Annotated in this window: 54 protein-coding genes (2 of these 54 running past the window's edge); 17 read left to right on the plus strand and 37 right to left on the minus strand. The window is 62.6% G+C overall.

Features of this window, described 5'->3' with window-relative positions; translation table 11 throughout:
* Together GHT07_RS14995 and GHT07_RS15000 are read left to right on the plus strand one after the other, a co-directional pair.
* On the plus strand, positions 1-1,190 hold the end of the coding sequence (locus GHT07_RS14995; protein ID WP_323740960.1) for an efflux RND transporter permease subunit. The gene continues 1,957 nt to the left of window position 1, outside the view; the window shows 1,190 of its 3,147 coding nt (coding positions 1,958-3,147); its start codon lies beyond the left edge, outside the window; it ends in the stop codon at positions 1,188-1,190.
* Between the two features lie 87 nt (positions 1,191-1,277).
* Positions 1,278-1,553 carry a hypothetical protein gene (locus tag GHT07_RS15000; protein ID WP_153585914.1) on the plus strand — a complete coding sequence of 92 codons (276 nt, stop codon included), beginning with the start codon at positions 1,278-1,280 and terminating at the stop codon, positions 1,551-1,553.
* Here the strand turns inward: GHT07_RS15000 and rfaE2 are convergent.
* Positions 1,529-2,014, minus strand: coding sequence for a D-glycero-beta-D-manno-heptose 1-phosphate adenylyltransferase (gene rfaE2 / locus GHT07_RS15005; RefSeq protein WP_323740956.1), 486 nt, complete (start codon positions 2,012-2,014; stop codon positions 1,529-1,531). The two genes, GHT07_RS15000 and rfaE2, sit on opposite strands and share 25 nt — an antisense overlap.
* Positions 2,015-2,056: 42 nt before the next feature.
* Positions 2,057-2,935 (minus strand): ferritin family protein, encoded by an 879-nt coding sequence (locus GHT07_RS15010; RefSeq protein ID WP_153585915.1) that lies wholly within the window; start codon positions 2,933-2,935, stop codon positions 2,057-2,059.
* A 98-nt stretch (positions 2,936-3,033) separates the two neighbouring features.
* Here GHT07_RS15010 and GHT07_RS15015 point away from each other — a divergent pair, with 98 nt between their 5' ends.
* Complete coding sequence (locus GHT07_RS15015; protein ID WP_153585916.1) at positions 3,034-3,615, plus strand: glutathione peroxidase; 582 nt, start codon at positions 3,034-3,036, stop codon at positions 3,613-3,615.
* 336 nt (positions 3,616-3,951) lie between these two features.
* Here the strand turns inward: GHT07_RS15015 and GHT07_RS15020 are convergent, their stop codons facing one another.
* Entirely contained in the window at positions 3,952-4,566 is a 615-nt protein-coding gene (locus tag GHT07_RS15020; protein ID WP_153585987.1) for a glutathione S-transferase N-terminal domain-containing protein, read from the minus strand.
* Between the two features lie 192 nt (positions 4,567-4,758).
* Here GHT07_RS15020 and purB point away from each other — a divergent pair, with 192 nt between their 5' ends.
* Genes purB through GHT07_RS15035 form a run of 3 tightly spaced genes read left to right on the plus strand, consistent with a single transcriptional unit; the run spans position 4,759 to position 8,192 of the window.
* Positions 4,759-6,138: an adenylosuccinate lyase gene (gene purB, locus GHT07_RS15025; RefSeq protein WP_153585917.1), complete on the plus strand. Its 1,380-nt coding sequence runs from the start codon at positions 4,759-4,761 to the stop codon at positions 6,136-6,138.
* A gap of 13 nt (positions 6,139-6,151) precedes the next feature.
* Complete coding sequence (locus tag GHT07_RS15030; protein ID WP_153585918.1) at positions 6,152-6,712, plus strand: YaeQ family protein; 561 nt, start codon at positions 6,152-6,154, stop codon at positions 6,710-6,712.
* Positions 6,713-6,719: 7 nt separating this feature from the next.
* Positions 6,720-8,192: a mannose-1-phosphate guanylyltransferase/mannose-6-phosphate isomerase gene (locus tag GHT07_RS15035; RefSeq protein WP_228488365.1), complete on the plus strand. Its 1,473-nt coding sequence runs from the start codon at positions 6,720-6,722 to the stop codon at positions 8,190-8,192.
* Between the two features lie 12 nt (positions 8,193-8,204).
* Here the strand turns inward: GHT07_RS15035 and GHT07_RS15040 are convergent, their stop codons facing one another.
* Together GHT07_RS15040 and GHT07_RS15045 are read right to left on the minus strand one after the other, a co-directional pair.
* Positions 8,205-8,507, minus strand: coding sequence for a putative signal transducing protein (locus GHT07_RS15040; protein ID WP_153585919.1), 303 nt, complete (start codon positions 8,505-8,507; stop codon positions 8,205-8,207).
* A 2-nt stretch (positions 8,508-8,509) separates the two neighbouring features.
* Positions 8,510-8,959: a DUF3717 domain-containing protein gene (locus GHT07_RS15045; RefSeq protein ID WP_153585920.1), complete on the minus strand. Its 450-nt coding sequence runs from the start codon at positions 8,957-8,959 to the stop codon at positions 8,510-8,512.
* A 336-nt stretch (positions 8,960-9,295) separates the two neighbouring features.
* Here GHT07_RS15045 and GHT07_RS15050 point away from each other — a divergent pair, with 336 nt between their 5' ends.
* The 3 genes from GHT07_RS15050 to GHT07_RS15060 are packed head-to-tail and all read left to right on the plus strand — an operon-like array spanning position 9,296 to position 10,855.
* On the plus strand, positions 9,296-9,976 hold the full coding sequence (locus GHT07_RS15050; RefSeq protein WP_153585921.1) for a TerC family protein: 681 nt from the start codon (positions 9,296-9,298) through the stop codon (positions 9,974-9,976).
* A gap of 21 nt (positions 9,977-9,997) precedes the next feature.
* Positions 9,998-10,459, plus strand: coding sequence for a hypothetical protein (locus GHT07_RS15055; protein WP_153585922.1), 462 nt, complete (start codon positions 9,998-10,000; stop codon positions 10,457-10,459).
* Positions 10,460-10,498: 39 nt separating this feature from the next.
* The gene (locus tag GHT07_RS15060; RefSeq protein ID WP_395688585.1) at positions 10,499-10,855 is read left to right on the plus strand and encodes a phage holin family protein; all 357 of its coding nucleotides are present in this window, start codon (positions 10,499-10,501) and stop codon (positions 10,853-10,855) included.
* Here GHT07_RS15060 and GHT07_RS15065 read toward each other — a convergent pair.
* On the minus strand, positions 10,823-12,355 hold the full coding sequence (locus GHT07_RS15065; protein ID WP_323740957.1) for a M48 family metalloprotease: 1,533 nt from the start codon (positions 12,353-12,355) through the stop codon (positions 10,823-10,825). The two genes, GHT07_RS15060 and GHT07_RS15065, sit on opposite strands and share 33 nt — an antisense overlap.
* Complete coding sequence (gene tfpZ / locus GHT07_RS15070; RefSeq protein WP_153585923.1) at positions 12,352-13,110, minus strand: TfpX/TfpZ family type IV pilin accessory protein; 759 nt, start codon at positions 13,108-13,110, stop codon at positions 12,352-12,354. The genes GHT07_RS15065 and tfpZ overlap by 4 nt, the downstream gene beginning before the upstream one ends.
* Before the next feature lie 40 nt (positions 13,111-13,150).
* Here tfpZ and moaC point away from each other — a divergent pair, with 40 nt between their 5' ends.
* On the plus strand, positions 13,151-13,639 hold the full coding sequence (gene moaC / locus GHT07_RS15075; protein WP_153585924.1) for a cyclic pyranopterin monophosphate synthase MoaC: 489 nt from the start codon (positions 13,151-13,153) through the stop codon (positions 13,637-13,639).
* A gap of 16 nt (positions 13,640-13,655) precedes the next feature.
* Here the strand turns inward: moaC and GHT07_RS15080 are convergent, their stop codons facing one another.
* Genes GHT07_RS15080 through GHT07_RS15095 form a run of 4 tightly spaced genes read right to left on the minus strand, consistent with a single transcriptional unit; the run spans position 13,656 to position 18,036 of the window.
* Positions 13,656-14,531, minus strand: a complete 876-nt coding sequence (locus GHT07_RS15080) for a methyltransferase domain-containing protein (protein WP_194792949.1) — start codon at positions 14,529-14,531, stop codon at positions 13,656-13,658.
* A gap of 42 nt (positions 14,532-14,573) precedes the next feature.
* A complete protein-coding gene (locus tag GHT07_RS15085) occupies positions 14,574-16,133 on the minus strand; it encodes a PglL family O-oligosaccharyltransferase (RefSeq protein WP_228488366.1) in 1,560 nt (519 codons plus the stop codon).
* A 41-nt stretch (positions 16,134-16,174) separates the two neighbouring features.
* Entirely contained in the window at positions 16,175-17,149 is a 975-nt protein-coding gene (locus tag GHT07_RS15090; RefSeq protein ID WP_153585927.1) for a GDP-mannose 4,6-dehydratase, read from the minus strand.
* Positions 17,146-18,036, minus strand: coding sequence for a GDP-mannose 4,6-dehydratase (locus GHT07_RS15095; protein WP_267237625.1), 891 nt, complete (start codon positions 18,034-18,036; stop codon positions 17,146-17,148). The genes GHT07_RS15090 and GHT07_RS15095 overlap by 4 nt, the downstream gene beginning before the upstream one ends.
* Positions 18,037-18,152: 116 nt before the next feature.
* On the opposite strand from GHT07_RS15095, the gene GHT07_RS15100 reads away from it, so the two are divergent.
* Positions 18,153-19,118: a glycosyltransferase family 2 protein gene (locus GHT07_RS15100; protein ID WP_153585929.1), complete on the plus strand. Its 966-nt coding sequence runs from the start codon at positions 18,153-18,155 to the stop codon at positions 19,116-19,118.
* On the opposite strand, the gene GHT07_RS15105 is transcribed toward GHT07_RS15100, so the two are convergent.
* The 17 genes from GHT07_RS15105 to sucC all read right to left on the minus strand — a co-directional run bounded on the left by GHT07_RS15105 (position 19,098) and on the right by sucC (position 40,514).
* Positions 19,098-20,012, minus strand: coding sequence for a glycosyltransferase (locus GHT07_RS15105; protein ID WP_153585930.1), 915 nt, complete (start codon positions 20,010-20,012; stop codon positions 19,098-19,100). The genes GHT07_RS15100 and GHT07_RS15105 overlap by 21 nt on opposite strands.
* Positions 20,009-20,683: a hypothetical protein gene (locus GHT07_RS15110; protein ID WP_153585931.1), complete on the minus strand. Its 675-nt coding sequence runs from the start codon at positions 20,681-20,683 to the stop codon at positions 20,009-20,011. The genes GHT07_RS15105 and GHT07_RS15110 overlap by 4 nt, the downstream gene beginning before the upstream one ends.
* Positions 20,684-20,981: 298 nt before the next feature.
* Positions 20,982-22,079: a UDP-galactopyranose mutase gene (gene glf / locus GHT07_RS15115; protein ID WP_153585932.1), complete on the minus strand. Its 1,098-nt coding sequence runs from the start codon at positions 22,077-22,079 to the stop codon at positions 20,982-20,984.
* Positions 22,076-23,359, minus strand: a complete 1,284-nt coding sequence (locus GHT07_RS15120; protein ID WP_194792950.1) for a flippase — start codon at positions 23,357-23,359, stop codon at positions 22,076-22,078. The genes glf and GHT07_RS15120 overlap by 4 nt, the downstream gene beginning before the upstream one ends.
* A complete protein-coding gene (locus GHT07_RS21325; protein ID WP_194792951.1) occupies positions 23,349-24,539 on the minus strand; it encodes a hypothetical protein in 1,191 nt (396 codons plus the stop codon). Before GHT07_RS21325 ends, GHT07_RS15120 begins: the two co-directional genes overlap by 11 nt.
* Entirely contained in the window at positions 24,536-25,354 is an 819-nt protein-coding gene (locus GHT07_RS15125) for a hypothetical protein (protein WP_153585934.1), read from the minus strand. The genes GHT07_RS21325 and GHT07_RS15125 overlap by 4 nt, the downstream gene beginning before the upstream one ends.
* Positions 25,347-26,534 carry a glycosyltransferase family 2 protein gene (locus GHT07_RS15130; RefSeq protein WP_153585935.1) on the minus strand — a complete coding sequence of 396 codons (1,188 nt, stop codon included), beginning with the start codon at positions 26,532-26,534 and terminating at the stop codon, positions 25,347-25,349. Before GHT07_RS15130 ends, GHT07_RS15125 begins: the two co-directional genes overlap by 8 nt.
* Before the next feature lie 74 nt (positions 26,535-26,608).
* The gene (locus tag GHT07_RS15135) at positions 26,609-27,085 is read right to left on the minus strand and encodes a pilin (protein ID WP_153585936.1); all 477 of its coding nucleotides are present in this window, start codon (positions 27,083-27,085) and stop codon (positions 26,609-26,611) included.
* A 190-nt stretch (positions 27,086-27,275) separates the two neighbouring features.
* Entirely contained in the window at positions 27,276-29,696 is a 2,421-nt protein-coding gene (locus GHT07_RS15140) for a GspE/PulE family protein (RefSeq protein ID WP_153585937.1), read from the minus strand.
* An 82-nt stretch (positions 29,697-29,778) separates the two neighbouring features.
* Positions 29,779-30,570: a 3',5'-cyclic-nucleotide phosphodiesterase gene (locus GHT07_RS15145; protein WP_153585938.1), complete on the minus strand. Its 792-nt coding sequence runs from the start codon at positions 30,568-30,570 to the stop codon at positions 29,779-29,781.
* 87 nt (positions 30,571-30,657) lie between these two features.
* Positions 30,658-32,913 (minus strand): CHASE2 domain-containing protein, encoded by a 2,256-nt coding sequence (locus tag GHT07_RS15150; protein WP_153585939.1) that lies wholly within the window; start codon positions 32,911-32,913, stop codon positions 30,658-30,660.
* Between the two features lie 60 nt (positions 32,914-32,973).
* On the minus strand, positions 32,974-33,645 hold the full coding sequence (locus GHT07_RS15155) for an FHA domain-containing protein (RefSeq protein WP_153585940.1): 672 nt from the start codon (positions 33,643-33,645) through the stop codon (positions 32,974-32,976).
* 50 nt (positions 33,646-33,695) lie between these two features.
* On the minus strand, positions 33,696-34,481 hold the full coding sequence (locus tag GHT07_RS15160; RefSeq protein ID WP_153585941.1) for a Stp1/IreP family PP2C-type Ser/Thr phosphatase: 786 nt from the start codon (positions 34,479-34,481) through the stop codon (positions 33,696-33,698).
* 18 nt (positions 34,482-34,499) lie between these two features.
* A complete protein-coding gene (locus tag GHT07_RS15165; RefSeq protein WP_323740958.1) occupies positions 34,500-37,397 on the minus strand; it encodes a CHASE2 domain-containing serine/threonine-protein kinase in 2,898 nt (965 codons plus the stop codon).
* 201 nt (positions 37,398-37,598) lie between these two features.
* On the minus strand, positions 37,599-38,288 hold the full coding sequence (locus GHT07_RS15170; RefSeq protein ID WP_153585942.1) for a TerC family protein: 690 nt from the start codon (positions 38,286-38,288) through the stop codon (positions 37,599-37,601).
* A 151-nt stretch (positions 38,289-38,439) separates the two neighbouring features.
* Positions 38,440-39,333 (minus strand): succinate--CoA ligase subunit alpha, encoded by an 894-nt coding sequence (sucD, locus tag GHT07_RS15175; protein WP_153585943.1) that lies wholly within the window; start codon positions 39,331-39,333, stop codon positions 38,440-38,442.
* A gap of 14 nt (positions 39,334-39,347) precedes the next feature.
* On the minus strand, positions 39,348-40,514 hold the full coding sequence (sucC, locus tag GHT07_RS15180) for an ADP-forming succinate--CoA ligase subunit beta (protein WP_153585944.1): 1,167 nt from the start codon (positions 40,512-40,514) through the stop codon (positions 39,348-39,350).
* Positions 40,515-40,663: 149 nt separating this feature from the next.
* Between sucC and argC the strand changes: the two genes are divergently transcribed.
* On the plus strand, positions 40,664-41,584 hold the full coding sequence (gene argC / locus GHT07_RS15185; protein ID WP_153585945.1) for an N-acetyl-gamma-glutamyl-phosphate reductase: 921 nt from the start codon (positions 40,664-40,666) through the stop codon (positions 41,582-41,584).
* A 17-nt stretch (positions 41,585-41,601) separates the two neighbouring features.
* On the opposite strand, the gene GHT07_RS15190 is transcribed toward argC, so the two are convergent.
* Genes GHT07_RS15190 through recA form a run of 3 tightly spaced genes read right to left on the minus strand, consistent with a single transcriptional unit; the run spans position 41,602 to position 44,751 of the window.
* Positions 41,602-43,170 (minus strand): tetratricopeptide repeat protein, encoded by a 1,569-nt coding sequence (locus GHT07_RS15190; protein WP_153585946.1) that lies wholly within the window; start codon positions 43,168-43,170, stop codon positions 41,602-41,604.
* Between the two features lie 24 nt (positions 43,171-43,194).
* Positions 43,195-43,653, minus strand: coding sequence for a recombination regulator RecX (gene recX, locus GHT07_RS15195; RefSeq protein ID WP_153585947.1), 459 nt, complete (start codon positions 43,651-43,653; stop codon positions 43,195-43,197).
* A 6-nt stretch (positions 43,654-43,659) separates the two neighbouring features.
* Positions 43,660-44,751: a recombinase RecA gene (gene recA, locus GHT07_RS15200; protein WP_153585948.1), complete on the minus strand. Its 1,092-nt coding sequence runs from the start codon at positions 44,749-44,751 to the stop codon at positions 43,660-43,662.
* 145 nt (positions 44,752-44,896) lie between these two features.
* Between recA and GHT07_RS15205 the strand changes: the two genes are divergently transcribed.
* The 3 genes from GHT07_RS15205 to GHT07_RS15215 all read left to right on the plus strand — a co-directional run bounded on the left by GHT07_RS15205 (position 44,897) and on the right by GHT07_RS15215 (position 47,644).
* Positions 44,897-45,394, plus strand: a complete 498-nt coding sequence (locus tag GHT07_RS15205) for a MarR family winged helix-turn-helix transcriptional regulator (protein ID WP_153585949.1) — start codon at positions 44,897-44,899, stop codon at positions 45,392-45,394.
* Between the two features lie 59 nt (positions 45,395-45,453).
* Positions 45,454-46,128 carry a response regulator gene (locus GHT07_RS15210; protein WP_153585950.1) on the plus strand — a complete coding sequence of 225 codons (675 nt, stop codon included), beginning with the start codon at positions 45,454-45,456 and terminating at the stop codon, positions 46,126-46,128.
* Positions 46,129-46,207: 79 nt separating this feature from the next.
* A complete protein-coding gene (locus GHT07_RS15215) occupies positions 46,208-47,644 on the plus strand; it encodes a sensor histidine kinase (RefSeq protein WP_153585951.1) in 1,437 nt (478 codons plus the stop codon).
* On the opposite strand, the gene GHT07_RS15220 is transcribed toward GHT07_RS15215, so the two are convergent.
* The 3 genes from GHT07_RS15220 to GHT07_RS15230 are packed head-to-tail and all read right to left on the minus strand — an operon-like array spanning position 47,641 to position 49,630.
* On the minus strand, positions 47,641-48,294 hold the full coding sequence (locus tag GHT07_RS15220) for an SPOR domain-containing protein (RefSeq protein ID WP_153585952.1): 654 nt from the start codon (positions 48,292-48,294) through the stop codon (positions 47,641-47,643). The two genes, GHT07_RS15215 and GHT07_RS15220, sit on opposite strands and share 4 nt — an antisense overlap.
* 34 nt (positions 48,295-48,328) lie before the next feature.
* Entirely contained in the window at positions 48,329-49,090 is a 762-nt protein-coding gene (locus tag GHT07_RS15225) for a biotin--[acetyl-CoA-carboxylase] ligase (RefSeq protein ID WP_153585953.1), read from the minus strand.
* Positions 49,091-49,093: 3 nt separating this feature from the next.
* Complete coding sequence (locus GHT07_RS15230; RefSeq protein WP_153585954.1) at positions 49,094-49,630, minus strand: SET domain-containing protein; 537 nt, start codon at positions 49,628-49,630, stop codon at positions 49,094-49,096.
* Positions 49,631-49,705: 75 nt separating this feature from the next.
* Here GHT07_RS15230 and GHT07_RS15235 point away from each other — a divergent pair, with 75 nt between their 5' ends.
* A complete protein-coding gene (locus GHT07_RS15235) occupies positions 49,706-52,669 on the plus strand; it encodes a DNA topoisomerase III (protein ID WP_153585955.1) in 2,964 nt (987 codons plus the stop codon).
* A gap of 10 nt (positions 52,670-52,679) precedes the next feature.
* Here GHT07_RS15235 and GHT07_RS15240 read toward each other — a convergent pair whose 3' ends face one another.
* Positions 52,680-53,900 (minus strand): MFS transporter, encoded by a 1,221-nt coding sequence (locus tag GHT07_RS15240; RefSeq protein ID WP_153585956.1) that lies wholly within the window; start codon positions 53,898-53,900, stop codon positions 52,680-52,682.
* 146 nt (positions 53,901-54,046) lie between these two features.
* Between GHT07_RS15240 and GHT07_RS15245 the strand changes: the two genes are divergently transcribed.
* Positions 54,047-54,685: a cytidylate kinase-like family protein gene (locus GHT07_RS15245; RefSeq protein WP_153585957.1), complete on the plus strand. Its 639-nt coding sequence runs from the start codon at positions 54,047-54,049 to the stop codon at positions 54,683-54,685.
* Here GHT07_RS15245 and GHT07_RS15250 read toward each other — a convergent pair.
* Positions 54,671-55,588: an alpha/beta fold hydrolase gene (locus GHT07_RS15250; protein ID WP_228488367.1), complete on the minus strand. Its 918-nt coding sequence runs from the start codon at positions 55,586-55,588 to the stop codon at positions 54,671-54,673. The two genes, GHT07_RS15245 and GHT07_RS15250, sit on opposite strands and share 15 nt — an antisense overlap.
* Before the next feature lie 65 nt (positions 55,589-55,653).
* Positions 55,654-56,346, minus strand: partial view of a ThiF family adenylyltransferase gene (locus GHT07_RS15255; RefSeq protein WP_153585959.1) — the final stretch only. The gene runs 1,365 nt beyond the window's last position; 693 of the gene's 2,058 nt are visible here — the last part of the coding sequence; the start codon falls outside the window, past its right edge — the gene reads right to left on this strand; the stop codon is at positions 55,654-55,656.

Consider the following 56,346-nt stretch of genomic DNA (forward strand, 5'->3'; position numbering starts at 1 on the left):
TGGGCGGCTCCGGCGAGAAGTACGTGCTCGTGCTGACGGGCGAAGACCCTGTGGCGCTGGCCAGTGCTGCGCTGGCGGTCGAGAAAGACCTGCGCACGATTCCCGGCCTGGGCAGTGTGCAATCCACGGCCAGCCTCGTGCGGCCGGAGGTCACCGTGCGGCCGGACTTTGACAAGGCGGCGGATCTCGGTGTGACCTCAAGCGCCATTGCAGAAACACTGCGCGTCGCCACGGCGGGCGACTACGACATCGCGCTGCCCAAGCTGAACCTCGCGCAACGCCAGGTGCCCATCGTCGTGAAACTCGATGACTCCGCACGCAAGGATCTGTCGGTGCTCGAGCGCCTTGCGGTGCCGGGCTCGCATGGGCCGGTGATGCTGGGGCAGGTCGCCACGTTGTCGATTGCGGGTGGCCCTGCGGTGATCGACCGCTACGACCGCACACGCAACGTCAACTTCGAGATCGAGCTGTCGGGGTTGCCGCTGGGTGATGTCGCAGCGGCGGCGCAGGAGCTGCCTTCGGTGAAGAACCTGCCTGCCGGCGTGAAGGTGATCGAAGTCGGCGACGCGGAGGTGATGGGCGAGCTGTTCCTGGGCTTCCTGCTCGCGATGTTCACCGGCGTGCTGTGCATCTACGTCGTGCTCGTGCTGCTGTTTCGCGACTTCCTGCATCCGGTCACGATTCTTTGCGCGCTGCCACTGGCGCTTGGCGGTGCGTTCGTCGCACTGCTGGTCGCGCAGAAGAGTTTTTCGATGCCGTCCTTGATCGGGCTGGTGATGCTCATGGGCATTGCAACCAAGAACTCGATCCTGCTGGTGGAATACGCGATCGTTGCCCGGCGCGATCACGCCATGAGCCGCTTCGACGCCCTGATAGACGCCTGCCACAAGCGCGCGCGGCCCATCATCATGACGACCATCGCCATGGGCGCAGGCATGCTGCCTACGGCGATCGGCATGGGCACTGCCGACCCGAGCTTTCGCTCACCGATGACAACTGCCGTGATTGGCGGGCTGATCACTTCCACGCTGCTGAGCTTGCTGGTGGTGCCGGTCGTGTTCACGCTGATGGACGACTTTGAACAGTGGTTCAGCCGCGGCATGCGGCGGCTGCGCGGCAAGCCGGAGGGCCCGCCCGCAGACAACGCGTCGCACGCCGGGGCTGATCCTGCACCCCATCCGGCGCCGTGATGCGCGAATTCGTGCACGCTCGAGCGCACTCGCGCTCTTGAGCAAGGCGTGTGCGAGCGGTCTAATGGCGGCTGAAAGGGCACGACCATGACCACTTCCGTTGGCGATATCGACGCGTTCATCGACATGCTGCGCGCGGCCTGCGACGACAAGCCCATGAACGACCAGCTGGAAAAGCTGCTGTCAATGCCGGACGACAAGCGACAGGCGCTCATTCGCAAGTGGGTGGACGACATGGTCACGGCGAAAGCGCCGCACGACCTGATCGAAGCGGTGGCCTGCCTCGTGGACGACAAGGTCGCAGAAAAAGCCTATGAAGTGATCTACAACTGCAAGCGTCAGGGTCGCTGGCGGATGCGCTGAACCAGGCTGGTTGTCGAATAGCCATCCACAAAGGGGATCGCAACGGCGCGGCCGCCGTAGCCTTCCACCACCTTTGTTTCCGCGAGCTTTGCCATGTCGTAGTCGCCGCCCTTGCACAGGACGGCCGGCTTCAATTCGCGGATCAACTCGATGGGCGTGTCTTCATCGAACCAGGTCACGAGGCTGACGGATTCGAGCGCAGCCATCATCGCGGCCCGGTCGGCTTCGTTGTTGAGAGGGCGGTCGGGGCCTTTGCCCAGGCGCTTGGCCGAAGCGTCCGTATTCAATGCAACGACGAGGCTCGCCCCCAGCTCACGCGCCTGGGCCAGGTACACAGCGTGGCCGCGATGCAGTACGTCGAAAACGCCATTGGTGAACACAACGGGCTGCGGCAGCGCGGCGACGCGCGCCGCCGCGTCGTTGCGGGAGGCGATCTTCGAGAAAAAAGTAGGCGCTGACACAGCAGGCTGGATGGCGGAAACGAGCCCGCGATATCGGCAGGCTCAGGTAGCGCTGGGCGCCGGGCCTGCACCAGCGGCGGCAGCACTTGCTGCAATCGCGGCGGCGATTTCCTTGCGGAAGCGGTTGAGCTCCTGCACGCTCTTGAAGCTGCGGTCCATCAGCAGGCTCATGTTGTGCAGGATGCGCTCGACCACTTTGCTTTCCCAGACGGAGTCAAAGTTGATCTGCGTGTCCAGCCAGTGTTCGAGCCACTCGGGGTTGGGCAGGCGCGACTGGATCGTGTCGCGCGGGAACAGCGCCTTGTTCACGTGCAAGTTGGTGGGGTGCAGTGCCTGCGCCGTGCGGCGCGCGCTGGCCATCAGCACGCCGACCTTGGCAAATGCGGCCTTCGCTTCATTGCCGAAGTTGTTGATCGCGCGCTTCATGTAGCGCAGGTAGGCGCCGCCGTGGCGCGCTTCGTCCTGCGAGAGCATGAGGTAGATCTGCTTGATGACCGGCTCGGTGTGCCATTCGCTGGCACGGCGATACCAGTGGTTCAACCGGATTTCGCCGCAGAAATGCAGCATGAGCGTTTCAAGGGCGGGTGCCGGCTCGAATTCGAAGCGCACTTCATGCAGCTCTTTTTCGGTGGGTGCCAGCTCGGGGCGAAAGCGCCGCAGGTATTCCATCAACACCAGCGAGTGCTTCTGCTCTTCAAAGAACCAGATCGACATGAAGGCGGAGAAATCCGAATCGTCCTTGTTGTCACGCAGGAACATCTCGGTGGCAGGCAGCGCAGACCATTCCGTGATGGCGTTCATCTTGATGGTCTGGGCCTGTTCGTCCGTGAGCTTGCTGGCATCGAACTGGTCCCAGGGGATGTCCTTGTCCATGTCCCAACGGACGGACTCAAGTTGCTTGAACAGTTCTGGATAGAGCATTGTGGGTTCCTCCGCCGATTTTACCCGGCACTGTGTAATTGCCTTGACAATCTGCAAACATTGCGCCGCTTGCCGCATGACTCCACAAGGATTGCACGATGTTGAACACTTTTCGCCTCATTGCTGTGCTTGCCGCATCCGCTGCGGCCCTGGCGGCTATTCCCGCTGGCGCCGCCACCGCGCCGGCCGCTGGTGCTGCCGCCGCATGCCCCGCGACGCTGTCGCACACCTTCTTGCGCCTGCAGGATGAAAAGCCACAGTCACTATGCCAGTACGCAGGCAAAGTGGTCCTGGTTGTGAATACGGCGAGCTACTGCGGCTTCACCCCGCAGTACAAGGGCCTGGAGTCGCTCTACGACAAATACAAGGACAAGGGCCTGGTGGTGCTGGGCTTTCCGTCGAATGATTTCTCGCAGGAAAAGGGCAGCAACAAGGAGATCGCCGAGTTCTGCGAAAACACGTTCAACGTGAAGTTCCCGATGTTTGGCGCGTCCAGCGTGCGTGGCGATGCAGCCAACCCGCTGTTCAAGCAGCTGGCTGCCGCCACCGGCACATCACCAAAGTGGAATTTCTATAAGTACATGCTGGCGCGCGATGGCAAGGTCGTGGGCTCATGGTCGAGCATGACAACCCCGGAAGCGCTGGAAAAAGACCTGCAAAAGCAACTAGCGATGCAATAGGCCCATGCCTGCGCAGCAGGCGCCCCGACGAGACGCAGCAACGCGCAGTCGAGTCACCCTCATGAAAAAACGCGGCTACGCCGCGTTTTTCTCATCTAGCCAAACCACCCCAAAATCGCGCAGCGATTTTGGGGTGACAAATAAAGGTGCTGCGAAGCGCCCCGACACGAAGGAGGGAGGGAGGGAGGAGGAGAAGAGTCGCCTCGGGATTTCATCCGGGAAAACTCACCGGAAGGCTTCGCAGCAATAACTTGTTCTGTCCAGTAGAGTGGGGATGAACCGGTCAGGTTCCAGCTTCTACCGTGGCCAACAAGTAAATTTTTGTGAAGCGCGCCTTTAGGCCGGCTTCGTGTCCTGGAAGCTCTGACGCTGCGCCAGCTTTTCGTAAAGCTTCGCCAGGTTGGGGTGGCTGCCGCGCCAGTCGATGTCGGGGAAGCGGAAGTCGAGATAGCCCAGCGCGCAACCAACGGCGATGTCCGCCAGGCTCAGGTAGATGCCTGCACAAAACGGCTTTTCACCCAGCCCCTGGCTCATGGCCTTGACACTGGCATTGACTTTGGCAAGCTGCCGGTCGATCCACGCCTGGCTGCGCTGCGCCTTGGAGCGGCCCGCCCAGTTGGCTTCCAGGCGCGCGAGGATAGCCGCGTCGAGCAGGCCATCGGCCAGCGCTTCCCAGGTTTTGACTTCAGCGCGCTCGCGGCCCACCGCCGGAATCAGCTTGCCGACCGGCGAGAGCGTGTCGAGGTATTCAACGATCACGCGCGAATCGAACAGCGCTTCACCGCCTTCCATCACCAGGCACGGCACTTTGCCAAGCGGATTGGAATGCGCGATGGTCGTGTCGGCAGCCCACACGTCTTCAGTGACGAATTCGTAGTCCAGCTTTTTCTCGGCCATCACGATCCGTACTTTGCGCACGTACGGGCTGGTGACAGCGCCTATCAGTTTCATCATGGATGTGCTCTTGGTGTTCGAGTTATCGCGGTCGATTCATTTTAGCGAGCGCATGTCGCACACCTTTTCGCGCGGGGCGGCATTGCGTGTAACCGCCACGATTTGGCGCATCGCGCTGCCTCGTTGTCGCACTTGAACGACAAAGAACTGTCATCCGGGCGTCGAATGGGCCACGCCTACAATTCGGCCATGTCTTTGTCCCCCATTTCCGCGCTGTCGCCCCTCGACGGCCGATACGCCGGCCGCCTCGCGCCGCTGCGCCCATTGATGAGCGAGCTCGGCTACATGCACAAGCGCGTGCAAGTTGAAGTCGCCTGGTTCATTGCCTTGTCCGATGCAGGCTTTGCCGAATTCAAGCCGCTGACGCCGGGTGCGCGCACTTACTTGCTCGGCATCGTGAAGAATTTCAGCGAAGCCGATGGCCTGGCCATCAAGGAAATCGAGAAGACCACCAACCACGACGTGAAGGCCGTGGAGTACTGGATCAAGTCGAAGTTCGACGCGCGGCCCGAGCTCAAGGCGGCCAGCGAGTTCGTCCATTTCGCCTGCACCAGCGAAGACATCAACAACACGAGCCATGCATTGCAGCTCAAGGGCGGGCGCGACCACGTGATCGTGCCTGCGCTCGACTCGCTCATTGCCAAGCTGCGCGAGATGGCGCAGCTGTACGCTTCGGTCTCGATGCTCAGCCGAACGCATGGGCAAACCGCGAGCCCGACAACCGTCGGCAAGGAAATCGCCAACGTCGTGGTGCGCCTGGCCAATGCTCGCGAGCGCATTGCCAGCGTGAAGCTGATGGCCAAGATGAACGGCGCTGTGGGCAACTACAACGCGCACATGGCAGCCTGGCCCGACTTCGACTGGGAGTCGTTCAGCCGCAAGGTGATCGAGACGCCCGAGCCGCTCGGCCTGGGCCTGACGTTCCAGCCCTACAGCATCCAGATCGAGCCGCACGACTACATGGCCGAGCTGTTCGATGCCGTGGCGCGTGCCAACACGATCCTGATCGACTGGTCGCGCGACATGTGGGGCTATATCTCGCTGGGCTACTTCAAGCAGCGCCTGCGTGAAGGCGAGATCGGCTCGTCCACGATGCCGCACAAGGTCAACCCGATTGACTTCGAAAATGCAGAAGGCAACCTGGGCCTGGCGAACGCCATGCTGCGGCACCTGTCTGAAAAGCTGCCGATCTCGCGCTGGCAGCGTGACCTGACCGACTCCACCGTGCTGCGCAACATGGGCGTGGCGCTGGGTTACGCGGCGCTGGCTTATCACGCGATGGGTGTGGGCCTGGGCAAGCTGCAGATCAATGAAGAGGCGATTGCCGCTGACCTCGACGCATCGTGGGAAGTGCTGGCCGAGCCGATCCAGACGGTGATGCGCCGCTTCGGTGTGCAGGGCGCTTACGAGAAACTGAAAGAGGTCACGCGCGGCAAAACTGTGCGGGCCGAAGACCTGCATGCGCTCATCCGCTCGCTGGAAATCCCGCAGGCCGAGAAAGACAGGCTGCTCGCCATGACGCCCGCCTCGTACGTCGGCAAAGCCGCCGAACTTGCCCGGCGCGCCTGAAGGCGACCACCCCTTGGCACTCAAATCCACCATCTTCAAGGCGAACGTCGCAATCGCCGACATCGACCACGCTTACTACGCTGACCATGCGCTCACTCTCGCGCGCCACCCGAGCGAAACCGATGAACGCATGATGGTCCGCCTGGTGGCGCTGGCGATCAACGCGCACCGGCTGCAGAGTGAATGCAATGGAGATGCGACGCTCGGCTTCGGCGCGGGATTGTCCAACCCCGACGACCCTGATTTCTACATCCGCGACTACACAGGCCGCACGCGCGTCTGGGTCGAAGTGGGCCAGCCGGAAGAAAAGCCGATCGCCAAGGCGTGCGGCAAGGCCGATCACGTGATGGTCTATCCGTTCGCGAATGCGTCGGAGATCTGGTGGCGCGGGATCGAGAACAAGGTCTCGCGCCTGGCGAACCTGAGCGTGTGGCGCATTCCCGCTGCAGCGTCGCAACAGCTCGCGGCATTCGCACAACGCACGATGCATTTGCAGGCCACGATCCAGGAAGGCGCGTTGACGCTCAGCGGCGAATCAGGCAGTGTCGAGCTCGAACCGCTTCGCTGGAAATAGAAAACCCATGTCCGCTGCCCCACCGCCGATCACGCTCTGTCCCGTCATCATGGCGGGTGGAGGCGGCACCCGCTTGTGGCCCCTGTCGCGCTCGGGGCATCCCAAACAGTTCCTCTCCATTTCCGCGCCTGGCCAGACGCTGCTGCAGGAAACCCTGTCGCGCCTGCACGGGCTGGGCATGGGTGGCTGGACACTGTCGCCACCCGTGGTGGTGACCAACGAAACCTACCGCTTCCTGGTGCAGGACCAGCTCGCGTCGCTGGGCGAGAAAAACGCGGCCATCATCCTTGAGCCTGCGGCGCGCAACACGGCGCCTGCGCTCACGCTTGCGGCGCTGCAGGCCGTCGAGCAAGGCAGCGATCCGGTGATGATCGTGTGCCCTGCCGATCACGGCGTGACTGATTTGCCCGCCATGCAGCACACGCTGCGCGTGGCGGTGGCGCAAGCCGCGCAGGGCTCGGTGGTTGTGCTGGGCGTGCCCGCCGTGCGACCAGAAACGGGCTACGGTTACATCCGCTCGGAAAGCGCGGGCGGCGCGCAGGGCGTTGAGTCACCGCGCCGCGTCGCGCAGTTCGTGGAAAAGCCCGACAGCGCCACAGCCGCCACGTATGTGGCCTCGGGGGAATTCCACTGGAACAGCGGCATTTTCATTTTGAAGGCGTCGGTGTGGCTTGCCGCGCTGCAGCGCTTTCGCCCGGATATCCTGGCTGCGACCCAGGCGTCGTGGAAAGCGCGCGTCGCCGACAACGGGTTTGTGCGCCCTGGCCATGACGAGTTCGACAGCGTGCCATCGGAGTCGATCGACTACGCCGTGATGGAGCACTGCCCCGGCAGCGAGTTCGACATCCGCATGGTGCCGCTCGACGCGGGCTGGAGTGACCTGGGCGCATGGGACGCCGTGTGGGAATCGCGCGATCACGATGCGCACGGCAATGCAGTGCAGGGCGACGCCGTGCTGCACAAGAGCAGCAACACGCTGGTGCACGCGACGAGCCGGCTGGTCACCGTGGTCGGTATGGAGAACGTTGTCGTCGTCGAAACGCCAGATGCCGTGCTCGTGATGAACCGAACGTCGAGCCAGGATGTGAAGGATGTCGTTGCGAACCTGAATGCCGGCAAGCGTGCTGAGCCTCTGCTGCCGCGCAAGGTGCACCGGCCGTGGGGCTGGTACGACTCGGTCGATTCCGGCGCGCGGTTCCAGGTCAAGCGCATCATGGTCAAGCCGGGCGCGTCGCTCAGCCTGCAGATGCATCACCACCGCGCCGAGCACTGGATCGTCGTGTCAGGCACGGCACTTGTCACCTGTGGCGACAAGGAATTCCTGCTGTGCGAAAACGAAAGCACGTTCATCCGCATGGGGCAAAAGCACCGGCTGGTGAACCCGGGCCATGTGCCGCTGGAAATCATCGAAGTGCAGTCGGGCGGCTACCTCGGTGAAGACGACATTGTGCGGTTCGATGACACGTACGGGCGAACCTGACGCGAGGCGCTGCTAACGCGGCATTTCCGCGCCACAGCTCCAGCACTGCTCGAACCCGCCTTCGATCAGCTCACCGCACACACACACCCATCGCCGCTGCGGGACGTTCTGCAAGTCGTGCAGCAGAAGGCGCGCACGTGCCTCCTGTGCGTCGTCCATCAGCCAGACTTCAGGCAGGCACTGGTCAGGCGGCAATTCGCCAGCGGCGGAACCGAGGAAGTAGCGCTGCATCGTGGCCTGGATGCCTTCGTTTCGCAAGGCATCGACCCATAGCGTCGCGATTGCAATGTTGGGAGCGCGTGCGAGCCGCTGCATCGTCAGCGCGCGGCGGGCCTGGCTGCTGCGTCTGGCGGGGACTCAATGCCTTCGGCCGCACGCTCCGCGTAACGATTGAAGCGCCACGAGTCGGCATGCAGCGTGATGCGCCGCCAGGTGCTGCGTTTCTCGCCTGGCGACATGGCGGGCCAGAGCTGCACTTCCTCGAACGTACGCCCGCAGCCCTTGCACTGGGCATCGCCCTGGCTGGTCGAGCAGATGGCGATGCAGGGCGTGTCGGGCGTGGTGTCGTACCAGGTTTTCCACGCTGCGTAGGCGGCAGGCGGGAAGCCCTTCTCATCGGCTTCGTCCTCGTGGTAATAAATCAGTAACGCGTACACCTCAGCCAACGCCCGCAGCTCGGGCGCGAGCGTGACGCCATCGGGCGATGGCTTTCGTTCCCGCCAGAAATTGATGGCGGCTTCGATATCGGTAATGTGAATGGCTGCCATGTGGGCGCGCAGGATAACGCAGCTTGTGATGTAATCATGGCACGAAGGGGAGTAGCTCCCGCTTGTTGCGCGCTAGGGAGGTGGGCCGGTCGATCTCAAAAAGAAGACCCGTGCACCGTGCGCAGCAGGTATCGGCAAGTCGTCAATACGAAGCGCAGTACTGCTTCCGGCTTGTTGGGCACAAATCCGCATACACACATGCCGAGCCAGACCTTCGACTAGCACCCGGAAAAGGGTTGAAGTCGAAGTGCGCATGTGATGCTCCCCACGCCATCACAACCCCTGCGACGACGAGTTTTTTCCGGGTTCAGTTCGAACCAACCTGGAGCCTTCGTCATGGAATTTCTATCTGCACCCTGGTGGTCAGCACTGCTGGCCATCATCCTCATTGATCTTGTTCTCGCGGGCGACAACGCGATTGTCATCGCCCTGGCCGCCCGAAACCTGCCTGACCATCTCAAGCGCCGCGCCATCATCTGGGGCACGGTAGGCGCCATTGGTGTTCGCGCCGTGATGACCATCGGCGTCGTCTGGCTGCTGAAGGTGCCCGGCCTGATGCTCGTCGGTGGCCTGGGCCTGGTATGGATCGCCTACCGCCTGCTCGCCGACCAGGGCAGCAATGAAGAGCACAACATCACCGCCACCACGTTCTGGGGCGCGATGCGCACCATCGTCATCGCAGACGCGCTCATGGGCGTCGACAACGTGCTGGGCGTCGCTGGCGCGGCGCATGGTGCGCTCGACCTGGTCATCATCGGCCTGCTCATCAGCGTGCCCATCGTGGTCTTCGGCAGCAACGTGGTGCTCAAGCTCGTCGAGCGCTTCCCGGTCGTGATCCAGATCGGCGCTGGCGTCCTCGCTTTCACGGCGGCCAAGATGATCGTGTCCGAGCCGCTGCTTGCCGATGTCTTCGACGAAACGCTGCTGCGCTGGGTAACCTACGCCGTCGCCATCGTCGGTGTGCTCGCCGCCGGCGCATGGGCCAGCCGTCAGGTCCGCAATTCCGTTCCCTCCTGAAACCCCCGAAAGGCACTCCTCATGGACAAGATCATTGTGTACATCGATGACGCAGAGCACGCCCTGCAGCAACTCGCGCCCATGCACGAGCAGCGCGCCGGGGCGGCGCCCGATCCAACGCACTGGGTGATCGTCGCTTGTGCCCCGCGCATGACGCGGCGCATCAGCAAATGGACGAGCTACAGCGCGCGCGAAGCATGGCGGGACCGGTGGGCCGACAAGCTGTTTGCGCTCATGGCGCCCGTATTGCGCCGGGGCGGCGACCGGGTGACCACGCAGCTGGCCCACGGCCCGCTCAAGGACCTGACGCAACGCCTGCTGACTGAGCATGGTGTCTGCCGCGTGCTCGACGCGCGACGCCCCAAATTCGGCCAGGAACTCGAAGCCGTCGTCCAGTCGCAACCCAGCGCACCGGGTGCCAAATGGGAGGTGCCCGGCGCTGTAGCCAGCATGGGCGCGATGCTGATCCTGGCCGCTGACTGAGCGCTGCAAATCGCATGCGGGCGATGCTATGCTGCCCGCATGTTGAAGCTCCTCACCAAATGGCTGCTCAGCGCGGCCGCGTTGCTGCTCGTGGCCTACGTCTATAGCGGGGTGCAGGTCACGAGTTTTGGTTCAGCCCTGCTGGCCGCATTCGTGATCGGCCTGCTCAACACGGTGCTGCGACCGGTGCTTGTGGTCCTGACGCTGCCTGTCACCGTCGTCACGCTCGGCCTTTTCCTGTTCGTGATCAATGCCCTGATGTTCTGGGCGGCATCCGGTTTGCTGGCCGGCTTCCAGGTATCAGGCTTCGTCGCTGCGCTGATCGGCTCGCTGATCTATTCGGTGATCGGCATCGTGATCGAGTCAGCGCTCGAGAGCCTGTTCTCGAAGAAGTGAATCGACGGCCCGCGCGCGGCTGTCGATGATCGACGCCTCGATGTGGTCCGCGTTGCCTTTGCGCACGAGGTCCTGCGCGGCGCGGAACCTGTCCATCGCCGCCTGGTAATCGAGCTGCGCCACGCGCGCCTCCGCATCTGCGCGGATCGCCCGCAGCGTGAGGCCTTGCGCCGAATACGCCGATGACAGCAGCAGCCACGCCTGCGCATCGCGCGGCGACACCGCCACCTGCGTCTGCAACAGCTGCGCTGCGTCCGCCGCCCGGCCCGACTTGATCTGCGCCTGCGCCATATAGATCAGCTCGGGGCGCGTTTTTGCGGCCTTGTCGATCACCTGCACCGCCTGCGCCAGGTCACCTTCCTGGAACGCGATTTCTGACGCCAGCAGCGACACCTGCCGCGCGGCGGGTGCGTCGCCTGCGACCAGCGGGCCCAGCCGCGCCAGCGCCGCATGCGCTTGCGGAAAATCCCGCAATTTCGCATGCGCGAGTGCCGCCGAATAGAGCGAGCCGGCCTGTCGCGCACGCCCCAGGCTGTTGAACGAGCCCGACCCTGGCTCGCTCACATAGCCACGCAGCACATCGACGCCGGGGTTGGACAACACGCGCGCGCGGCCCATCATCATGGTGTGCACCAGGTCAGGCGGCGGCGCCGGGCGCGGCGCGCCGAGCTGCAGCCGTGACTGCGCCTCGGCAATACGCTCGGTCGTCATCGGGTGGGTGCGCAGGTACGGGAAGTTGCCGCTGTCCGACAGGCGCGAAGCTGCCTGGAGCTTTTCGAACATGCCGACGAAGCCTTGCGGCTCGAACCCTGCCTGCGTCAGCACACCGTAGCCCACGCGATCGGCTTCGCGCTCCATGTCACGCGAAAAATTCAGCGAGTTCTGTGTCGCCAGCGCCTGCCCGCCGATGAGCAGGGCATTGCCGGCGTCGGCGCTCTTGCTCATGGCGATCGCGCCAAGAATCATCGCGGCGAGCATCAGTGGCGCCTGCTTGGCCTCCTGCGCCATCAGGCGCGAGATATGCCGCTGCGTCACGTGGCTGAGCTCATGCGCCAGCACCGAGGCCAGCTCATCGCGCGTGGCCGTCACGCTGATCAGGCCCAGATGCAAGCCCAGCCAGCCACCGGGCAGCGCAAAGGCGTTGATCGTGCGGTCCTTGCCCAGCAGCACTTCCCACGCAAACCGCTCGTCCATCTCTGGCGTGAGTTCGCCGCGCTGGCGTGCTGCGGCGAGCAGCCGCTTCCAGATGTCGAGCACATATTCGTCGAGCACCGGATCTTCGATGTAGTCCGGGTCACGGAAGAGCTCGCGCGCAATCTTCTGGCCCATCTTGCGCTCGGCGCTCGTGTTCATGTCGCCGGAATCGCCCAGTGAAGGCAGCTGCGCTGCCGCCACGAGCGGCAGCACCGCACCGGCCACCGACAACACGAGCAATGCTGGACGCAAGCGCCCCAGACAGCGCGCCAGCTGGCGCGAGAGGAGCGTGAGGGTTGCGTTCAATAGGGATCCAGCGGGATATAGCCAACAATCTCGGCCGAGTTACGGTCGATCAACGCCGTCCAGAAAAGTTTCCGGCTTGTGAGCGGCAGCCATGCCAGCGCATCAGCACTGCGGCCGGTTTGCGCGACTGCAGCATCGATGTCCGCGACGCGCGCCGGAAAGCGGCGCCGCAAGTCAGCCACCGGATGGGCAGCAGCCAGCACCTGCGGCTTCGCAGAAGCATACGGAATCCAGAAATCCGGGCGTGCGCCGATCTGAATGCCTTGCAACGCGGCCATGGTCGCGTCTGCACTTTCATTGCTGCTGCGGAAGGGGCGCACGGCAACCAGCGTAGGGCCACCCAGCGGCAGTGCGTCGATGCCGGCTGGCGTCTTGTCCAGCAAGTCCGTGGGCACTTCGATGCCGTGCACGACGCGAAACCGGTCGATCTCGAAGGCCAGGTGCACGGGTCGCGCGATCCACACCGTCCACAGGCCGTAACACAGCGCAATGACCTGCAAGATGCCGACAACAGCCAGGTCGCGCGTGAGTTCGCGGCGGGGCTTGGCGCGGTTGAATACGGCCAGCGTGATGAGCGGGCCCAGGATGACGTCAACCGTGACAAGGATGAGAAACAGCTCGCGCCCGCCCGAGACTTCGCGATACGGGTAGGGATACCAGATGGCGAACACGAGCGCCGCGCAGACGAGCGCGATGGTGAGGCTGATGCCGAGGTGGATGCCCGAGGCGCGCAGCCTGTCGTTCCAGTTGACCATGATCGTATGATGCGTGAATCAGATGAACGTTGGGTAAAGAATGCCGCCGCTGACACACTTCGACGCACAAGGTCGCGCCCACATGGTCGACGTCGGCGGCAAGGAGTTTACTCATCGCATTGCCGTTGCAAAGGGCCGCATCGAGATGCAGGCCGCGACGCTGGCGCTGATCGAATCGGGCACGGCCAAGAAGGGCGACGTGCTTGGCGTGGCGCGCATTGCCGCCATTCAGGGCGCGAAGAAAACCAGTGAGCTGATTCCCTTGTGCCACCCGCTGGCGCTGACACGCGTCGCGATCGAATTTGCGATCGAGCCCGCATCCGATGGCGTGCTGGGCGCCGTGAGTTGCAGGGCAACGGCCGAGACAGTCGGGCCGACTGGTGTTGAGATGGAAGCGCTGACGGCCGTGCAAGTCGCCCTGCTCACCATCTACGACATGTGCAAGGCCGTGGATCGCGGCATGACGATCAATGGTGTGCGGCTGGTGGAGAAGACGGGCGGGAAGTCGGGGAGCTGGAAGGCGGGTTGAGCCACCAATTGCATCGTCACCCTTTGGCTCTTTGCCGATCTGAGACGAACGCGCTGTTGCGCAGCCAGTGCGCCTGTGGATCGACAAAGGCGCTGTTGGCAATTTCGCCCGTTTCTGGGGACAGTCTTGCGAAGACAACGACGCTATCGATCGGGGCTGGCTCGACGCACAGTATTTCAAAGCCCGCGCGATCGACCAACTGCGCGGCTGTCAGTGAGTCGAATACATGGTGGTGCACACCGCGGTTCGCCTGGTTGTCTTCAACCCATTTGCGGAAGGCTTCGCGGGAGGGCTGATGAGGGTCTCGCGTGAGATCGTGCAGGCGCAAGACCTCATCGAAGTGCGTCAGATCATCTTCCGACATTTCGCTTTCGAAATCCCGCACCATGTGCTCGATCGAGGTAACAGGCCTGTAGCGGTCAAAGGTGCCATCCTTGTGAGGCAGAACCAGCAGCAAGGCAGCGCCAGGGCGCATGACTCGCTTCCACTCATGCAACACCTTGATCGGGTTGGCAGAGTGTTCGAGCATGTGCGAGGACAGCACGAAGTCATAAGCCGCGTCGGGTATCGACACCAGCGCCGAGGCCTCATGAATGAATTGCCGCCCCGGCTGTGCGCCCTCCCGGAATTGAAAAGTGCGACCGGCCTCGATCGCGCCTTCCCAACGTGTGACGCTAGCAAAATTCACGTTGTCGAGCGCTGCGGCGCTTGAATACGCCGGCGCATACCCGGCTGCGCCGAACAGCCTGCTGGGGCCGCCGAGCTCTAAACCGCTGCCGGAGAAAAGCTCGCAATGCGACTCGAAGAAAGGCGAACGATGGCCGGCCAGGCGTTGTCTGGCGAGTGTCCAGACTCGGCGCGGGCCGAGCGACCGGACGATTCTGAGCTTCAACGCTAAATTCTCCATCCATTCCTTTCGGGCCGCGCCAATATGCTAGCGCTTTGCCTTTGACCACTCTGCATAGGATTCGGGAAAGGCAGCCCGAAAGCGCGCCAAATGGCCCGTCGCGACATCGAGCTGGTTGGTCAAGGTTGCGCTCTCGATCACTTTCTCGATGATGCGAGGCTCAGGCGAATAGTGCAGCAGGGACTGCGACTGCGCAAACATCCACTCCTTGTTGTCCAGCGTCAGCGGGGTCAACGTGACTTCGGCGAACGCGGCCTGTCCGCGGAACAGCCATGAATGCCTCACCTTGGCGAGCGGATCATCTCGGTAGGCCTGCGCTCGCGCCTCTGCGGGCAAGTAGATCTGCGAGACGCGGCTGTAGTCCCAGGAGGCCCAGACAAGCGCAACCAAGGTGAGTGACGCGAGAACCGGGGCTAGCACGCTTGAATGCGGGAGCACACCGCCATCAGCTGCTCTGGGTCGGCACAGCAGTCCGATTGCAAGCCCGATTGAGATCTGGAAGGGGCCGTACCACAGCGGGTATTCGAGCATGCTGTGCAACGCGATCACGATCACTACGCCCCAGGCCATTTGTCGCCTGGGATCGGTTTCCAGCCATGGCTTCGCGCGCACGACCACCCATGCCACGGCGATGCAAGCAGCCAATGCAGCGGGTACGCCAAGTTCGACGGCGATGTGCAGCGGCAGATTATGGGCGTTGTCGAGGATGTCGCAAAAACGCGCGCCGCCGTACAGGTTGTAGTAGTGGGCGTAGTCGAGTTCACCCCAGCCCCAGCCAATCCAAGGTCGTTGCGCAACGAGATGAAGCACATTGGCCCACAGCACACTGCGGCTGCTGCACGAATCCACCGAGGCTACACGCTCCCACAGGTGATGGCCCGAAGTACCCGTGGCTGCATCAAGCAGCCAAGGCAGGACCAATGCGGCTAGCGCATAAACAGCAAGACCGCCAACCCACAATGCAGTTCGCTCACGGCTGCGACCGCGCCACAGCAACGCCAGCATGCCCATCAACATCATTTCCGCCAGACCGGTGCGAGATGTCGTTGCCGCGTTGCCAATAGCAAGCCAAGCCATAGCCGACATCGCCAAGGGCATCCCGAGCCGCTGCGGCGCGAGCCAAAATAGCGTGGCCATGCCGATCACCGTGAGCGATGCAAACTGGTTGCGCTGGCGCAGATTCGCGAATGCCTCGCCTTCCGTCGTCGTGCTGATCCATGGGTTAAATGCATCGGCGACGCCGAAGTACTGAAACAGCGCAATCAAAGTGCTCAAGAGTGCCGCCGCGAGCCACGCGAAAGCGATGGCCCGCAAAAGGCGCTCGTTGTCGGTGCAGCTTGCTGCCAGGGCGCTTGCCATGAAGATCACAAGACACGACCCGGCTGCAGCAAGCGTCTCAAGCGCGAAGCCGCTACGGGAGAGCGTCCAGCCTGCCACGCAGGCGAGCGCTATGCCGATGACTCGAGAGGGTGCTGCCGGACGCATTGCACCATAGGCCAGGGCGCAGCAAAGCGCGCTGATCAACCAGGGCTCTACCGATGCCGAGGGCCCGCTCGCGCGCGCATTCAGCCACGGGAAGACCAGCAACGCAAAAAGTCCAGCGCCGCCCCAACTCGCACGCCTGCGCATCACTCGCGTTCGACTCGCCGCAGGTCGGCGTCGACCATCATGACCATCAGCTCTTCCAGCGTTGTGCTTGCATGCCAACCAAGCTGGGCGCGCGCCTTGGACGGGTTGCCGAGCAGCACATCAACTTCTGCCGGGCGAATCAGCGCCGGGTCCAGCACGACGTGGTCCATGTAGTTGAGGCCCACATGCGCGAAGGCAAGTTGGCACATATCCCGCACGGAAGTCGTGCGGCCAGTCGCGACGACATAGTCGTCGCCCTTGGGTTGCTGGACCATCAGCCACATGGCTTCAACGAAGTCGCCAGCAAAGCCCCAATCACGCTTTGCATCGATGTTGCCGAGCTTCAACGCCTTCTGGCGTCCGAGCTTGATACGCGCAACCGCGTCTGTCACTTTGCGAGTGACGAATTCAATGCCGCGAAGGGGGGATTCATGGTTGAACAAAATGCCGCTGGAGGCGTGCAGACCGAAGCTTTCGCGGTGATTGACCGTCATCCAATGCGCATAGAGCTTGGCGCAGCCGTACGGGCTGCGTGGATAAAACGGTGTCGATTCACTCTGAACGCTCTCTTGCACCAGACCGAACATCTCGCTGGTGCTGGCCTGGTAAAAGCGAATCTGCGGATTGACCAGGCGAATCGCTTCGAGCGCTTGCACTGCGCCTAGTCCGGACACATTGCCGGTTAGCAGAGGCTGCGCCCAGGACGACCCCACATAGCTCTGGGCCGCGAGGTTGTAGAGCTCCTGCGGCTTGGCGCGTTCCAGCGCGCGGATTATTGACGACAAATCGGTGATGTCGCCGTCCAGCATCTGGACGTTGCCTTCTATGCCCAGGTATCGCAGGCGCCACAGAGAATCGGTGGAGCGACGCGGCAGCAGCCCGTAGACGTTGTATCCCTTGGCGAGCAAAAGCCGCGCGAGATACGCTCCGTCCTGACCAGTGATGCCTGTGATGAGCGCGCTCTTGTTTGTCATGAAGAATCCTTTGCGTGCCAATAGTCGACGATGTCGCGCAGTGTCTGCTCAAATGGTATTGAAGGTGCCCAGCCGGTCACTGAAGCAAGGCGCGCATAGCTGCCGCACATGCGCTGCTGCTCGGCGGGACGCAGCCTTCGCTCGTCAATATCAAGTGCAACTTCCACGCCGCTCACCGCGCACAGAATGCCTATCACTTCCCGCATGCTGCGCTCCACGCCCGAGCACACGTTGTAGACCTCGCCGTTGTGCCCCGCCTCAAGCAGCAGCTCGTAGGAGTGAACAATGTCGCGTACGTCAGTGAAGTCCCTCGTGATATCCACGTTGCCAACTGCAAGGCGCGCAGGGCGGCGCCCGTCACGGCACGCAACAATCTGGCGGGCGAAATCGGAAATGGCGAACTGCACGCCCTGCCGTGGACCGATGTGATTGAACGGCCGGGCAATCACGATCTCGAAAGCCGCGTCACGGCATGTCTCGATGCATAGTGACTCCGCCTGAAGCTTGCTCAACGAGTAGGGATTTAGCGGTTGCACAGCGCACTGCTCGGTGACGGGAAGGTCGCCAGGCCGCGTGTGGCCGTACACATCTGCAGAGCCAACATAGAGCATGCGCCCCCGGAAGCCCGAGCTTGCAAGTGCATTCAACAGATTGCGCGTGCCGCCGAAATTGATTTCATGGGTTTCCTGTGGATTTTGCAACGATGCCGCCACAGAACTCTGCGCCGCGAGGTGTACCACGGCATCAGGGCGAATTGCGTGTAGTGCGCCAGTGACTCGACTTGCATCGCGCATGTCGATCCACCCTTGGTCGTCAACCAGGTCGCAGGTCTGCCCGAAGCGACCGACGCACCACGAGCCTACAAAGCCAGTCAGGCCAGTGACCAAAGTCTTCATGGAAAATCGCTTTCGGCGATCGGGTAGATGCAGGCTGGGCGTCTCATCGGGATACAGCGGTCGCGAGGCGCCCTATCCTACCCGAGGCTAGCCTCGGATAATGCGCAATGCGGGCTGCCCGCAACAGACGGGGAACCGGAATGCGCGTAATCGTGGTGATGTCGACCTATCGAGGCGAGCGATTTGTCGCCGAGCAGGTGCGGTCCATCCTCGCGCAGCTGCCTGCGCGGGCAAGCCTGCTGATACGCGACGATGGTTCCGGTGACTCAACACCCGACATCGTCGAGTCCATCGGCGACGCCCGAATCCAACTGACGCGAGGCTCCAACATAGGCTTTGCCCGCAGCTTCTTCTGGCTGCTGTCCCACGTTCCGCCGGACGCCGAAATGGTGATGGTGTGCGACCAGGATGACGTGTGGTTGCCAGGACGCGTCGATCGCGCGTGGGCGCACATCGGGAATGCCCCCGGCAAACCCATTCTTTATTTCTCCCGACTCACGCTAGTGGACGAAGAACTTCGAGTGCTTGGCGACACACCGTTGCCGCCCCGAGGCCCGTCCTTCGCGAACGCGGTTATCGAAAACATCGTGACTGGCTGCACGATAGCGTTGAGTCCCGCCGCTGTTGCACTGGTCTGCCGCACCGGCAGGCAAGAGTTGATCTACTTTCACGACTGGTGGATCTACCTGGTGGTGTCTGCACTCGGGCAAGTCGTGATGGATCCGCAACCCACAGTGCTTTACCGCCAGCACGGCAGCAACGTCATCGGCCGTGGCGCAGGATGGCGCCGCTACCTCACCAATGCGTCTTTCGTGCGCCGCAGGAGCTGGCTGAGGATCATGTTCGACATGGACGCCAATTTTCGCGAGGTGCATGGCGCGGCGCTGCAACCTTGGCAGCGCGAGCTGATCGACAACCGGTTCGATGCGAGCCGGCCCTCGAGCATTCTGCGGCTGCTGTTTGTGCCGCGGCGCCAGCGCCAGTACCTGATGGACGAACTGCTGCTGCGTGCAATGCTGGTGCTGGAGCTTCTACGAGGGCGACCCCTTCTGTCACCGCCTGCCAAGGCCTGACGGGGGGAGGGGCCCGAACCGCCTGAACAAGAAGTCGCGCAGCCCGCCGAGCATGGCGCGCAGCTTGGCAACTTTGTCCTCCTCTAAGATCAGCACCGTCATATCGTTGGACAGAACCTGCGCCATTCCCTTGAGGGCCCAGACAGGATCGAACAGCAGATTGCGCACACACACCTCGAGGTGATTGCGATTCCTGTAGTAGATCCGTGATGGCGAATGGTGCGTGCAAACCACCGTGCGCCCGAATAACTTGTGCATGGTCGCGTGGCCGATCGAATGCTGTAGCTCATGGCTGGCTGATTCGATGACCAGCCATCCATGGCGGCGCAGCGTCAGGCACAGGGCATGGTCAACAGCATCGATGAAAAGGCGCTCGTCGAACGGCGAATCCTGCAGTGCCTCGATTCGCACCATGCTGCCGGACGTGATGACCGAGCGCAGCTCTCGCCACTGGGCGGTCTCGCGCAGGATGTCCAGCCGATGATGGTATTCACGGCCGGTGACGCGGTCGCGGCTGCCAAGTGCGACCAGGCCGATTCGCTCAGACTCGGGATGTTCGCGCGCCAGGGTTAGCAAGGCGTCGATGGCCCCTGGCGGGCAGAGACTGTCCTGGTCAAACGTGAGCAGCCAGTGGAATCCTTCGGCCTTCGCAATGCGCGCCGCCTGCGCCAGCGCGCCGGAGATGCCGAGGTTCACTTCGTTGTGCAGGAGACGACAGCCGCTCGCCTGCACTGCCGCTGCTATGTCCGCTGCGGTCGCGGAGGCGTTGTCTATGACGAGAACATCGGCGCACTGCGCTCGCAATACGCGTAGATGCTCGAGCAGTTCGGCGCCGGGCTGATACACCACGACTGTCACCAACACCCGTTGCGCGGCCGCGGGGTCGACGGTCATGGCCGATTTGCTGTGCCGCGTCCAAAGACACGGTCAAGTTGGCTTTCGAAAGCAGCGGGCTCTGCCGCGATCGCGTTTCGATAGGGCTGTTGTGCGCGGGCATGTTCGTCGAAGTTCAGGAAGACCTCCTCGATCAGGCCCCGCAGCGCTGGCAGAGAATCCGCGCGCGGCGCGAATTTGTAGCGCTCGGGCAGTGGTACATCCTGCATCACCGCCGCCGAACCTGTGCGCCCGACAATGACGACTGCGCCTCGCACAGCGGCTTCGCGCGGGATTCGGTCCTTGCCGGGATGATGACCGAAATCGACATAGACCATGCACGTATCAAGAGTCGCACGCAGCTGGTCGCGCGTCATGTTCTCGAGCGGCACAAATTTAACGCCCGGGCACGCCTGCATCAATTGCCGGGTGAAGGCCTGCCCCTTGCGCGGGTTGTACGCGACAGCGGGTCTTCGCACCCCTTGAATGGGCGCTTGCAAATACTCGGCGGCGAGATAGTCAGAAAGCATTTCGCCGCCAGCGCCAAATCGTTTACGCACGAAGTCACGCGCGTACTCGGACTGGAACAAGTGCACTGTCGTCTCCGGACGGGGAATGTCGCTGAACAGCCAGCGGCGCACGATCATCTTCCAGCCGGCGGGCGTGCCAAGACGCCCGCTGTAGTTGTCCACACTAAGCCACCACACGACGTGGCACGCGTGCTTGAACCTTGCAAGCTCAAGTGTGCCGACTTCAGGCGCTATTACCGCAACGCCCTTCTCGTCCGGCACTGTGTGCGCGACCTCGCATTGGTACCGCCCATATTCGACGGGCGTCGTGAAAGTCGAGCCCAGTGGCGTGTAGACGATGGCCGCGTCGAGCCCACGTGCGCGCAACGAGCCAGCGAGTTGATGCAGGAGCTCCGCACCGCCGCTGACGAGACCGCCGGGGCAGAGGATCCGGATCCGGTCCTCAGAGATCACGGCCGGCTCACTCATCGCTTCGACCCAGGAGCCGCCCGGCCGCCGTCAACGATGCCGCCACGACCTGGTCCATGTTGTAGTAGCGGTATTGCGCCAGCCGGCCAACAAAAGTCACGTCGTGGCGCTGTTGTGCGAGCTCTTTGTAACGCTGGTAAAGCGATTCGTTCTCGGGGCGTGGAATTGGGTAATACGGATCGCCCTGGTCTTGCGGATACTCTCGCACGATCGAAGTGGCCGCGTGAGCCTGGCCGGTTAAGTGTTTGAATTCTGTGATGCGCGTGAAGTCGAAATCGTTCGGATAGTTCACTGTCCCGACTGTTTGGAACTGCTCGCTTCCAAGATGTTCGTGCTCGAATCGCAATGAGCGGTAGGGAAGCTTGCCAAAGCAGTGGTCGAAGAACGCATCGATCGGGCCTGTGTAGACAACGTGCGCGAAGTCGCCTTCGCCCGGCCGATAGGCAGCACGCGTTCTTACTTTGATTCGCGGGTGGTCGAGCATGCGCTCGAACATCGGTGTGTAACCCGGCTGCGGCATCGCCTGGAACCGATCTGTGAAGTAGCGGTCGTCGTCGTTGGTGCGCACCGGAATACGGGCTGCGACTGCGGCACTCAATTGCGACAGGTCAAGCCCCCACTGCTTACGTGTGTAGTTGCGGAAAAACTTGTCGCACAAGTCGCGCCCCACTCCTGCCAGGACAACGTCTTCGCTGGTTCGTATCGGGTCGCGCGCTTCGCGCACAGAGTTCAGGAATTGCTCCACGCCGCTTTCGTCAAGGCTCAGGCCGTAGAGCCGATTGATGGTCGTGCGATTGACCGGGATCGGCAGCAGCTTTCCTTCAATCGAGGCGAGCACGCGGTGCTCGTAGGGACGCCATTCGGTAAATCGCGACAACCAGTCGACGACCCGTTGGGCGTTCGTGTGAAAGATGTGCGGACCGTAGGGATGAATTCGCACACCGTGGTCGTCAAGCCTGTCATGTGCATTCCCACCGATGTGATCGCGCTGCTCGAGCACGGTCACATTGCAACCGCCATCTGCGAGCTCACGCGCGCAGACCGCGCCGGCGAAGCCGGCCCCTACAACAAGCACGCGCCCCGCCTTCATGGATGAGGCGCGCGCACGATTGGCGCCAACAGGCCCCCTTTGGAGAGGGCGCGCGACATGAGGATCACAACAAAAACTTCCGTTGCCAAAATTGCTGTGCCGGCACCGCTTGCGCCAAAACGGTCGACCAGCGGCAGGAGAACAATCACATGGAACAGACAGGAAGACGCCACGATACGGGCAAAGGCCGAGCTCATTCCGAAATTCAACATTGCCTGCACGCCCAGAACATTCGATGCACCCACAATTAACGGCAGAAGCGCCATCCACCGGATTACATCGGCCGCTGCGGCGAACTGCGCCCCGAACAGGGTGCGGACTATCGTATCCGCTCCGATCAGCAGCGCGAACGACAACACACCGTTGCCGATGCACTGCCAGCGCAGGAGGCGACCGATAAAGGCGAGCGCTGATTCGCGAGATTGAGCACTCAGACGCGCAATGTGCGGGTAAACGGCCTGCGCTACCGGTGAGGTCAAGCCGAGGACGGCCTTCACGATTTTGTCGGCGGCCGAAAACAAACCGACAGCTTCTGCGGTCGAAATAAAACCCAGTCCGACAATCGTCGTTGTTGTGTAAACGCCGATAGCCGCGTTGGCATAAAAGGTGTGCCACCCGTCGCGCAAAGTCTCGAGCGCGTGGTTTCGCCCCGCCCAGCTCCATCTGGCGAGGCCGGCCGACCGCAGCACCAACCAGCCACATATCGCACTGATGACTGGCGCTAAGCCCAGACTCGCAGCAGCAACCGAAAGATCGTTCGGGCCGTTCACGAAAAGCACCAGAGATGCCAAGCTGATCAATTGCCCGATGAAGATGCAGACTGTTTGCGCCTGCATGCGCTCCAGCCCGAGAAAGAACCAGAGCGGGAAGATGGAATGTCCGAGTACTGCAATGTAGGCGCAAGCTAGAAGCGCTGAACTGTCATTGAGTTCGGGGACGAAAGTGGCCAGCGCGACAACCACAACAAATCCGGCCGCGCACAACAAGAGCTTGATGACGGTCACGGATGCGAGAAGCTGCGCGACTTGCTCGCTGTCATGTTTGATGATTGCAAGACGCCTGGTGGCACTGAGGTTGAATCCGTAGTCGGTGACGATTTGGAAATACTGGACACAGGCAATCGCAAAGGCCAGGCGCCCATAGGGACCAAGGCCCAGAACGCGAGCCAGGAAGGGGACACTGATCAGCGGCACCAAATACGCGATGGCCTGCCCCGCAAGCAAGGCTGCGATGTTCCGGCGATAACTGTTAAGGGATGCCACGGCAACGCTAAATTTCACGCTGCCATGGCATTCCGGAGCGGCCCCGGATGGTGGCGCAGTCCACCGATGCTCCTGAACGAACCGCAGCCGATTCGCCGAGCAACACCATGTTGAGGGAGCGGAAATATTTGTAGTAAACACGGCCGTCGTCGCGAACGTAGAGTCTCATGTCGGACTGTGGATAGAAGCGCACCCACCCATCTTCTGATTTGACAACATCGGTCTGGCCGGGCGCGAAAAAGCGCGGGCACTGTTTTTCCACGGCAGCAAACACCTGGGCAATCTCGGGGAACTTTTCTTTCTGCTGCGGCAGCCGTGCAACAGGATACTGAAGCGGACAAACCCAGAACCCCACGGTGGCCTTCAGTCTGTCCGGGGCCTTGTCTAGTTCTGTCAGGCCAAGTCCTATTGCGAGCAGGCCCCTGGAGAGCAGTAGCCGGCAGGCAAGGGGCCGTCGCACGGCCAACCGCTGGCCATTGAGCATTTTGTCGACTTCATCGGCAAGCGCCGGCGTGGGATTGCCGTCGGCGTCCATGAAGTCCGGGCGGCTTGGGACCAGCAGCTGAATGTCGCTCGACGCCGTCAGCAAGGCTTGCGCCCGCCGTACCTCCGGCGATGCAATGTCAGATGCATCTGGCAACGACGACGTGTTGATCCAATGCGACTGCTGCGGAAACTGCGGCGCAATCAGTGAATAGGAAATGTTCGAAACCCCCACGTAAGTCGCAGGCTTTGTCCGCGCCTGCTCGTCAAGGGTCACTGGGAAATACGAGTCGTCTCTCCATTGGGCCCAACCCCAAGACTGCCAGGGCGATACAGCCACGACGGCGAACAATTGCAGCCCCACCATCAGAAGTGCGACGCATGCCCGCAGCCCACGGGTACCCGGCATGCGATACGCCAAAGCAATGCAGAGTGGACCGATCACCAAGAGGCCTGGAATGAAGTAGCGCCCATTGCCAGACGTCAACATCCAAATGATGAAGATCACGACTGTCCAGACTCCCAGTGCCAATGTCGGTGACGAACGGACGACGCGCGGGCGCAAGGCAATCAACAGGACGACGCCGAGCAGAATGGAGAACGCGAACCGCAAGTCCGGCGCGCCAATCTCAACGTAGACGTTGGAGTCAGGCGCCACCATCGCGAATGGCCGCATCAAGAAGTCAATCCAGGTATCGGGTTCGAAACGGATCATGGCTTCCAGCCAAGAAGGTCACGCACGGGCTGGAAACACGCGTTGCAGAACGGGTAGACCGGGTTACCTGCATATTCCCAAAGGAGCCAGCCCCAATACGAATAAGACATAGTAAATCCAAGGCCTGTCGCGACTATGCCCACCGCCATCGTGCGCCATCGGCTTGCGACGGCACCGGCGCCGAACGACCAGATGACAGGTAGCGCAGCAGCGACGGGGCCATTGCTTAGTTTCAGCGCGACAGAGGCTCCGGCGAGCAAACCTGCAAGTGCCACAAAGCGAAGGCCCGGCGAACAGGTTTGGCCGTCGTCTTTGGGAATGGGCAAGCTAAATGCAACCGCCCACATCAAGGGTATGCACGCGATGAGGTCATTGATGGTGCTATCGAAGAACGAAAGCACCAGCCCGCTGGAGAATGCCAGCACAACGGCGAAAGCGCGGAACATGGCGGCGAACCAGTCTCGGCCGGGTATGCACCGACAAGCGATCATCCATACGGCCGGGACAGCAAGCCACTGCACCGAAGCCAAGAACACTCCCGCCACGGGTCCGGAAACTCCCGAGAGTGCGAGCTTGTAGAGAGGCCAGTTCGCATAGGGAAACTGGAACACCTGATATGACGCGGCCACGACATCTCTGTCGAAGCGCTGATGCTGGGCGGTCCATCCGAGGTAGAGGTGGTGATTGAGGCCATCCCAAGTGATGCCGATGCCGCCTAACGCAAGCGGTATGGATACCAGGAGCACCCAGGCGCCCCCGCATATGGTCAGGCCTTCAAGCCAGGGCGGCGGCCCAGCGGGCCTTGCTTCAGCCACGTCGAAGCGCTCCTCCTAGCGACTCCCAGCAGGCTTTGAGTGCCGCCGCGAAAAAGCTCGTGGCGGCCCCTTGGGCGCCGACGATCATCAACGCAACAGCCGGAATGGCCTCTCGCATCAACTGGCCCGGTATCAAGACACCATAGCCGGTGCCGCGCCATTGGAAGAAAAGCGCCAGAGACCAAACAAATCCGAGTGTGATGATTGTGAGGCTGGCAATTATCCCGAACTCCAGGCTGACCAACCCCTTCGAGCGACGCAACCACGGCGGCTCGGGCACGATGCCCGAGAGCACCGCAGTCCATGTTGTCAGTAGCGCAAGGGAAACAAGCTGCGCCCCGAGGATGACCGCACCTGCCATGAAGAGCATGGAATGGATGTCGAAACCGAACGAGGCAATATTGAAAGGCCCTCGCTGGAGCACGAAAGTGCCTGCCAATCCCCCCAGGAACAGCGCCAGACCTGGATAGAGAAAGAGCCAACGCGGGCAGTAAAGCAGCAGGAACCGCAAGTGACGCCAGCCATCGCGCCATGTGCGCAGGTGAGATGGTCGCCCTCGACCATCGGGTCGCAGCGTTGTGGGCACTTCGCCGATTCGCAAACCGGCCAGTGCGGCTTTGGCGATCATTTCGCTGGCGAATTCCATGCCCGGCGTGATGAGTCCAAGGCCCTTGATGGCTTCCCGCGAAAAGCCGCGCAAGCCACAGTGAAAGTCGCCAATTGGAACGCGGAAAAAGAGACGTCCGACAAAGCTGAGGACCGGGTTGCCAAGGTACTTATGCAGGAAAGGCATCGCGCCGGGTGCGATCCCGCCGCGAAAACGGTTCCCCATCACCAGGTCAACGCCCTGACGCAGGCTTCCCACGAAATCGTCAAGATGCGAGAAATCGTAACTCTCATCAGCATCGCCCATGATCACGAAGCGCCCACGTGCCGCTGCGATGCCGGCCGTTATCGCTGCGCCATAGCCGCGCTCCGGGACTTCAACAACCCGTGCGCCTGCACGTGTTGCCAGGTCGCGCGATCCGTCGGTCGAGCCATTGTCGGCCACCAGCACTTCACCACTGACGCCACTGCGATCGAGATAGCCCTGCGCCTGAGCAATACAGCGCGACACCGTTCGTGCCTCGTTCAGGCAAGGCATGAGTATCGTTAGCTCGATCGTCTCGGCAGGGTTCATCAAAGTGGAAAGTGACGCTTAAAAAAAAGAAAGCGGCCGAAGCCGCTCTCTTTATACACAGGAAAAACTAACTATTAACCGCGGCACGAGCCGGGCAGGTACTTAGCGGGGATGCCGTTCGATGCCGACGGGCCGCACTTCCAGCCGCCAACCACGGTACCGGTCGAGTACGCCGTCAAGGCGGCACCGGCGGCATCGGTCGGGGTCAGGTCGATGGTCTTGCCGTCGATGTTGGCCGTGTCGATGTTCTGGGCCTTGACAGTGATCACGCCGAGGTTGCTGGTGGAGACGGATGTCACGTACTTGGACGTAGACGTCGACGATTCGCAGCCCCATGCATTGGGGGCAGGTGCGGTCGTCAGCGAACCGGTCTGATACACCTCAGAGATCGTGGTGCGGCAAGCCGAAGCAGCCAACACGACTTCCGACAGCTTGGCGCGCTTGGTGTAGTCCTGATATGCCGGCAGGGCCACAGCGGCCAAGATGCCGATAATCGCGACCACGATCATCAATTCGATCAGGGTAAAGCCCTGTTGCAGTTGACGCTTCATTGAAAAACTCCAGAGTGTTAAGGGAAAAGGACAGTCAGGCAAAAAAGCGACGCCTGGCCTGGACTAGCAGCAATCTACGTGCCAGCACAAGTTGCCGTGAAAAACTTCCGGTTACCCCGGAATCTCCCTGCGGCACCTGCCAAAACTCGTCCATTGCCGCGGCAGAGTGACAAATATGTTCGCGAACGTGTCACTTGATGCAGACCGAGCGGACCATCTTCAGGTCAGTCAGGCCCATCATGACCTTTTCCATGCCGTCCATCTTCAGGGTGCGCATGCCGCCTTCAACGGCCGAGGCGAAGAGTTCGGCAACCCTCGCGCGCTCCTGGATCAGGCGCTTGGTCGGGTCGTCTGCCACGAGTAATTCGTGCAGGCCGATACGGCCCTTGTAGCCGGACTTGTTGCACTTCTCGCAGCCCTTGGCCTTGTAGAACTTCAGGCGCCCATCATGGCCGTAAAGCTTGACCCAGCTCTCGTACAGTTTCTTCGCCTCACCCGCGTAGTCGGCCTTCCAGGCGGCTGAGTGACGCAGCTCTTCCGCGTATTCGGTGACGAACAGCTTGATTTCGTCCTGCTCGGGGAAGTATTCGTCCTTGCAGTCGCACAGCTTCTTGGCCAGGCGCTGCGCAAGGATGCCCAGCAGCGCGTCCGCAAAATTGAACGGGTCCATGCCCATGTCGAGCAGACGGATGATCGATTCAGGCGCGGAATTGGTGTGCAGCGTGGAGAACACCAGGTGGCCCGTGAGTGAGGCCTCAACGCCCATCGACACGGTTTCCTTGTCGCGCGACTCGCCGACCATGATGATGTCCGGGTCGGCCCGCAGGAATGCCCGCATCACGAGCGCAAAGTCGATGCCGGCCTTGCGGTTGATCTGCACCTGGCGCAAGCCCTTTTGCGTGATTTCGACCGGGTCCTCGGCTGTCCAGATCTTGGTGTCCGGCGTGTTGAGGAATTTCAGGATGGAGTGCAGCGTTGTCGTCTTGCCCGAACCGGTCGGGCCGCAGACGTAGAACAGGCCATAGGGCTTGCTCACTGTCTTTTCGAGCCGCTCCTTGTTGTGCGGCGTGAGGCCCAGTTTTTCGAGCGGGATCGGCTCGCCCGCGGCCAGGATACGCATCACGACGTCTTCGACGCCGCCGGCCGACGGAATGGTGGCGACGCGCAGCTCGATGTCGAGCGGCCCGAACTTCTTGAACTTGATCTTGCCGTCTTGCGGCTTGCGCTTTTCGGAAATGTCGAGGTCGCACATGATCTTCAGGCGCGTGATCATGGCCTGGCGGAAGTGCGACGGCACTTCGATGTAGGGCTGCAAGCTGCCGTCGATGCGGAAGCGGATGCCGGTCTTCTGCTTGCCCGGCAGCGGCTCGATGTGGATGTCCGACACCTTCTGGTTATATGCGTCGACGATGACCTTGTTGACGAACTTCACAAGTTCGTTGTCGGCGGCAGCGGAGACATCGACGCCGTCTTCGGCCTCGTCGTCGCCGGAAGGCGCAGACAGATCGGCGAGCAGTTCGTCGATCGACGCGCCGCCTTCATCAGCGCCCCACAGCTGCGCGAGCGTCTCCTCGAACTCAGTCTGCGTCGTGACGCGATACGAGAATTTGGAAATACGCGGGAACACCTGCGGCACGATGCGCGAGCCACGCACGGCTTCAGGGTCCATGCACATGACGAGCAGGCCCTCTGGCGTTTCCTCGAGCGGGATCCAGCCCTGCTCCTCGACGAAATCGCGCTTGAGCGCGCCATGGATCATCTCGATGCGCACGCGCCCTTTGTTCATCGGCTCGTAGGGCACACCAAAGAACTTGGCAAGCGACGGGCCAATTTGCGCAGGCCGGATCTGGTAGTCGGCCATCAGCAGGTGTTCGACCGGCTTGGCTTCTTCGCGGGCCTTGGCGATGCACTGCTGCAATTCGGCAGCGCTGAGCACGCCGTCTGACACCAGGCCGTCGTACTTGGTCGCGCGGCGGCGCTGGCCGTCCTCGGCCTTCTGCATGCGCTGGCGGATCGCCGTTGCAAGCGTTTTGCACAGCTGCGTCGCGCCTTCGACTTCGAGCTCGCCGAATGGCTGGTCGCTCTTGTTGTTGATGACCTGCAAGACGCCGTGCAGCACATCGCCATCCAGGATCGGCACGACCATCATCTGCTTGGTGCGATAGCCCGAGCGCTTGTCGACTTCCTTGGCTGTTGCGAAGCTCAGTGCCGGGTTGATGCGCTTGAGCGCGTCTTCGTCGTACACGTCGACGATGTTCAGCATCTGCTTCTTGAGTGCCGCGTAGCCCGCCATGCTCTGCGTGCTGATCGGCAGCTTCAGGTCTTTACTGGTGTTCAGGCCCGTCTTGAGTTTGGAGACGATCGCCGTGCGGTCTTCATTGACGGCGTACACCGTGAGCCGGTCGGCATTGAAGAGCTTGCAGATGTCCTGGCTGGCTTCCAGGATGATCTGGTCGATGTTCTCGGTCTCGTGGATCTTCGTCGTGACCTGCTGGAGCTGACGAAAGAAGAGCGCTTCGAACGAGACCCCCCGCTTGTCAGGCGGGAGCATCTGCGAATCGAAGAACGCCTGGTCGCTGTCCTTTTGCTCAGGTTTTAGAACGGCGTTCATAGAATTAACCCCCACGCTTGAAGCTGCGCTCCTGCGCTGCCCCCCAAGGGGGCGTTCACGCCTAAGGGCGGCCTGTCGGCGTTCATAAATCAAACTCCTGTCCGGCACGTAGCCAGCGGATATCGTGCGTGACGTTGGGCCCGAACGGCTGCGTCTGGTCGAACTTCTGGATCTCGGCCATGATCAGCTCGGTCTCGGCGGGCTTGGTATGCGTGATGTAGATCGGGAACGACTTGCTCTTGTCGATGCAGTCGAGCTCCTCGGCCAACGCCATGGGTGACAGGTGCAGGCTGCGGCGCGCGAGGTCTTTCTCGCGATTGGAAAACGCGGTCTCGATGATGAGCGCGGCGACATTCATGGAATTGATTCGACGCCAAAAGGCGGGGTTTCGTTCCGTATCGCCCGTGAAGATCCAGCAGCCCTTGCCGGAGGTGATCGCAAAACCGACGGCCGGTACTGTGTGCACGGCCGGCAGGACTTCGATGCGCTTGCCCGTGATGTCGAGCGTTTGCCCCACCTGGATTTCGTGAAAGCTGATGAAGGGCGCTTCAGGTGTGGGGATGCGGCTGAAGTCCGGCCAGATGACATTGTTGAAGATGTGCTGCTTGACGGCCGCGATCGTGCCGGGCAATGCATGGACCTTGACGGGCTTGGTCAGCGACGATGCGATCGAGTCGATCATCAGCGGCAGCGCCGCCACGTGATCAAGGTGCGAGTGCGTGAGCAGGACATGCTCGATGCCCTTCATCTCCTGCAACGTGAGGTCACCAACGCCGGTGCCTGCATCGACCAGCACGTCGCCGTCGATCAGGAAAGACGTCGTGCGACAGTCTTTCGCAATCGCACCGGAACAGCCGAGGACACGGACCTTCATCTCAGCCTCCGCAAACCCGCACCACGAAGGCTGAAGCCTCCATGGACGGTAGCGGGCAAAGCGAGCAAGACAGCCCCATCTGTTCCTTTACTTGGTCTCGAAGTTGGTAGCCCCGTCCCAGCTGGGATCGAAGGGCAACAATCTCATTGAGGCTACACGGTCGGAATATAGCTCGTAAAGGTACTTTTTGGCATTCATCCGCTGCAGGTTCAGCATGATCACGTCGCACTGATCCCAGTCCTGAGCGCGATACGCCTTCAGGAAAGATGCCCACGTTTTCAGCTCGTCGAGGTAGGGTTTTTCAAGGCGATCAGCCGGCGCAACGGGCCAGAAAATCGCCACGGCCTGCTCCTTGCCCTTGACGCGAACGCGGTCGAGTTCCTGCCACGCAAATTCAGGCGCCATCTTGCGGGTGCTCTCACTGACGACAATATCGACACCGTACACCTTGGACAGCCCCTCCAGGCGCGAGCCCAGATTCACGGCATCGCCAATCACTGTGTACGCGCGGCGAATGTCAGAGCCCATGTCGCCCACCGACATGTTGCCCGTGTTCAGGCCAATACCCACGCCAATCTCGGGCTGGCCTTTTGCGCGGTACTCCTCGTTGATCTTGCGTACCGCATTCGCCATTTCCAGCGCCGTCTTGGACGCGAGGTAGGCATGGTTCGGGATGTCGACAGGCGCGCCCCAGAACGCCATCACGCAGTCGCCCATGTACTTGTCGATCGTGCCCTTGTTGCCGCGGATCAGGTCGGTGAGGCGGTTGAACACGTCGTTCAAGAGCTGCTGCAGCTTGATCGGCTCCATCGTCTCGGACAACTTGGTGAAGCCGCGCATGTCGCAGAACATCACCGTCAGTTCCTTGCTCGTCGCCTCCATGCTGAAGTTGTTGGCGCCTTGCTTGACCATGACGTCAACCAGTTCAGGCGGCACATAGGTGCCGAACTTGCGAGCGAGTTCGCGCTTGCTGCGGCTTTCCACAAAATAGCCGTAACCCATGTTCAACGCGAAAGCGGTGGTGGCCATGACCAACGCGGCAGCCAATGGAAGCACCAGCCCTGCGCCGAGATAGGCCCACAGGTTCAGCGCGACGATCGCCGCGATCACCATGATGCTCAGGAGCACTGCGCGCTGCGCCGACACCAGCGGCAAGGCAAATGCCAGCAACAGCCCGGCGATCACGAGAATGGCGACGTCATAGCCGAGCGCGTAGTCCGGCTTGACCGGGATGCGGTTGTCGAGCATGCCCGAGATGAGATTGGCGTGCGTTTCGACCCCCGCGTAGTCGGCGCCCACAGGTGTGACCCGCAAGTCAAGCAGGCCTGGCGCCGTGGTGCCGACCAGAATGATCTTTCCCTTGAGGGTTTCAGGCGGCAGGCGCTTGGCAATGATGTCGGCGGCCGAGATGTATTTGAACGAGCCGCCCTTCACACCCCCGGGGCCGCGGAAGGGAACCAGTGTCGTCACCCCTTCGGCCACGGGAATGACCATCGCACCGCCCTGCTTCTGGCGCAGGCGGACGCTGTCGAGCCCCTGGTAGCTGCGCGCGACGAATCGCTCGGGCGGGAACACCGGCTCGACTACAGGCATGCCGGCCAGCATCCGGAACATCGCCAGCGACAACGACTCGTAGTACTTTTCCTGGTGCTCCGCCAGAAGCGGCACCGAGCGCACGACGCCGTCGCTGTCGAGCATCGGATTGAAGAAGCCTGCCACTGGCGCAGCCTTGGCAAACAGGTCCAGGTTGGAACCAAAGCCGTCCCAGCTCGTGAATTTGATGGGCCTGCCATTCAATGCCGACCGGTCCATGACCGGCTCCGGCAGCACGCCCGACTTGCGGCCATCGCGATCGCTGGTGAGGTAGTACCCCAGCACGACCGGCCGCTTGGTGAGCGCGCGCACGAACATCCCGTCGTAGTCGAGGTTCGCCTGCAGCTGGTTCACCTTTTCGCTGAAGCCGGGCTGGTCTTTCAGCTCGCCCTGCGCGAGCTGCCGCAGCCGCTTCAGGCCCGAGCTGTCATCCGCCTCGGCAAAAACGATGTCGAAGCCGACCAGCGCGGCCTTCTGGCGATCGAACAATTCATCGGTCAGGTCGGCCAGGTGGTTGCGGCTCCAGGGCCAGCGGCCTACTTCGGCCAGGCTTTTCTCATCGAGGTCGATGATGACGATACGGTCATCCAGCGTGCGCGGCATTGTGGCGCGAAGCCGCGCGTCGTAGATGACGTCGTCCAGGCGCTGGAGCACGCCAAGCGGAAGCACGCCCATGGCATGCAGCAACGCAAACACCAGCGGGATCAGCGTGACCGCAATGCGGGACCAATGTTTGGCAAGCACCTCCATATGTCCCCCAAACTCTCGCTAGTCTTTTTTTACGGGCCTACGTGACCCGGCAGCAGCTCGTCAGGCCTGCACGAACTGCATCTGTGTGCCTGCCAGTTCGAGCAGGTCCCCGTTCTTGAGCGTGACTGGTTCGGCGCCGATCGCCGCGCCATTGATCGTGGGCTTGTTCGAGCCTTCGACGTGTGCAACGACGAAACCGTGAGGGCGCTTGGTGATGGCTGCGACTGCGACGCCCGGCTTGCCGATGGTTGTCACGACCTTGACGAGGGGAACCTCGCGTCCGGCGGCTGCGCCTGACAGCACCTTGATCGTTGCATTGACGTGGCCGAGGTCTGCCGCCTGTGCGGCAGCCGGTGAGGCGCCCGCTGCAACGGGCGGGGGAGCGATGGGCGGCATCACGGCGCCGGCCTTGAGGATCATCGTCTTCTCGAAAGTGGGCCCGGCCACTTCATTGACGTACTTGATCTTGTACTTGCCGATTTCGACGGTGTCGCTGTTTTGCAGCAACTGCTTCTTGACGGCCTTGCCGTTGACGTACGTACCGTTGGTGCTGTTGAGGTCTTCGAGGTACACCTCGTTGCCCGTCATCTGCAGCACGGCGTGCTCGCCACTGACAGCGAGGTTATCGATCACGATGTCGTTGTAGGGCCTACGACCCAGCGTCGTACGGTCCTTGGTCAACTGCACTTCCTTGATGACAACACCGTCGATCGAAACGATCATTTTCGGCATGGCCGGCTCCTGTCTATATAACTTGTTCTAGGCGAACCTAATACCAAAGGCTATTTTCCCAGCATTCTGGAAATCAAGCCGCGCTTTTTCGTGTCGTTGCTTGCCTGCGCCAGCAGCACCGAGATGTTGTCCCGGCCGCCATTGGCGTTTGCCGCATCGATCAGCTGCGCAACCTTCTGCTCCAGCGTCGAGTCGTTGCCCAGTATCTTCGCTATCCCCTCATCATCCACCATGTCCGACAAACCATCCGAGCACATCAGGTAGATATCACCCGGGTCCACCCTGTGTTCGTTGACTTCCAGCAACACAGCATCCTCCACGCCCAGGGCGCGGGTGACGAGGTTCTTGTTGCTGGAGGTCGCGGCCTGCTCGGGCGTGATGAGCCCTGCGTCCATCTGCTCCTGAAGGAGCGAGTGGTCCTTGGTGACCTGCACGAACTCCGTGCCGCGCAGGCGGTAGCAGCGTGAATCGCCAATGTGACCCAGCAGGACTTTGCCATCCTGGAACACGCCCAGCACGAGCGTCGTGCCCATGCCGCTGTACTGCGGGTTCGAATTGGCGGCGTTGAAGATCGACCGATTCGCGTTGTCCACGCAAATCTCCATGGCCCGGCGCACTTCACGTGCATTGGCATGGCGTCCTGCCTGCATCAACCAGCGGCCGAGTTCGGATTTGATGAACGTTGTGGCCATGCCGCTGGCGATTTCGCCGGCGTTGTAGCCGCCCATGCCATCGGCGAGGACGCCTAGGCGCACGTTTTCTTCGAACGTGACCGAGTCTTCGTTGTTTTCTCGAGCCAAGCCCGGATCAGTGCGAATGCAGAACTCGTAATTCATAACTTACCGGGTCGAAGCTCAAGAGCCATTGCCGCTCCCGGAGGAGCCATTGCCGCTCCCGGAGGAGCCGTTACCGCTCCCGGAGGAGCCATTACCACTGCCTGGCGGTCGTTGGAATACATCGGTCTTCAGGAAGTCCGGATCTCCTCCACCCGATTTCTGGCCCGCATCATAGCCGGGCCTTGCTGCTTGCGGATGAGAATCGGCAACGCGAGGCGCTGCTGCGGCAGCAGGTGCCATGATGACCGTCTTGTCCGGATCGGCCGCTGCGGGCGCAGCGGCATTGATCATGCCGGGGCTGAAAGCCGCAGTCTTCTCCGAAGCGCGTGTATTCACTTCGTCGTCCGGGCGCATAACGACACCCTTGGCCTGCGCCTTGACAGCGGAGGTGCTCACGCCCTGCAGGTCGGCCTGCGCGGATCGCAGGTCGGCGGCGAACTGATCGCCGTCCTGGTAGCGCGTCTCGGGCCGCTTCGACAGGGCCAATGCCACGACGTTGGCGAGCTTCTCGGGGATCTCCTTGCGGATGATGCGGATGTCCGGCGCCTCTTCGTTGGCGATTTTGTACATCAACTCCGCCATTGAATCGCCACGGAACGGCAGGACGCCGGTGAGCATCTGGAACAGCATGACGCCAAGCGAATACAGGTCGGAGCGGCCATCCACCTTCTTGCCGGCGATCTGCTCAGGCGACATGAAGCTGGGCGTGCCAAGCACCAGGCCCGTCTTCGTCTTGCTCGAATCGGTGATGCGTGCAATGCCGAAGTCCGTCACCTTCACGGTGTCGCTTTCCATCTCGTACATGATGTTCGCGGGCTTGATGTCGCGGTGCACCACGTTCTGCCGGTGCGCGTATGCCAGCGCTTCGGCCACGCGCGCGACGATCGACAGCACCCTGGGCATCTCCAGCAACTGGCCGTCCTTGCACTGGTCGACCAGGTCCTTGCCCTTGAGGAATTCCATGGCGATGTAGGCCAGGTCATGTTCCTCGCCTGCGTCGAAGATCGTCACGATGTTCTGGTGCTGCAGCCGACCTGCCGTTTCTGCTTCGCGGAAGAACCGCTCGCGTGCATCGGCCAGTTCGTCGCCCTCGAACTCCTGGGACAGCGCCATCGTCTTGATGGCCACCACGCGGCCGATTTTCGGATCCTTGCCGAGGTACACGACGCCCATCGCACCCTTGCCCAGCTCTTTCTCAACCTGATAGCGGCCAAGCATCGGCTTCTCGACAGCGCCGCCATCGAGCAGCATCGTGCCACCGGGATGCGAGCTGCCGCCGCCCAGAATGACTGTCTCTGACAGGTTTTTCGCGCGATTGAGCTTGGATTCGAGGTCTTTGTATTTCTTGTTGTAGGCGGCCATGTGCTCATACACCGCCTGCGCCTTGTTGAACTGCCGCTTGCGCTCGAAGTCGAGTGCGAGGTTGTACAGGTTGTCCATGAGCGAGTCGCCCATCGGCACGCGGCTGAAGCGGTCGAACGCCATGTCCAGCTGGCCCTGCCCCTGCAGTGCCAGGCCCATCATGCGATTGGTTTCGGCCGACTCTTCGTCGGAGCGGACTTTGCCTGCCTCCGTGACCAGGAACCGCTTGGTGGTCACGGCAAGGTGCCCGATCACCAGCAAAGTCGCCGGAAACACCAGTTGCAACCACGTTGAGGCACCGGCCAGGAGCCCGAACTCGGTGCCCAGCAGCACGATGAAAAGTACGGCGGTGATGATGCCGGCCATGCCGGCTGACAGCCGCGGCAAGGCCGCGATGAGATACGCGGCAATGATCAGGAACACGGCAAATGTCGCCATGCCGCCCCAGCCAGGCTGCACGATGAAATGCTCGCTGAGAATGCTCGACGTGATGTGCGCGATCATTTCCACCGGCGTGACAGCGGCATAGCCCGGCACTGGGGACTGCACACCGACGCCAGCGGCCGTGGCGCCAATCAGCACGATCTTGTCGGCGTACTTCGTTGCGGGGATCTTGCCGCTCAGCACGTCATAGAACGAGTCGATGGCAAACGGCGGCTTGCCATCGCGGCCGCGATAGAACTGGGGAAGCATCTTGGCCGCTTCGTCGGTCTTGATTCGAAGCTTGCCGATCTGTACCGATTCGCCGGTGTTCAGCTTGATGTCGGCGGGCGTGAGGTTCAGGCTCTTGAGCGACGCAAGCAGGGCCAGCGACGGCACGGCATTGCCGTCGTAGTTCACCAGCAGTGGCTCGTTGCGCACCGAGCCATCGACATCGTTGAAGAGGTTCAGGTGCCCGATGCCCGCGGCCGCTTCGCCAATGGCGGGAATCGGCTGGGTGGTCCGCAGGGCAGGAATGGAAAAGCCGTTGGTTTCCCGAACCGTGCTCTTGAGCGCGTAGGGCGGCAGCGGCGTGTCGACTTTGCCCTGCGGCTCGCCAAGCTGGAACACGGACGGAATCACAACGTTGCCGGCCTTGCCCATGCTGGCCGCGAGCTGTGCATCCGTGTCGAGCGTTTTCTCGGCTTCGGTGATTGTCTTGCTCAGTGTCTCTGCAATTCCGCCCTGGCCTTCAGGCACCGGTCCGAGCGCTTCTTTGAGCTTGCGAATGAAGACCAGGCCGCGGTCGGTTTGTGGCTCGAAGAAGAAGGTGGTGTTGACGATCGTCTTGGCCTTGGCAGCCGAGAGCTTGTTGATCATGTCGGCATGCACGTCGCGAGGCCACGGCCAGCGCCCGATATTGGCAATGCTCTGGTCATCGATGGCGATCACCGCGATGCGATCGGATGGGGTGCGCCCGCTGCTGGTGCTGCCATAGTCATAGAACCGGCGCTCAAGCGTCTGGATGGAATCGGTCGCGCGGTCGAAAGCGAACACCGCCAGCACCACGAGGACGGCGACAAACCAGTCAGTGCGCCAGAACTGGCCGCGCTTTGCCGATGAAGATGTGCTCACTACCTGCCCCTCGTCCAGACACCACGCCAAAAAAACGCCGTACAACTCCGCAGCATTCCGCCCCTGCCACGCCAGGAAGTGTGCAGGCCTCGCGGGCGACGTTAACAGACGCCCACTGAGCGGACAAGTGACTTTGTCACGTCGTGACTACGATTTGTTGCAAATGAGCACGACCCGCAGAGTGCATGCGCAGTGCGGCTCTCAGCCTGCTTCCGCGCTTTTGCCCGAGCGGGACTGCATAAACTTGCCCAGGCCGACAACGACGACAGCGCCGATTGCGGCGGCTGCATAAACCAGCCAGTGCCTGCCTTCAAGGAAGGGCACAAACACCGCATCGCTGGCGATCGTTTCGCCGCCTACCCAGCCGATGAGCGCTGCGCCGAGCACCACGATGACGGGGAAGCGCTCCATGAGCTTGATCATGAGCGTGCTACCGAAAATCACGAGAGGGATACTGATCGCCAGGCCGAGCACGAGCAGTGTCATGCTGCCTTTGGCCGCTGCCGCCACGGCAATGACGTTGTCCAGGCTCATGACCAGGTCGGCAATCAGGATCGTGCGGATCGCAGCCATCAGGCTGCCATGTTCCTTGGCTTCACCTTCGCCTTCGTCCTCGTCGCCGAGCAGCTGCATCCCGATCCACAACAGCAGCAAGCCGCCAACGATCTGGAGATAGGGCAGTGCCAGCAGTTCAACTGCGACCACTGTCAATGCAATCCGCATGACCACGGCAGCGCCCGAGCCCCAGAAGATGGCCATCTTCTGTTGATGCGGCTGCAGCGAACGGGCCGCCAGTGCGATGACGACTGCGTTGTCGCCTGACAGGATGATGTTGATCCAGATGATCTTGACCAGGCCAATCCAGAAGGCCGACGTCTGCAGCATGTCCATCGCGTTGTTCTCCGTTGTTATCTGACGCGGTCGACGCAACGCCGCGCAACTGGCGCGGCGTGGCGAATCTGGCAGTGTAGGGGCGACAGGCGCCGCCCAGCGTTCGTAATTGTGCTTACGGACGCCGCACCGGCGCCAGCCAGGCGCAAGCCTAGATCAGCGCCTTCAGCAGCTTGGCCATCTCGGACGGATTGCGCGTGACCTTGAAGCCGCACTCTTCCATGATGGCCAGCTTGGCGTCGGCCGTGTCGGCACCGCCGGAGATCAGGGCGCCTGCATGCCCCATTCGCTTGCCAGCTGGCGCAGTCACACCAGCGATGAAGCCGACGATCGGCTTCTTCATGTTGGCCTTGCACCAGCGAGCCGCTTCGGCTTCGTCGGGGCCGCCGATTTCGCCAATCATGATGACGGCATCGGTGTCCGGGTCGTCGTTGAACGCCTTCATCACGTCGATGTGCTTGAGGCCGTTGATCGGATCGCCGCCGATACCGACCGCGCTCGACTGGCCCAGGCCAATCTCGGTGAGCTGCGCGACAGCTTCATAGGTGAGCGTGCCCGAGCGCGAGACAACGCCGATGCGCCCCTTGCGGTGGATGTGGCCCGGCATGATGCCGATCTTGATTTCTTCCGGCGTGATCAGGCCGGGGCAGTTGGGGCCGAGCAAAAGCGTCTTCTTGCCCGTGGCAGCTTCGCGTGCCTTCATCTTGTTGCGCACTTCGAGCATGTCGCGCACCGGGATGCCTTCCGTGATGCAGATGGCCAGGTCCAGCTCGGCCTCCACGGCTTCCCAGATGGCAGCCGCCGCGCCCGCTGGCGGCACATAAATCACCGACACCGTCGCGCCGGTTTGCGACTTGGCTTCCTGCACCGACGCAAAGATCGGGATATCGAAAATCTTCTCGCCCGCCTTCTTGGGGTTCACGCCGGCGACGAAGCAGTTCTTGCCGTTGGCGTATTCCTGGCATTTTTCCGTGTGGAACTGGCCCGTCTTGCCGGTGATGCCTTGCGTGATGACACGCGTGTCTTTATTGATATAGATCGACATGGTGGTTCCTGGTCCTAAGCCGCTTTGACTGCAGCAACAACCTTCTGCGCTGCTTCGGCCATGGTGTCGGCGCTGATGATCGGCAGGCCTGAATCGGCAAGCATCTTCTTGCCCAGCTCTTCGTTGGTGCCCTTCATGCGCACGACGAGCGGAACGTTCAGGTTCGTCGCCTTGCAGGCCGTGATCACGCCCGTGGCGATGGTGTCGCACTTCATGATGCCGCCGAAGATGTTGACCATGATGGCCTTGACCTTCGGGTTCTTCAGCATGATCTTGAAAGCTTCAGTGACCTTCTCCGGCGTGGCACCACCGCCGACGTCCAGGAAGTTCGCCGGCTCTGCGCCGTACAGCTTGATCGTGTCCATGGTCGCCATGGCCAGGCCAGCGCCATTGACGAGGCAGCCGATGTTGCCGTCCAGGCTGATGTACGCCAGGTCGAACTTGCTGGCTTCGATTTCGGCAGGGTCTTCCTCGTCGAGGTCGCGCAGAGCAACGATCTCGGGATGGCGGAACAGCGCATTGGGGTCGAAGTTGAACTTCGCGTCCAGTGCCTTGATGTTGCCGTTGCCTTCCAGGATGAGCGGGTTGATTTCGACCAGGCTCGCGTCGGTCTCCATGTAGACCTTGTAGAGCTTCTTGAGCACATCGACGGCCTGCGCCGTCGAGGCAGCCGGCACGCCGATGCCGTCGGCCAGTTGCTTGCCCTGTTCGTCGGTCATGCCCGCGAGCGGGTCAACAAAGACCTTGATGATCTTCTCGGGCGTGTCGTGCGCGACTTGCTCGATATCCATGCCGCCTTCGCTCGACGCCATGAAGGCGACCTTCTGCGAGGCGCGGTCGGTGACGACCGACACGTAATATTCTTTCTTGATGTCCGCGCCGTCTTCGATGAGGAGGCGACGGACTTTCTGGCCCATCGGACCCGTCTGGTGCGTGACGAGCTGCATGCCGAGAATTTCGCCGGCGAGCTTCTTCACCTCGTCGATAGAGCGGGCGAGCTTGACGCCGCCGCCCTTGCCGCGTCCGCCGGCATGGATCTGGGCCTTCACAACCCAGACTGGCCCACCCAGCTTTTGCGCGGCTTCGACCGCTTCCTGCACTGTGAACGCCGGAATGCCACGAGGCACCGGCACGCCAAAATTGCGCAAGATGTCCTTGCCTTGGTACTCGTGAATCTTCATCAGGCTTCTCTCGAGGAACGGGTTGGAACCGGCAGGCTGCACGCCGACGGTGCGCCCTCAGGGGGCAGCGATGAACTGTATCATGCTGCAACGCACCAAAATTGCGTCTGCCTTACAGTGGCAGTTGCACTTTCTCGACAGGAAAAGAGATGCCCAAGGTCTTCATCGACGGCGAGGCCGGCACCACCGGCCTCCAAATTCGCGAGCGGCTCGCCAGGATGCCGCACATCGAGCTCGTGAGCATTGCGCCCGAGCTTCGAAAGGATGCCGCCGCCAAGCGAGACCTGATGGCCACCGTGGACCTGGTGATCCTGTGCCTGCATGACGACGCAGCGCGCGAGTCGGCCGCAATGATTGACGAGATCGAGCGCACCACGGGCCGCGGCCCGCGCATCATCGACGCATCCACCGCCCACCGCACCGCCGACAACTGGGTCTTCGGATTTCCCGAACTCGCCCCGGGCCAGCGCGAAGCCGTTGCCAATGCCAAGCGCGTGAGCAACCCCGGCTGCTATGCAACGGGCGCGATCGCACTGCTGCGCCCGCTGGTCGATACCGGCATCGTGCCGAAAGACTATCCGCTCGTGCTGCCCGCAGTCAGCGGTTATTCCGGCGGCGGCCGCACCATGATCGAAGCGCATGAAGCAGGCACAGCCCCCGCCTATGAGGTGTACGCACTTGGCCTGATGCACAAGCATGTGCCGGAGATCATGAAGTACACCGGCCTCACGCGCAGGCCCATCTTTATCCCCGCCGTCGCGAACTACCGCCAGGGCATGCTGGTCGAGCTGCCGCTTCACCTCGACACATTGCCGGGCAAGCCCACCATTGCTGATCTGCATGCTGCACTTGCGAAGCACTACGCAGGCAGCGAATGGGTCACGGTGGAGCCGCCGACCGAAGGCGGCAAGCTCGATGCGCTCGCCCTCAACGACACGAACAAGATGGAGTTGCGCGTATTCGGCAACCAGGATTTCAGGCAGGCTGTTGCAGTGGCACGCCTTGATAACCTGGGCAAGGGTGCCAGCGGCGCCGCCGTGCAGAACATGTTGCTGATGCTGGGGCTTTAAGTCCCGCGCTCCAGCCCCTAGAGGTTCAGCCGGTCCGCCAGCTGCGCCTTCAGCCCTGGCATGACCGGCTCCCAGGCGCAGTCCGCCTCTTGGCGCATCAGCAATGCCGAGCGGTACCACGGGCTGTCGCTTCGGCCAACCAGCCAGCGCCAGTCAGGCACATGCGGCAGCAAGATCACGAGCGGCTTGCCCATGCCGCCTGCCAGGTGCGCCACGCTCGTGTCCACACTCACCACCACATCGACGCAGTCGACCAGCGCCGCTGTGTCATCGAACGACTGTAGCGATTCGCCCAGATGCACAACCCCGGCCCGCTGCAACGCAGGCAGGTCTCGATCACGCACTTCGCGCTGCAGGCTCACCAGCTCGCAACCATCGGGAATCCCCTGCAACAAGGTTGCCAGCGCCATCGACCGGTTGGCGTCATTCTTGTGCAGCGTGCCACCCGACCAGACGAGGCCGACGCGCGGCCCGGTGCGTTGCCCCAGACGCGCCTGCCACTGCGCACGTCGCGCAGGGTCGCTGCGCAGATAAGCGTCGGGTGCCGGGATGCTGTCCAACGTTGTGCCGAGCACCGCAGGCAGCCCGAGCAAGGGGCAATGCAGATCGAACGCCGGCAGGGCGCTACCGTCAGCAATCACTGTGCAGCCCGGATCGATACGCGCGCACAGCGTGACGATCGGTGCGGGCACGCGCAACACAACACGACCCGCCATCCGCACCAGCATCGGGATGAAGCGCACGAAATGCAGCGTGTCACCCAGCCCTTGCTCGGCATGGACCAGCAGCGTCTTGGCCGCAAGCGGCTCGCCCGTCCACTTCGGGTGTGTATGAGTGAACTGCGGCAGCGCATCGCGCATCACAGTGGCTTGCCAGCGCCACTCATATTCGCGCCATCCTTCGGCCATGCGGCCCAGCGTGAGCAGGGCCAGGCCTCGATTCCAGCGCAGCGTTGCGTCGTTGGGATCGTTGGCGAGCCCACGCTCGTAGAGTGCGAGCGCTGCGTCGAAGCGGCCCAGCCGCATGCTGGCTGTGCCCGCATCAGCAAGTGCATCAGCAAACCCGGGATGCTGTGACAGCACGCGCTCGCTTGCTGCCAGCGCCTCTTCATTGCGCCCAAGCTCCAGCAGGACTTTCGCCCGCCCATGATGCGCATCCGCCCAGTCAGGCTCGATGGCCAGCGCCGCGTCGATGCTGGCGAGCGCTTCGTCAAAACGTTCAAGGCCATGGAGCGCGCGACCACGTTCAAGTGCCGCGACTGCAAGTGTTGGCTGCAATTGCAGTGCACGTGAAAAACTGGCCTGCGCATCGTCCAAGCGGCCTTCTTGCGCTGCCACTTGCCCCATCAGGAAGTGGGCATCTGCCGAGTTCCCGTCCAGTGCGATCGATCGCTGCAAGCTCTGGCCCGCTGCGCCGGCGTCACCCATCGACAGCAGCCCGAAAGCGTGATTCAGCCAGGAAGTCGCGTCGGCTGGCGCGATCTCGCAGGCACGGGCGTAACAGGCCGTGGCTTCGGCCACGCGCCCCTCACTCAACAAGGCGTTGCCCTGCGAGCGCAACGCCGCTGCATCAACTGGTTGATTCACCGAAATGATTGTAGGCAGCGCAGGTCAATCGACTGCGACGCGCGCACGCTTGAGCACGCGCGCCACCACCTCGCCGCTAAAGCCGCGCGACACCAGAAACCGCACCTGCTTGGCGCGAGCCGCTGCATCTGCCGCCGGCTCGCCGAACCTGCGCTCCCAGATCTCGCACGCCCGCTCGAACTCTGTTGCCTGCAGCCCCGCAACAGCCTGCCGCACGAGGTCTTCGGCCAGCCCCTTGCCCTGCAGTTCCTGGCGGATGCGCATGGCACCCAGCTTGCCGGAGCGCCTGTGCACCACGGAGTCAGCGGCGCGCTGGTCGTCGATGAAGCCCTTGGCCTGCAGGTCGTCGAGCACCCGGCGCAGCTGGCCGGGCGCTTCTTCATGCGGTGCCAGCTTGCGCTCGAGCTCGGCGCGCGCGTATTCACGGCCTGACAACAGGCGCAGCGCGCGGCCCTTGAGGGAAAGCGGTGGACGCGGCCCCATCGGCCTTTACTTCGCCTTGGCTTCAGCCTTGGTGTCGGCCTTGGGTTCCCCCGATTCCACGTCTGCGGGCAGCAGCGGAATACCCAGCTCTTCGCGCACCTTGTTTTCGATTTCGCGGGCCAGCTCGGGGTTCTCGCGCAGGAATTCGCGCGCGTTGTCGCGGCCCTGGCCGATCTTCTCGCCGTTGTAGGCATACCAGGCGCCGGATTTTTCGAGAATGCGCGCGTTCACGCCCATGTCGATGATTTCGCCGTGGCGGCTGATGCCTTCGCCGAACAGGATGTCGAATTCCGCCGTCTTGAAGGGCGACGCCACCTTGTTCTTCACGACCTTGACCTTGGTTTCGTTGCCGATGGCCTCTTCGCCCTTCTTGATCGTGCCGGTGCGGCGGATGTCCAGGCGCACGGAGGCGTAGAACTTCAGCGCGTTGCCGCCGGTCGTCGTTTCGGGCGAGCCGAACATCACGCCGATCTTCATGCGGATCTGGTTGATGAAGATGACCATGCAGTTGGTCTTCTTGATGGTGGCGGTGAGCTTGCGCAGCGCCTGGCTCATCAGGCGCGCCTGCAGGCCGGGCAACGAGTCGCCCATTTCGCCTTCGATTTCGGCCTTGGGCGTGAGCGCGGCGACCGAGTCGACCACGATCAGGTCCACCGCGCCGGAGCGCACCAGGCTGTCAACGATTTCCAGCGCTTGCTCGCCCGTGTCGGGCTGGCTGATCAGCAGGTCGGACAGGTTCACGCCCAGCTTTTGCGCGTACTGCACATCCAGTGCGTGCTCCGCGTCGATGAAGGCGCACTGGCCGGCCTGGCGCTGCATCTCGGCGATGACTTGCAGCGTGAGCGTGGTCTTGCCCGACGATTCCGGGCCGTAGATTTCGATCACGCGGCCACGGGGCAGGCCGCCGACGCCCAGCGCGATGTCCAGGCCCAGCGAGCCGGTGGAGACAACCTGGATGTCCTCGAGCTTCTCGCCCTCGCCCAGCCGCATGATCGTGCCCTTGCCGAACTGCTTGTCGATCTGGGCGAGCGCTGCCTGCAGTGCCTTGGCCTTTTCGCTATCGCCACCAATGCGGGTACCCTTGACTTGAGCGTCCATGTTCGAAATCTCCTTGTGAATCAATGATCTATGTGCGCCTCATCCAGTGGTTGTTTAAACAGGCTGGATGCTTGACCAGTACTTTAACGCGGCTCATTACGGGAAGTAAACGTGTTTTTTCGTCAGTTTACCTTACGATATTCAGATGGCAAATCCCGAGATTCATGACGACGCGTGGCGCCTCACGCACCTGGGCCGGCTGCTCGGCCACGCGGCCCGCCGTTTCGACGCGCGCGTGCTGGAACTCATGGCCCACGACATCGACGTGCCGCTCGCGCTGGCCAACCTGGCCGCACGCGCGCAGGTGAGCGCAGCACACATCCACATTACCCGGCACGTGGCGATAGAGGGCACGCGCCTGACAGACCTTGCCCAGCGCGCCGGCATGACCAAGCAAGCCATGGGCGACCTGGTGGACCAGTGCGAAGCATGGGGCCTGGTCGTGCGCGAAGCAGACCCGCACGACAGCCGCGCGCGCCTCGTCAAGTTCACTGCAGCCGGCCTCGCGTGGCTGCAGGCCTTCAAGAGCGCGATCAAGCAGGCCGAAGACGAATTCCGCAGTGAAGTCGGCAAGGACGTGGCCACGGTGGTGGCGATTGGCCTTGAAGCCTACGCAGGCGTTGAAGGCGTGCGCGACGCGTAAGCGCGGGTGGCCTTGCACCTTCAGGTGCCTACAATGAAATCAACAATAAGGAGACAGCGATGCGGATTCTGATCGCCGAAGACGACCAGGTACTCGCCGACGGCCTGCTGCGCTCGCTGCGCGCTTCGGGCGCAGCCGTCGATCACGTCGCAAGCGGCACCGAGGCCGACGCAGCCCTGCTGACCAACAACGAATTCGACCTGCTCATTCTTGACCTGGGCCTGCCGAAGATGCACGGCCTGGAAGTGCTGCGCAAACTGCGAGGCCGCGGCTCCTCGCTGCCCGTGCTGATCCTCACTGCGGCCGACGCCATCGAAGAACGCGTGAAGGGCCTCGACTACGGCGCCGACGACTACATGGCCAAGCCGTTCAGCCTGCAAGAGCTCGAAGCGCGCGTGCGCGCCCTCACGCGGCGCGGCATGGGCGGCACCAGCAACACCATCAAGCACGGCCCGCTTGTGTACGACCAGGCGGGCCGCGTCGCCACCATCGACGGCAAGATGGTCGAGCTGTCGGCGCGCGAGCTGGGCCTGCTCGAAGTGCTGCTGCAACGCGCAGGCCGGCTCGTGAGCAAAGACCAGCTCGTCGAGCGCCTGTGCGAATGGGGCGAAGAGGTGAGCAACAACGCCATCGAGGTGTACATCCACCGCCTGCGCAAGAAGATCGAGAAAGGCCCGATCCGCATCGCCACCGTGCGCGGCCTGGGCTACTGCCTTGAGAAGATTGCAGGTTGAGCGTTGAGCGTGCGGCGTCAAGCGAAAGCCCACGAATGCATTCACGCCAAACCCCCAACGCTGAACGTCCAACCGCCCCATGAAGATTTTTCAGCGCGAGCAGCGTTCGCTCTTCGGCGAGATCCTCGACTGGATGCTCACGCCTTTGCTGCTGCTGTGGCCGGTGAGCCTGGCGCTCACGTGGCTGGTCGCGCAAAGCATCGCCGGCAAGCCGTTTGATCGCGCGCTGGAATACAACGTGCAGGCACTGGCGCAGCTCGTCACGGTGCACCAGCAGCGAGTGACGTTCAACCTGCCACAACCGGCGCGCGAGATCCTGCGCGCTGACGACTCCGACCAGGTCTATTACCAGGTGCTCGGCCCCCGCAGCGAATTCCTGTCGGGCGAGCGCGACTTTCCGCGGCCGCCGGACGAAGAGCAGCCGCGCGTCGGCGAAGTACGGCTTCGCGACGACGAGATGCGCGGACTCGACGTGCGCGTGGCCTACACCTGGGTCAAGCTCGACGTCGCAGGCGCGCCGTCGCTCGTGCAAGTGGCTGAAACGCGCGAGAAGCGCTCCGTGCTCGCCACGGAAATCATCAAGGGCGTGATGCTGCCCCAGTTCGTGATCCTGCCGCTGGCGGTGCTGCTGGTGTGGCTCGCGCTGGTGCGTGGCATCAAGCCGCTGTCGCAACTCGAAGAGCGCATTCGGGCGCGCAAGCCCGACGATCTCTCACCGCTGGACGACAAGGCGGTGCCGCTCGAAGTTGCGCCGCTCGTGTCATCAGTGAACGACCTGCTCACGCGCCTGAAAGACTCGATCGCGACACAAAAGCGCTTCCTCGCCGACGCGGCGCACCAGCTGAAAACCCCACTCGCGGGTCTGCGCATGCAGGCCGACCTGGCGCAGCGCGAAGGCTTCAACGAAGAGGACCTGAAGCAGTCGCTCAAGCAGATCGGCCGCTCGAGCATTCGTGCGACGCACACGGTCAACCAGCTGCTCGCACTGGCGCGTGCTGAAAGCAGTGGCCAGCACATCGCGTTCCAGCCATGCGACGTGGCGCAGATCACCATGGAGGCCGTGCAGGACTTTGTTCCGCGCGCGATGGACAAACACATCGACCTGGGCTATGACGGCGCGCAGCCGCGCACAGAAGGCGTGACGCTGCAAGGCAACCCGACCCTGATCAAGGAAATGGTGCGCAACCTGCTGGACAACGCGCTGAGCTACACGCCGTCCAGCCCCGAGCATCCCGGCGTCATCACCGCACGCGTGCTCGCCGACCCGTTCGGCCACGTGCTGGTGCTGCAGGTGGAAGACTCAGGCCCCGGCATTCCCGAAGCCGAGCGCGAACTCGTGTTCCAGCCGTTCTACCGCGCACTCGGAACGAACGTCGATGGATCGGGGCTGGGCCTGCCCATCGTCCTGGAGATCGCGCGCCAGCACAACGCAGAAATCACGCTCGAAGATGCGCGGCCCGGCCAGGTGCCGCCCGGCACGCGCATGGTGGTGCGCTTCGTGGTGGACGCGGCCTAGGACTTGCAGGCGCGCAAAGCCTTGCCGGCAAGCGCCGTCTTCAAGTCTTCGAGCCTGGGCCGCAACTCGTCGTCGACGGCCGGCAGCTTGAGCAACTGGCCCTTGATCTCGCCGCGCTCTTGCACTACCTTGGCGGTGTGCACGCCGCGCTTGTTGAGAATGTCGAGCTGCCTGGTCGCCTCGGCCTGCGACGCATAGCCGCCCAGTGACACGCCAGGCTCCAGCGTGGCGTTCTGCAATGCTTCGAAGGGCACGCCCAGGCCGCGCAGCTCGGCCTTCTTCTTGGCCATCATTTCCACGTTCGGGTACTTGCCCATGTAGACGATCCAGCGCGGCGGCTCGACGCCCGCCTCGAATGTCCATACCGTGGCGGGCCACGCCTGGAGCTCCTGCTTGACTACCGCGATCTGCCGGTCGTCCAGCGGGCCGGCCATCAAGCACTCGGGGGGGCGGGGCGGCGGCGTGTTCTCGATGCGGCGCGCCTCGTCGGCGGATAGCAGGCGGATCGCCTCGGGCTTGATCTGTTGCGCCAGCCGCTGCGGCTCGGCTTGCTGTGCGGGCGCAATGCCCCAGTCGGCCAGAAAGCCGTGGGCCCACGCAAAGTAGGCCGCATTGGCAAGCATCAGGGCAAGGACCAGGAGTCGCAACATGGACAGTCAAATTTCCTGGGAACAGATCTTCGGCTCAGGCGACGGGCCGCACGCTCACCTCTGAGCTGGTGATAGCCTGCATGCCGCCCGCAGTATGCACCAGCAGTGCACCGCGCTCACTCGTGCCATGCGCCGTGCCTGTTGTGCCGTCGCTCAGGGTAACGTGCCGGTCGCGCAACGCATCGCGCGCGTCGAATCGCGCCTGGAAAGCAGCAAAGCCGGCTTGCTGGAATGCAAGCGCCGTTTGCACCAGCGGCAGCGCCACCCGTGCCAGCGCCTGCGGAGCGTCGATCCCCGGCAGCACTTCACGCAAATGGGCCGGCGGCGTCGAAAGCCCGTCAGCAGCGCGCCCGGCGATATTGATGCCCACGCCGATCACGGCGTAGCGCGGCGCGTCCCGCGATTGCGTGAAGCTGGCCGTCTCAATCAGGATGCCCGCCAGCTTGCGGTCAGCCAGCCACAAGTCGTTGGGCCACTTCAGGCGGATCGCAGGATGCAGGCTTTCTGCAAGGCTTGCACCCACCGCCAGCGACAAGCCCGACCAGTCAGCGGGCGCGAGTTCCAGGCCCAGTGAAAACGTCAGTGAGTCCCCGGCTGCGCTGTGCCAGTCACGCCCCAGCCGGCCGCGCCCTGCGGTTTGCTGTTCAGCGACAAGCAGCACCGGCTCGGTCTGCCCTGCGCGCGCGCGGCGCATCAGCTCGGTGTTGGTGGAGCCGATATGCGGAAGGACTTCGACCGTGAAACCGGGCAGCACCGGCGCAATCGCCTCCCAGAGCGCCTCGCCCTGCCAATTCATTGGCTACTTCTTCTTTTTCTTCTTGGGCTTGTCTTTGGGCGCGAGCAGCGTGCCACGGCACTTCTTGGCGCCGCACCAGCAGGGGTATTCGGCCAGGAGCTTCTTGGTGTACTTCGCGTCGATGATCAGGCCGTAGTCGTAGCTGAGCTCTTCGCCCGGCTCGATGTTGCGCAGCGCCTTGATGAAGACACGGCCGCCTTCCTCGTCGGCTTCGCAATTGGGCTTGCACGAATGGTTGATCCAGCGCGCCGAGTTGCCGCCCACAGCCGCATCGATCACGTGCTTTTTGTCGATGTGGAAGAAAAAAGTGTGATTGGGATCGGCCGGGTCGTGCGGATGGCGCTTTTGCGCCTGCTTCCAGGTGATGACTTCGCCGATGTATTCGATGATCGTCTCGCCCTCGGCGAGTGGGGCGATGGCAAATACCCCTTTGCCGTGCACGCCGGAGCGCCTGACCTGGATGCGAGTACCCTTGCGCCGCGCACCAGTTGCAGTTTCCAGCCCATCCGCAAGGGAACCTATCGCTGCTTTATCGCCCATGTCGAAAAACTCTGTTAATTTGAATGTGCACACATGCGCGCGTGCGTGCGCGTGAGGAACGGGGATTGTAGGGTCATGACCAAGACGTTAGTTATTGCAGAGAAACCATCGGTGGCGCAGGACATCGTCCGCGCCCTTGCGCCTGTTGCGGGCAAGTTCGACAAACACGACGAATACTTCGAGAGCGAGAAGTACGTTGTCACGAGTGCCGTGGGCCACCTCGTGGAGATCCAGGCGCCGGAGGAATTCGACGTCAAGCGCGGCAAGTGGAGCTTTGCCAACCTGCCCGTGATACCGCCGTACTTCGACCTGAAGCCGGTGGACAAGACCAAATCGCGCCTGAACGCCGTGATCAAGCTTGCCAAGCGCAAGGACGTCACGAGCATCATCAACGCATGCGACGCGGGCCGTGAAGGCGAGCTGATCTTCCGGCTGATCGAGCAGTTCGCGGGCTCCACGCGCGCAGGCAAATTCACGCCACTGGGCAAGCCCGTGAAGCGCTTGTGGTTGCAATCGATGACGCCGCAGGCCATACGTGAAGGTTTCGAGCAGTTGCGCTCCGACAAGCAAATGTCGGGCCTTGCCGATGCGGCGCGCTCGCGCTCGGAGGCCGACTGGCTGGTCGGCATCAACGGCACGCGCGCCATGACGGCGTTCAATTCGCGCGACGGCGGCTTCTTCCTGACCACCGTGGGCCGCGTGCAAACGCCAACGCTCGCCGTGGTGGTCGAGCGTGAAGAGCAGATTCGCAAGTTCGTCAGCCGCGACTACTGGGAAATCCACGCAACATTCCTGGCCGAGGCCGGCGAGTACCAGGCCAAGTGGTTCGACACAAAGTGGAAGAAGAACGCCGACGACGCTGAGCAGCGCGCCGACCGCCTCTGGAACGAGCGCGATGCGCTGGCCATCGCCGATGCGGTGCGCGGCAAGGCAGCGACCGTCACTGAAGAATCGAAGCCGACGACGCAAGCCTCGCCGATGCTGTTCGACTTGACCTCGCTGCAGCGCGAGGCCAACGGCCGCTTCGGCTTCTCTGCGAAGACCACGCTCGCGCTCGCGCAGAGCCTGTATGAGCGCCACAAGGCATTGACCTACCCGCGTACCGATTCGCGCCACCTGCCCGAAGACTATGTGGCCGTCGCGAAGAAGACGATGGAGACGCTGGCCACCAGCGGCATGAAGCACCTGGAGCCGTTTGCGAAGCAGGCGGTGAAAGAAAACTACGTCAAGCCAAGCAAGCGCATCTTCGACAACAGCAAGGTGTCGGATCACTTCGCGATCATCCCCACACTGCAGGCACCCACCGGCCTCTCGGATGCCGAGCAGCGGCTGTACGACCTGGTCGTCAAACGCTTTCTCTCGGTGTTCTTCCCCAGCGCCGAATTCATGGTCACCACGCGCATCACGCAGGCGGTTGGCCACAGCTTCATGACATCGGGCAAGGTGCTCGTCAAGCCGGGCTGGCTCGCCATCTGGGGCAAGGAAGCCGAAAGCGAGAAGACGGCGGACGAAGACAGCAAGACGCTCGTTGCCGTCAAGCCCGGCGAGATGGTGCGCGCCGAAGTTGTCGAAGCGCGCGGCCTGAAAACGCGGCCGCCCGCACGCTACTCCGAAGCGACGCTGCTCGGCGCGATGGAAGGCGCGGGCAAGATGGTCGAAGACGACGAACTGCGTGAGGCCATGCAGGAAAAAGGCCTGGGCACACCGGCCACACGCGCCGCGACCATCGAAGGCCTGATCAACGAGAAGTACATGTTCCGCGAAGGCCGCGAGCTCATCCCCACGGCCAAAGCATTCCAGCTGATGACGCTGCTGCGCGGCCTGGGCGTCGAAGAGCTTTCCAAGCCCGCGCTCACCGGCGAGTGGGAATACAAACTCTCGCAGATGGAGCACGGCAAGCTCTCGCGCGATGCGTTCATGCTCGAGATCGCAGAGATGACGAAGCACATCGTCAAGAAGGCCAAGGAATACGACCGCGACACGGTGCCCGGCGACTACGTGACGCTCGGCACGCCGTGCCCGAATTGCGGCGGCATCGTCAAGGAAAACTACCGCCGCTACACCTGCACCGGCAAGTCCGGCACGGGCGAAGACGCATGCGGCTTCTCGTTCGGCAAGACGCCTGCGGGCCGCACATTCGAGATTGCTGAAGTCGAGCAACTGCTGCGCGACAAGCAAGTCGGCCCGCTCGAAGGCTTCCGCTCCAAGGCAGGCTGGCCGTTCACGTCGGAAATCATTTTGAAGTTCAGCGACGAAGACAAGAACTGGAAACTTGAATTCGATTTCGGCGATGAGCAAGACCCGGCCGAGACAGGCGAGCTGATCGACTTCTCTGCGCAGGAGTCCCTTGGCGCGTGCCCGAAGTGCGGCGCACGCGTTTTCGAATTCGGCAAGAACTACGTCTGCGAAAAATCAGTGCCGACGGCTGCGCAGGCCACACCCAGCTGCGACTTCAAGACGGGCCAGGTCATCTTGCAGCAACCCGTAGCACGCGAGCAGATGCAAAAGCTGCTGGCCACCGGCAAGACCGACCTGCTCGACAAGTTCGTGTCGATGCGCACGCGCCGCGCCTTCAAGGCCTTCCTGGCCTACAACAAGGACGAAGGCAAAGTGACGTTCGAGTTCGAGCCGCGCACGAGCAAATTTCCGCCACGCAAAACGGCTGCTGGCAAAATGCCGGCGGCCAAAGTACCGGCAGCAAAATCCGCCGCCGGAAAAACAACCGCGAAACCCGCATCCAAGAAAGCATCTGTGAACCAAGCTGTACCCGCTAAAAAAGCCGCCGCACCCAAAGCCGCCAAAACGCCGAAGCCCGGCAACCTCGTGCCCAGCACCGAACTCGCCGCCGTGATCGGCACCGGCCCCTACGCCCGCACTGAAGTCATCAAGCTGCTGTGGGACTACATCAAGGCCAACGGCCTGCAGGACACGAAGGACAAGCGCTCAATCAACGCCGATGCCAAGCTGCTGCCCATCTTCGGCAAGCCGCAAGTCACGATGTTCGAGCTGGCGAAGGTGGTTGGCCCCCACCTGAAGTGATCTGAGCTGATCACGCCACGGGGTCCGGCAAACGCCGCAACCCCGTGAGGCTTGAGGCGAAGATCGCCCAGGCCTGCAACGCGAAACCCGCCAGCGCGAGCCACAGGCACGCTGGCTCACCCCACGTAGCACCGACGAAGCCGCCTAGCGCGGCGCCGATCGGTCGCGCGCCTGCGTTTGCCGCGAGAAACACCGACGACACACGGCCCAGCATCGCCGACGGCACCACGCTCTGGCGCAGCGTTGTGGACGTGATCGTCCAGATGATTGGCCCTGCGCCGAACAAGAAGAACGACGCAGCCGCGAGCACGCCTGTCGGCATGAACAGCGTCGCCACCATCACGGCAGCAGCCAGCACCGACATGGCCGGCCCGAACTGGATGGCGCGGCCGAACGGCATTGCGCCGACGATGCGCGTGGCACTCAGCGCGCCGAGCACCATGCCTGCGCCATAGCAAGCCAGCGTGACACCAACGGCCTGCGCGCTCAAGCCCAGCGCACGCACCGCATAGGGCACATAGGCAGCCTGCAACACGAACCACGAGATGTTCCACGCAATGCCCGTGAGCATCATGGGCCGCAGGAACTGCTGGCGCCACACGAATCGCGCGCCATCGCGAATTTCCAGCAGCGGATGTCGCGGCGCCGCAGCGGGCCGCGACGGCTCCACCAGCCGCCACAGCAACGCAACCGCCGCTGCAGACAACACGCTAGCGAGCACGAACGCCGCAGGCGCACCCGCCCATGCAACCAGCGCACCCGCCAGCGCAGGCCCGCCTGCATACGCTGCGCTGCGCGCGAGTTCGAGCCGCCCATTGGCGCGCGCGAACAATTCGCGTGGCACGAGCGCCGGTACGAGAGCTGGCGCAGCCACGCTGAAGCCAACAGTGCCGATCGCGCCGATGAACCCCAAGATCGCCAGACCCGTGATCGACAGCGCGCCCGTCACCACCATCGCGAGCAACGCAAAGAGCGACAGCGCGCGCAGGCATTCTGCCAGCAGCATCAGCTTGCGACGCGGCATGCGGTCTGCCGCCAGCCCGAGTGGTATCGACAGCAACAGGAAGGGCAGTGTCTGCACCGCAGCGAGCGTGCCGATCTCGCCGGGGCCGGCACCCAGCGCCAGCACAGCGACGATGGGCACGGCGGCCAGGCTCAATTGCTCGGCGGACTGTGCGGCGAGGTTCGACCAGGCCAGGGCGATGAAAGGACGCGGAAATTGATTGGTCATCTGGTTCATTGAAAGCAACGCCATGGTGCCTGTACCCGCCGCACCACGCTGGCCATTTTCGGACGCGCCTTTTCGGCCAGCGCTTGCGTCCATCTTCGCCATAATGATTTCGCGCCCGACTCGCCGGGCGACCAGGAGTAGAGACGATGGCTGCAAGAGTGATCTGCCTGTCCCGCGCGCTGAGCGCAGGCGCCGACGAAGTCGCCGCGCTCGTAGGCCAGGAACTGGGCTTTCGCTGCGTCGATGAAGAGATCATTGCGCGCGCCGCCGAACGCCAGAACCTCGACCCGGAAGAAGTCGCCAACGCAGAGCGGCGCAAGTCATTCCTCGCGCGCCTCTTCGAAGACGTCGCGCTCGGTGCAGGCATGGCCGGCTACGGCAGCGGCTACGTGACCGACCCTGGCGTGATGCCGCCGCGCAGCGAGCGTTTGCGCAGCCTCATTCGCGAAGCGATTGTCGAGACAGCGGAGCAGGGCAACGTCGTGATCGTGGCGCATGCCGCCTCATACGCATTGGGCGGGCGCGACGATGTGTTGCGCGTGCTGGTTACCGGCTCACCGCACATCCGCGCCAAACGCCTTGCTGATGCAGGCACACACACGCATGACGCAGCCGCCGAAGAAATCCGCCAGAGCGATGCAGCGCGGGCTGACTACCTCAAGCGCTTCTACGAGGTCGATCGCGAGTCGCCTGAGCACTACGACATCTCGATCTCGACCGATGCGCTCACGCCCGCGCAGGCGGCAGCGGCCATCGTGAGTTTTGCGCGGTCATTGCGCGCGTAGCGCGGCCAGCTGCGCGGGCTGCGGCATGAGAAAGCGCCGCACGGCTCCTACGGTTCCCACGGGGTCTTCCTCCTGGGGCAGATGGCCCAGCTCCTCAAACATCACCAGCTGCGAACCTGCAATTGCTCGCGCGAAACGCTGCGCACATTCGGGCGGCACGACGCGATCTTTGCCGCCCCACAGAATCAATGTCGGAACGTGAATGTCCTTGAGGCGGGCGACGTCACCGGTGTAGCCCTGCTCAATGCGGCGCACAAGCGCCTGACGATTCCCCGCGCGCAAGGCCATGGCCTCATACAGGTCCACCAAAGCCGGCGTGACCCTGGAAGGATCCCCGTAGACATCTTTCAGGCTGCGCTCGACCACGGCCCGCGGCAATGTGTATTGCGACACAAAGCGCAGGACGGGCGTTGCCGCAAGCCGGAAGCCAAGCGGTGTCGTTTGTACCGCCTTGAACGACTCTGGCGCAAACCCACTGGCGTCCACCAGAATCAAGCCGTCCACACGCCCGGGCATTGCCAGTGCCACTGACCATGCAACCTGGCCACCGAGGGAATTGCCGCCAATCACAAAGCGATTCACGGCGAGCTTGTCCATTGCCGCGCGCACGAACACGACGTAGGCCTCAGCCGAGTAATCGTTGGCGGCGCTGGGCCCCGTGAGCCCGAACCCCGGCAAGTCGATGCGGATGACGCGGCGGTTCGTACCAAGCGCTTCGACCCAACCCTGCCACGTGTGCAAGCTGGCTGACGTGCCGTGGAGCAGAACAATGGGCGATGGGTCATCGCGCTGGCCTTCATCGCGCAGGTGCACTTGCAGGCCATTGACATCCATGAACTGGGACGGCGCCTGTGCCCATCGCGCCTTAAGCTCGTCCAGCGGCCGGTCAGGCGTCCAGGCCATCCAACAGATCGCTCCCAGCAAAAGCAGCAGGGCAGCGGCAGCCAAAAGCCGATGTATGGGTCGCGTCATGCTTGAGCCCCGCCCTCAGCACGCCCAACGATCAGGTCATTGAGCGCAAGGCGGTGCGAGCGGCTCTCGCAAAGGGTGGAGCGCGGCCGGCCAAGGCGGCCCATGAACACAAGCGTTTCGACCGGAGCGCCTGTGACCTCTTGCACTCGCTCGCCAAGCCGGGCCGCCTTTCCAATCAGACTGCGCGATCGAGTAAACGGCGTGCCCGCGCGCCCGTAGGTGGCGAATGCCAGCGGGGCAACACTGGGCTGCATGGCGAGCCCCAGACTCGTGGCGGTCAACCAGAAGCGCTGAATGCGCTCACCAGCGCGCAGCAATTCTTCGATCGAAGGCGTGGTCGTAGCACCGCTGCGCCGGCCAATGGTGAAGTGGCCTGCACACGAGAGCCCCGGCACCATATCGAGTTCGAGCTGAGCCAGACCAGTGCCGCCACCAAAACGGTTCATGAAATCGACTCGCGACCAGGACGCCATGGCCCAACGCATGATCGTGGCAGTCACTTTGTTGACGCCAATGGCGGTGCTCGGCATGCCATACAGGCTGAACCGGCGCTCCCAGTCAATGACCCGGCGATGCACTTCGTACGCCTCAGGAGCACGCAGGCGGATGTCGGTTGCTCGTGCGCCAAGCCGGGCAACAGCCCAGCGGCCCTGCCAGCTTTCGAAGAAGGTGAGCTTGAGCTCGGGCCC

This window comes from Caenimonas koreensis DSM 17982 (assembly GCF_009646335.1).
In the GTDB taxonomy this organism is placed as follows: Bacteria; Pseudomonadota; Gammaproteobacteria; order Burkholderiales; family Burkholderiaceae_C; genus Ramlibacter; species Ramlibacter koreensis.

What these genes read in the sequence shown, in the direction of transcription:
- GHT07_RS15000 (WP_153585914.1), top strand. Translation starts at nt 1,278, where the DNA reads ATGACCACTTCCGTTGGCGATATCGACGCGTTCATCGACATGCTGCGC.
- GHT07_RS15010 (WP_153585915.1), bottom strand. Translation starts at nt 2,935, where the DNA reads ATGCTCTATCCAGAACTGTTCAAGCAACTTGAGTCCGTCCGTTGGGAC.
- GHT07_RS15015 (WP_153585916.1), top strand. Translation starts at nt 3,034, where the DNA reads ATGTTGAACACTTTTCGCCTCATTGCTGTGCTTGCCGCATCCGCTGCG.
- GHT07_RS15020 (WP_153585987.1), bottom strand. Translation starts at nt 4,566, where the DNA reads ATGAAACTGATAGGCGCTGTCACCAGCCCGTACGTGCGCAAAGTACGG.
- purB (WP_153585917.1), top strand. Translation starts at nt 4,759, where the DNA reads ATGTCTTTGTCCCCCATTTCCGCGCTGTCGCCCCTCGACGGCCGATAC.
- GHT07_RS15035 (WP_228488365.1), top strand. Translation starts at nt 6,720, where the DNA reads ATGTCCGCTGCCCCACCGCCGATCACGCTCTGTCCCGTCATCATGGCG.
- GHT07_RS15040 (WP_153585919.1), bottom strand. Translation starts at nt 8,507, where the DNA reads ATGCAGCGGCTCGCACGCGCTCCCAACATTGCAATCGCGACGCTATGG.
- GHT07_RS15045 (WP_153585920.1), bottom strand. Translation starts at nt 8,959, where the DNA reads ATGGCAGCCATTCACATTACCGATATCGAAGCCGCCATCAATTTCTGG.
- GHT07_RS15050 (WP_153585921.1), top strand. Translation starts at nt 9,296, where the DNA reads ATGGAATTTCTATCTGCACCCTGGTGGTCAGCACTGCTGGCCATCATC.
- GHT07_RS15055 (WP_153585922.1), top strand. Translation starts at nt 9,998, where the DNA reads ATGGACAAGATCATTGTGTACATCGATGACGCAGAGCACGCCCTGCAG.
- GHT07_RS15060 (WP_395688585.1), top strand. Translation starts at nt 10,499, where the DNA reads ATGTTGAAGCTCCTCACCAAATGGCTGCTCAGCGCGGCCGCGTTGCTG.
- tfpZ (WP_153585923.1), bottom strand. Translation starts at nt 13,110, where the DNA reads ATGGTCAACTGGAACGACAGGCTGCGCGCCTCGGGCATCCACCTCGGC.
- moaC (WP_153585924.1), top strand. Translation starts at nt 13,151, where the DNA reads ATGCCGCCGCTGACACACTTCGACGCACAAGGTCGCGCCCACATGGTC.
- GHT07_RS15090 (WP_153585927.1), bottom strand. Translation starts at nt 17,149, where the DNA reads ATGACAAACAAGAGCGCGCTCATCACAGGCATCACTGGTCAGGACGGA.
- GHT07_RS15100 (WP_153585929.1), top strand. Translation starts at nt 18,153, where the DNA reads ATGCGGGCTGCCCGCAACAGACGGGGAACCGGAATGCGCGTAATCGTG.
- GHT07_RS15105 (WP_153585930.1), bottom strand. Translation starts at nt 20,012, where the DNA reads ATGACCGTCGACCCCGCGGCCGCGCAACGGGTGTTGGTGACAGTCGTG.
- glf (WP_153585932.1), bottom strand. Translation starts at nt 22,079, where the DNA reads ATGAAGGCGGGGCGCGTGCTTGTTGTAGGGGCCGGCTTCGCCGGCGCG.
- GHT07_RS21325 (WP_194792951.1), bottom strand. Translation starts at nt 24,539, where the DNA reads ATGATCCGTTTCGAACCCGATACCTGGATTGACTTCTTGATGCGGCCA.
- GHT07_RS15130 (WP_153585935.1), bottom strand. Translation starts at nt 26,534, where the DNA reads ATGAACCCTGCCGAGACGATCGAGCTAACGATACTCATGCCTTGCCTG.
- GHT07_RS15135 (WP_153585936.1), bottom strand. Translation starts at nt 27,085, where the DNA reads ATGAAGCGTCAACTGCAACAGGGCTTTACCCTGATCGAATTGATGATC.
- GHT07_RS15140 (WP_153585937.1), bottom strand. Translation starts at nt 29,696, where the DNA reads ATGAACGCCGTTCTAAAACCTGAGCAAAAGGACAGCGACCAGGCGTTC.
- GHT07_RS15145 (WP_153585938.1), bottom strand. Translation starts at nt 30,570, where the DNA reads ATGAAGGTCCGTGTCCTCGGCTGTTCCGGTGCGATTGCGAAAGACTGT.
- GHT07_RS15150 (WP_153585939.1), bottom strand. Translation starts at nt 32,913, where the DNA reads ATGGAGGTGCTTGCCAAACATTGGTCCCGCATTGCGGTCACGCTGATC.
- GHT07_RS15155 (WP_153585940.1), bottom strand. Translation starts at nt 33,645, where the DNA reads ATGCCGAAAATGATCGTTTCGATCGACGGTGTTGTCATCAAGGAAGTG.
- GHT07_RS15160 (WP_153585941.1), bottom strand. Translation starts at nt 34,481, where the DNA reads ATGAATTACGAGTTCTGCATTCGCACTGATCCGGGCTTGGCTCGAGAA.
- GHT07_RS15170 (WP_153585942.1), bottom strand. Translation starts at nt 38,288, where the DNA reads ATGGACATGCTGCAGACGTCGGCCTTCTGGATTGGCCTGGTCAAGATC.
- sucD (WP_153585943.1), bottom strand. Translation starts at nt 39,333, where the DNA reads ATGTCGATCTATATCAATAAAGACACGCGTGTCATCACGCAAGGCATC.
- sucC (WP_153585944.1), bottom strand. Translation starts at nt 40,514, where the DNA reads ATGAAGATTCACGAGTACCAAGGCAAGGACATCTTGCGCAATTTTGGC.
- argC (WP_153585945.1), top strand. Translation starts at nt 40,664, where the DNA reads ATGCCCAAGGTCTTCATCGACGGCGAGGCCGGCACCACCGGCCTCCAA.
- recX (WP_153585947.1), bottom strand. Translation starts at nt 43,653, where the DNA reads ATGGGGCCGCGTCCACCGCTTTCCCTCAAGGGCCGCGCGCTGCGCCTG.
- recA (WP_153585948.1), bottom strand. Translation starts at nt 44,751, where the DNA reads ATGGACGCTCAAGTCAAGGGTACCCGCATTGGTGGCGATAGCGAAAAG.
- GHT07_RS15205 (WP_153585949.1), top strand. Translation starts at nt 44,897, where the DNA reads ATGGCAAATCCCGAGATTCATGACGACGCGTGGCGCCTCACGCACCTG.
- GHT07_RS15210 (WP_153585950.1), top strand. Translation starts at nt 45,454, where the DNA reads ATGCGGATTCTGATCGCCGAAGACGACCAGGTACTCGCCGACGGCCTG.
- GHT07_RS15215 (WP_153585951.1), top strand. Translation starts at nt 46,208, where the DNA reads ATGAAGATTTTTCAGCGCGAGCAGCGTTCGCTCTTCGGCGAGATCCTC.
- GHT07_RS15220 (WP_153585952.1), bottom strand. Translation starts at nt 48,294, where the DNA reads ATGTTGCGACTCCTGGTCCTTGCCCTGATGCTTGCCAATGCGGCCTAC.
- GHT07_RS15225 (WP_153585953.1), bottom strand. Translation starts at nt 49,090, where the DNA reads ATGAATTGGCAGGGCGAGGCGCTCTGGGAGGCGATTGCGCCGGTGCTG.
- GHT07_RS15230 (WP_153585954.1), bottom strand. Translation starts at nt 49,630, where the DNA reads ATGGGCGATAAAGCAGCGATAGGTTCCCTTGCGGATGGGCTGGAAACT.
- GHT07_RS15235 (WP_153585955.1), top strand. Translation starts at nt 49,706, where the DNA reads ATGACCAAGACGTTAGTTATTGCAGAGAAACCATCGGTGGCGCAGGAC.
- GHT07_RS15240 (WP_153585956.1), bottom strand. Translation starts at nt 53,900, where the DNA reads ATGACCAATCAATTTCCGCGTCCTTTCATCGCCCTGGCCTGGTCGAAC.
- GHT07_RS15245 (WP_153585957.1), top strand. Translation starts at nt 54,047, where the DNA reads ATGGCTGCAAGAGTGATCTGCCTGTCCCGCGCGCTGAGCGCAGGCGCC.
- GHT07_RS15250 (WP_228488367.1), bottom strand. Translation starts at nt 55,588, where the DNA reads ATGGCCTGGACGCCTGACCGGCCGCTGGACGAGCTTAAGGCGCGATGG.